The organism is Yersinia sp. Marseille-Q5920, from assembly GCF_946902935.1.
GTDB lineage: Bacteria > Pseudomonadota > Gammaproteobacteria > Enterobacterales > Enterobacteriaceae > Yersinia > Yersinia rochesterensis.
On the sequence record NZ_CAMPQA010000015.1, the window covers coordinates 1 to 56527 of the forward strand.

The window sequence follows — 56527 nt, forward strand, 5'->3', positions numbered from 1 at the left end:
AGCGCCCCGGAAAAAGTTCTGGCATACTTTACGGGCAGGCATAGAGTTGATCTCGCTGAATTGGTTGCACAATCAGTAGATCATATTTTCTCTATGCCTGTCCTTTTTTCTGGGGATTCACCAGCGCATTGCGGGCTTCTTTGTTAATAGAAGTCTTATTAGTGCATTATGAATAACATAGATTGAATCTATCCTTGAGCATCCCAATATCAAAAAAGCAATATAGGTAAAAGACATTACTGACCGGAACATCTGAGCGTATAATCAGTGAACTATCCACTGCGGTTATCTTACAAGCCAGAGTGATTTCGAATAAGGAATAGGCCATCAAAGTGCCGAAACGAACATATGCAATGCGGTATGTTGCAGGTCAACCGGTTGAACAGATTTTCCCTGGCTCTACTAAATTATTGGGGCAAGGGTTACCTCCAGGCACCCCTTTGCCGACCACGGAATTTCTACGGGTGATGGTGTGGAATATCTTTAAGCAACAGCGGGCTGAATGGCTGTCTGTGCTCAAAGAGTTCGGGCGTGATGCGCAACTGATGCTACTGCAAGAAGCACAAACAACACCCGAGCTGGTGAGGTTTGCTACGTCCCATTATCAAGCGGCAGATCAGGTTCCAGCCTTTGCGCTACCTCAGCACCCCTCTGGCGTGATGACGTTAGCGGCCACTCACCCAGTCTACTGTTGCCCATTGCGAGAGCGAGAACCACTGCTGCGCTTGTCTAAGTCGGCACTAGTCACTGTTTATCCCATTCATGATGGCCGATTATTGATGGTCGTGAATATTCATGCTGTGAATTTCAGTCTTGGTGTCGATGTTTACAGTAAACAGTTAGAGCCGATTGGAGAGCAAATAGCTATGCACCGTGGCCCGGTTATTCTGGCTGGGGATTTCAATGCCTGGAGTCGCCAGCGGGTTAACGCATTACAGTGTTTTGCTCAAGGTTCGGGTTTGGAAGAAGTTGAGTTTCCTACAGATAATCGTAGCCGCGCTTTTGGTAAGCCTCTCGATTTCGTTTTTTACCGCGGCCTTACGCTGGCAGATGCCTCGGTATTAGTGACGCGAGCTTCTGATCATAATCCGCTTCTGGTTGAGTTTCGGCCATAAAAAAAGCACCCCTAAGGGTGCTTTTTAACAGCTTTAATAGCGATTCTGACTTTATGCGTCCGGGGTTGATTTGCCGTTAACGAACAGCGTCAAGTTCAAACCTGGCAGCAATTTATTAGCTTTGCTGACTACCGAATTCCATCGCATCACATCGTCGGTGTTTACACCGTGACGCTTGGCAATACTGGCAAAAGAATCACCTTTACGAACTTGATAGGTGATGCTGTTGCTGCTAGTTGTATTGCTTGCCAGTTGCAGGGTTTGCCCAACTTTTAAGGTGCTCTTGGCATGTAAGTTGTTCCAACTCTGCAAATCGCTGGTCTTGATATTCAACCGCTTGGCTATCGTAGATAAGGTGTCGCCGGGGCGAACTTTATACTGCGAGTTTGATGCTGATTTTGTGCTGTTCTGTGCCAACTTGGTTGGTTGAACTGCGGCAATATCAGTATCTGCCAATGAATCTTTAAGCTGCTCAGCATGGGATTTCGGCAACATAATATAACGAGGACCGTGTCCAGCTGGTGCCGTTACATTGCGCTTATACCCAGAATTAAAGGATTTCAACTTTGTCAGTGACATCCCCGCCATCTCAGCCGCCTGAGTTAGCTCTATCTGCTGACCAACATCAACGCGCGCTAATGCACGGTCTTTGTCGGTGTCAGGCAAGTTTATACCGTACTTTTTGCTGTTCTTGATTAAATCACCCAAGGCCAGCATTTTTGGAACATAAATTGACGTTTCACGAGGAAGCGACAATGCCCAAAAGTTCGTCGGTTTACCCTTTGCCTTATTTGCTTTCACCGCTTGCATAACTCTGCCTTCACCGCTGTTATAGGCAGCGACTGTTAACAACCAGTCACCGTCAAACATCTTGTTCAGGCGCTCCATTATATCAAGCGCTGCTTTGGTAGACGCCACCACATCTCTGCGGCCGTCATACCATTGGTTTTGTTTCAAGCCATAATTTCGACCGGTACTTGGCACTATCTGCCACAGCCCTGCGGCGTTGGCGGATGATGTCGCGTGTGGGTCAAAAGCGCTCTCCACTATGGGTAGCAGTACCAGCTCCATCGGCATATTACGTTTCTTAATTTGCTCGACTATCAGGTACATGTACGGCTCTGCCCGTAATGTTACATCGTGGAGATAGCTCTTATTTTTTAAGTATTTTTGTTTCTGTTCACGGATCCGAGAATTTTCCGGAACCTTCATCTTCAGCTCGTCGCTAATGAAGTTCCACAAATCTTGCTGCGCGAGGCCACTGTCACTATCCAGCCATCGCGCGCTACCCTCTCGGGCGCTATTTGTGTACTCTCCTGCTTCACTTTCTTGACCTGCCGAAGACAAACTCTGTGCATGCTGTACAGGAGCCTGAACGCCCGTCTTGGACGTCTGGCACCCAACAAGCAAGACTGAGGCGAGAAATATCGCTTTGGTCTTCATGTGTGTGTCAATGTAGTTGCTTAAAAGACGAGCAATCATACTTTGCTTCGATAAAAAACACAACTAAAAGCTCAGAAACGGTCTTTCTGTGCACGTAATTCGGAAAAAACTGAGACAAGCGACTCTGGCGGTGACATTGCGCCTATTTTCCTTTGTAAATCAATGTCATCACAACGTAAGAAAACATTAATTTTCCTCTCAATTTGCAATTTTACGGGTAAACTAGGTCGATCTTTTGCCCGTAATTGCATGATTTCATGCTGATATGTAGCAATGTCTTTGTCTAATGGCAGAATAAAACGGGCAAACTTAAGATTCGCGAGAGTATATTCATGCGCGCTGCAAATTAAGGTTTCGTCAGGGAGTTGCGCGAGCTGTTGAATAGACTTGTACATTTGCGCTGGAGTGCCTTCAAATAGCCTGCCACAGCCCGCGGAAAATAGCGTATCACCACAGAAAAGATAAGGTTTGCTGTAGTATGCGATATGTCCAAGTGTGTGGCCAGGAACGGCAATAACTTGGTATTTTTGGCCGCTAATGGTCAGGTTATCACCCCCATTTACAATAATTGTCGCACCCTTATTCGCGGTTTCTTGTGGCCCATAGACTGGAATATCGGGGTAATGGCGGCGTAAATCTGCGACTCCACCGACGTGATCATTATGGTGATGGGTCAATAATATGGCTTGAGGAAGGTACTGGCCTTGGCTCAGAGCTGCCAGCACGGGAGCTGATTCTCCGGGGTCCACAATGACACAGTGTTTTTGTTCGTCAGCCAATAACCAAATGTAATTGTCTTGAAATGCCGGAATGCTGATAAGATTCATTAGATACCTCTTTTATTGGCAACAGTTTGAAAGAAGACGTTAAAACATGAAACCAGCACAAACACGCCAAAAGATTGATACGCCCACGTCTTGGGCTGAGTTACCTTGGGGAGAGTATTATCGTGCGGCGATTGAGCAGCAATTGCAGTCTTGGTGGCCGAAGTTCTTTGGTTTCCACTTATTGAAGATAGGCCATTTGAGCGCTGAAATCGCTAGCGATAAATGCGCAATCTCTCATCAGGTGAATGTGGGGGAGCAGGGCAAAAATATGCAGGTGCTTGCCAGCCCATATCAGTTACCTTTTGCTGAGAAATCTGTGGATGCTTGCTTACTGTCCCATACTTTAGCCTATGCCACTGATCCGCACCGCATTTTACGTGAGGTGGATCGGGTACTGATTGATGACGGCTGGCTGGTTATCAGCAACTTTAATCCCATGAGTCTATTGGGCGCAGGGAAGCTGGTGCCGTTATTACGCCAGCGGCAACCCCATGTTAGCCGCATGTTTACTCAGATGCGCTTGTTAGACTGGTTGAGTTTATTGAATTATGAAGTTTTGTATTTATCGCGCTTTCACGTGTTGCCGTGGCATAAAGAAGGTGGGCGCTTTATCAGCACCCATCTGCCCGCTTTGGGTTGTGTCAGCTTGATTGTTGCCCGCAAACGCACTATTCCATTGACGTTTAATCCGATGAAGTTCGGCGCACGTAAACCTTGGTTTAGCCGGGCAGTGGGTGCGACCAAAAGCTATCGTGACCAACCCTGAGTTGGCAGTCACGCATTAATTAGGGATATACCCGGTATCTTCCATCGTCGGTGAGTTTGCGCCTTCGCGGGCCAATTCATCGCAGCGTTCGTTTTCTGGATGACCGGCATGGCCTTTGACCCATTCCCATTGAATTACATGAGTTTGGATAGCTAAATCAAGACGTTGCCATAAATCGACATTACGCACCGGTTTGCGGTCAGTGGTTTTCCAACCGCGTTTTTTCCAGTTATGAATCCACTGAGTAATCCCCTGGCGCACATATTGGCTGTCAGTGCTGAGTGTGACTTCGCAAGGTGAGGTCAACGCCTCCAATGCTACGATAGCGGCCATCAGCTCCATGCGGTTGTTTGTAGTCAGGAAATAGCCAGCGCTAAAGGTTTTTTCATGTTGCTTGTAACGCAAAATTGCGCCGTAACCACCGGGGCCAGGATTGCCAAGGCAAGATCCATCGGTGAAAATTTCTACCTGTTTAGTCATCTCTGGTAGACTCTTCCTATCTGTTTAAACGTTAAGTCTGACATAAACGAGCGCTATGAGCACTGGCAATATGCAAGTTACACCGACCCGACAGATTGTTCTGGATACTGAAACCACCGGTATGAATAAGCTGGGCGTTCATTATGAAGGCCATAAGATTATTGAGATCGGTGCCGTTGAAGTGATCAACCGCCGTCTGACCGGCAGAAATTTCCATGTTTATATCAAACCTGACCGGCTGGTAGACCCAGAAGCTTACGGTATCCATGGTATCAGTGATGAGTTTTTGGCGGATAAGCCTACTTTTGCAGATATAGCGCCGGAGTTTCTTGAGTTTATCCGTGGCGCTGAGTTAGTCATCCATAACGCGGCGTTTGATATCGGCTTTATGGATTATGAATTCCGCATGTTGCAGCAGGACATTCCGAAAACGGAAACTTTCTGCACCATCACTGACAGCTTGTTGCTGGCGCGCCGCCTGTTCCCCGGCAAACGAAATAACCTTGATGCGCTGTGTGACCGCTACCTGATAGACAATACCAAGCGGACATTGCACGGCGCGTTACTCGATGCCGAAATTTTGGCGGAAGTTTATCTGGCGATGACCGGCGGCCAGACGTCACTTTCTTTTTCAATGGAGGGTGATCAGTCGCAGAATAATTCCTCAGACGACATCCTGCGCATTACTCGCCCAGCATCTGGGTTGAAAATAATTTATGCCGCTGAAGAGGAAATAGCCGCTCATGAATCTCGTCTGGATTTGGTGATGAAAAAGGGCGGTAGTTGTTTATGGCGCATGCCGCTGGAGACAGAAGACAGTGCGAATGCAGAATAAAACGGCATCCAGATGGAAAACTGTGCAAACGGCTTATTTTACTGGAAAAAGTATTGACGAGATTGCATTGCATCCGTAATATTCGAGTCGTTCTTAACCGGAACAGCAGCGTGGTGCGGTAGTTCAGTCGGTTAGAATACCGGCCTGTCACGCCGGGGGTCGCGGGTTCGAGTCCCGTCCGCACCGCCAACATTCAGAAGCCCTGAGTTATTGCTAACTCAGGGCTTCGTTGTATCTATACCCTTCGTACTTGAAGCCGCAGGGGTGTTAGCTACGCTCACTTACCCAAATCACTTACTTGAGTAAACTCATTGGGATGCATTCGCTTGCTGCCTACCTGCAACTCCAATTACTTTGGGTATACCCTTGGCACTTGAAGCCGCAGGGGTGTTAGCTACGCTCACTTACCCAAATCACTTTGAGTAAGCTCATTGGGATGCATTCGCTTGCTGCCTACCTGCAACTCCAATTACTTTGGGTATACCCTTGGCACTTGAAGCCGCAGGGGTGTTAGCTACGCTCACTTACCCAAATCACTTACTTGAGTAAGCTCATTGGGATGCATTCGCTTGCTGCCTACCTGCAACTCCAATTACTTTGGGTATACCCTTGGCACTTGAAGCCGCTGGGGGCAAAATAATAGAACTTCCCCCTTGGGTTACAGATCAATAAACCCATTTAGAATTTACTGCGTAACTTTCGCATTACCGGCTTCAGCAGCAGTTTTCACCCAGCCATCAAAGGTTGCCTGATGAGATTGGATCCAACCATTCACATGGCGTTCAATATCGGCATCTGAAGATTCACCGGCATGCATCCGCATGTTCTGGGCATTCACATCATTAATGGATAGTTTCATGATGGAGAACAACTTGGCGGCAGCAGGGTTAGCTTCGGCCCACTTTTTGTTGGCGACGATATGCATCACACTCGGCGGGAAGCCGTAGTTCGCACCATTAGAAAGCTGGGTGTCGATAGTCTTATCCGGCAGGGAAGAGAATGGCACCTGTAACCACACCACATCACGGCCGGGAACCAGCACGTCACTGACCCAATACGGCGTCCAAGTGTAATACAGAATTGGCTTGCCTTCTTTGTAGCGCGTGATGGTATCGGCAATCATCGCGGCATAGTTACCCTGATTATGGGTTACCGTGTCGCTTAGGCCATAAGCTTGGATTTGGTGGTTAATCGGGGCTTCACAACCCCAACCTGGATTACAGCCAGTGAGATCGGCCTTGCCGTCATTATTTGCATCAAACAATTTGGCGATTTTCGGATCTTTTAGCTGCTCAATATTGGTGATGTGGTATTTATCGGCGGTTTTTTTGTCAATCAAATACCCCTGCGCCAGCCCTTCAATAAAGTTACCCTGACGGTAGAACTTAGCATCGCCACCGGCGGCCGCATATTGGTCATTATGTAGCGGATCCCAGTTTACCGCCAAATAAGTGGCATCGCCTGCGGCAATGGAAGAGTAAGCGACATTGTAATCCACTTCTTTGGTGGGCTGGACGTCGTAACCGAGCTTCTCCAGCGCTTTATTGACCAGTGAGGTCTGGAAGGTTTCTTCCGAAATGGTGCTTTGCAGTGGTTGGACAGTAACGCCTTTGCCCGGTAATTCTGCGGCGGATAACTGAGTGCTGATCAGTGTGGTGAGGGCTAATACCCAAACTCCGGTCTTACGCATAATTTTCCCCTATCCCCTTTGTCCATGACACTGCTGCTGTGTTAGCGGCGCTCGCGCACCCGAATCACTTACTGATGTAAGCTCATCGGGATTTACTCACTTGCTGCCTTGCCGCAGCGCCAATGACTTTGGGTATAATTTTAGTGTAATGAATTGAAATTATTTGGTATTTAAAAATGGTTTGGTGATAAGCCCGATAGGGCCGGTGGCATACCAGCGGCCAATGCCTTTGCTGCGGCGGTCACGGCCTAATGATTGAGTCAGACGGTCGAGGATAATCGCCAGAATCACGATACCGACACCACCGACAGCGGCTAGCCCCATATCAAGGCGACCAATACCGCGCAGTACCATTTGGCCCAAGCCCCCTACCGCAATCATTGAAGCAATAACCACCATCGACAATGCGAGCATTAAGGTTTGGTTGACACCCGCCATGATGGTCGGCATCGCCAGTGGTAACTGTACTTTGAACAATAATTGGCGCGGATTGGCGCCGAAGGATTCAGCGGCTTCAATGAGGTCTTCCGGCACCTGCTTGATACCCAAGATAGTCAGACGGACGATGGGCGGCAGGGCAAAGATAATCGTCACCACTACGCCGGGCACATTACCAATACCAAACAGCATGACAATGGGCACCAGATAGACGAAAGCCGGTGTGGTTTGCATCGCATCCAGTAGCGGGCGAATAATTCGGGCGGCGTTATTGCTACGTGCCAGCCATATCCCGAGCGGCAGTCCGATAAGGATACAGAAGAACAGCGAGGTCAGAACCAGCGCCAGTGTCACCATAGCTTGCGACCATGCGCCAATAGCGCCGATAGCAATCAGGGAGACCAATGTCGCTACGCCCATCCCTAAGGTAGAAAACTGCCACGCAATCAGGGCGAAAACCAGAATCGCCACCGGTGCAGGCATGCCCAGTAACAGGTGTTGGAAGCCGCTGAGAATAAAATCAACCGGCACGCGAATACCTTGGAACAGCGGGCGGAAATGCAGTACCACCCAGTCAATACCCTGAGTAACCCACGAATCCAGTGGCACCCAAGTGTTATGGAATGGGTCCATCAGACTGAAATGTTCAGGAGTGGCCGCGGGCGCGCTATTCAGCCAATCGGTACTTTGTGCAGCTTGGCTCTGCACGGCCTGAGAAGCAACCTCGTGGCCTGCATTGGCGACGCGCTGGCTACCCTCGGCCATGCTGGCTCCCCATGGGTCAGCCGCCGCTGACAGGGTCTGAGGGGCAGAGTCGGTTGCTACCGGTGCAGCTGTCGCCCATGGATTGCTGTCTACGGGGGTGCCGCTTTGGATTTGATTACTCATTTGGCGTCTCCTTATCTAAGGCATGCAACAGCATGGCTTTGGAAATAATACCGATATAACTGCTGTTCTCACCGACCACAGGAACCGCGCACGGGGCCTGTGCAACCAATGAAATCAGCTCACTGAGGGGCATGTCGGCGGGAACCGGTGCCGGATCGGCCAATAAGGCGCTATCCAGTGATTGGTTCTCTGCCAATGCCTTTTTCAGTGAATCGATCGATACCACGCCGATAAACTTCTGCCCGCGCTCCAGCACATAGCCGTAATCGCGGTCTTCATCCTGAAGCAGTTTTAATGCCGAACGCGGGCCGAAACCCGGTGTTTTGCGGATCAAGGACACCGGGCGGCGGCGCGCGATATCTTTAGCACTGAAGACGTGGCTGATGTCGACGCCACGGAAGAAGGTGCGTACATAGTCATTGGCCGGGTTATTCAAGATCTCATCCGGCGTTCCGACTTGCACCACTTCACCGCCCTGCATAATGGCGATGCGATCGCCAATGCGCATGGCTTCGTCCAGGTCATGAGAGATAAAGACGATAGTGCGCTGATGTTTGGCCTGTAATTTGACCAGCTCATCTTGCATTTCGGTACGGATTAAGGGGTCGAGTGCTGAGAAAGCCTCATCCATTAACAGAATATCGGGGTTGTTGGCCATGGCGCGGGCTAAACCCACGCGCTGGCGCATGCCACCGGACAACTCATCGGGATAAGAATACGCGTAGTTTTCCAGACTCACCTGACGTAATGCTTCCAAGGCTTTTTCGTGACGTTCCTGTTGCGGGACGCCGGCTAACTCCATACCGAATGCGGTGTTATCCAGCACATTCATATGGGGCATTAAGGCAAAGGATTGGAAGACCATGCTTATCTTATTACGGCGTACGGTGCGCAGGGCGCTATCAGATATTTTGGCAATATCTTCGCCGTCGATCAGCACTTCACCGCGGGTGGGTTCTATCAGACGATTGAGAAGGCGTACCAGGGTGGATTTACCGGAACCGGATAACCCCATGATGACGAATATCTCGCCTTCTTCAATGGCCAGATTGGCATCTTTAACGCCAACGGACAAACCAGTTTTGGCAAATATCTGCTCTTTATTCTTACCTGATTCAAGTAGTTTAAAAGCGCGATCTGGATGCTCACCAAATATTTTATATAAATTCTTTACTTCGAGTTTAATTGCCATGCAGTTGGTGTATTCCTCTGTAAATTTTAAATTATGTTTATTCGATCAATATTATCCTGATGAAAAAATAGAGCGCCATATACCCTAACACAATGAGAATCTGAGACAACCCTCAATGTTCTTATAATCAATTGTGAGATGCTCATCATGTCAATATATATCTTTTTAACCTGTTAATTTACTTGCGTTAATATTGTGGTTTTTGACGTTTGATGAATTACCTAATATGACTGATGAGCCTAATGGCTAATTTGAAAGTTAATAGAGTAAATATTGTTCATATATCGGCAATATACTTCCAATATTATTAAGGGGGTTATTTCCTGAGGTAACGGCGCTGAATCCCCCTGATACTCTGGCCTGTAGCCGAATAGGGCACTCAATGAGAATTTAGGTTTTGGCTGCTGAATCGGGCCAGTTAATCATAACGGCAAGTGGGGCGGAATCTCCCCTTTGTCGTGCGAATGAAAAGGGGAGAATGTGCAAGTTAAGAAAGCTTAGAAATCCCAGTCTTCGTCCTCAGTATTGACTGCTTTACCGATAACATATGATGATCCAGAGCCGGAAAAGAAATCGTGATTCTCATCAGCATTGGGTGATAATGCCGCCAAAATAGCCGGGTTGACATTGGCCTGATCTGCTGGAAATAAGGCTTCATAACCTAAATTCATTAATGCTTTATTTGCATTGTAATGGAGGAATTTTTTGACATCCTCTGTCCAGCCGACACCATCATAAAGGTCTGCGGTATAGCGCACTTCATTGTCATATAAATCTTGCAGCAAATTATAGGCAAAATTCTTTATCTCTTGGCGGCGACTAATATCAACTTTCTCTAATCCTTTCTGGAATTTATAGCCGATATAATAGCCGTGAACAGCCTCATCGCGAATTATTAACCGAATCAGGTCGGCGGTATTGGTTAATCTGGCGCGGCTTGACCAATACATAGGTAAATAGAAACCAGAATAGAATAGAAATGATTCCAGAAATACACTGGCAATTTTCTTCTTCAGAGGGTCGTCATTATTATAATGCTCGAGGATAATATGGGCTTTCTTTTGTAGCGAGTTATTTTCCTCACTCCAGCGGTAAGCCTCGTCTACATCAGGTGTTGAACAAAGGGTAGAAAATATAGAGCTATAAGAGCGGGCATGCACCGCCTCCATAAAGCTGATGTTGGAAAATACCGCTTCTTCATGGGGAGTGATTGCGTCTTTGATCAGCGCTGGTGCGCCCAAGGTATTTTGAATCGTATCAAGCAGCGTCAGGCCGGTAAAAACGCGGATAGTCAGCTGTTGCTCCTCGGCAGTTAGTTTGGCCCAAGAGGGAATATCATTGGATAGTGGGACTTTTTCCGGCAACCAAAAATTAGCCGTCAGGCGGTTCCAGACTTCCAGATCTTTATCGTCTTCAATTTTATTCCAATTGATGGCGCTAACGTGTTTTATTATTTTTGTTGCACTCATATCATCACTTCCTTATTAGCCATTTTATTTATTACAATGAGCAGGAAACACAACCTTCAACTTCCGTGCCCTCGAGCGCCATCTGACGCAGTCGGATGTAATAAATGGTTTTAATCCCTTTCTTCCAAGCATATATCTGCGCTTTATTGATATCGCGGGTCGTGGCGGTATCGCGGAAGAACAGGGTCAGTGACAGCCCTTGATCAACATGCTGGGTAGCTTCAGCATAGGTATCGATAATTTTCTCCGGCCCTATCTGATAAGCATCCTGATAATATTCAAGATTATCGTTAGTCATATAAGGTGCGGGATAATACACGCGGCCAATCTTGCCCTCTTTGCGGATCTCAATTGGGGAGACAATCGGGTGGATGCTGGATGTCGAGTGATTGATATACGAAATAGATCCCGTCGGGGGCACTGCTTGTAAGTTTTGGTTATAAATTCCGTGCACCATCACTGACTGGCGCAAATCTGCCCAATCCTGTTGATTTGGAACGGAAATTCCTGCGTCGGCAAACAGTGCGCGCACTTTGGCTGTTTTAGGCTGCCAGCTTTGTTCTATATATTTAGTAAAATAGTGGCCCGAAGCATAAGCCGACTCGTCGAAACCTTTAAAGTAGCTGCCGCGTTCTATCGCCAACTGGTTGGAGGCGCGAATGGCGTGGTAGGCCACGGTATAGAAGTAGATATTGGTGAAGTCTAATGCTTCTTCTGAGCCATAAAAAATACGTTCGCGCGCTAGATAGCCGTGCAAGTTCATTTGCCCCAGGCCAATGGCATGGGATTCCTGATTACCTTTTTCAATTGATGGCACTGAGCGGATATTACTCATATCAGAGACCGCCGTTAGCCCGCGAATGGCGGTTTCAATCGATTTACCAAAGTCTGGTGAATCCATGGTGTGGGCAATATTCAGCGAACCAAGATTACAGGAGATATCCTTACCAATATGGCGATAACTAAGGTCGTCATTGTATTCAGTTGGTGAATTAACCTGCAAAATCTCTGAACACAAGTTACTCATATTGATCCGGCCTTTGATCGGATTGGCGCGGTTCACGGTGTCCTCAAACATCATATAAGGATAACCGGACTCAAATTGGATCTCTGCCAGAATTTGGAAAAACTCACGCGCTTTGATTTTGCTTTTTCGGATACGCTTGTCATCAACCATCTCGCGGTATTTTTCGCTGACACTGATTTCCGACATAGGGACGCCGTAAATCTGTTCTACGTCATAAGGAGAGAACAGGTACATTTCTTCATTATTCTTCGCCAACTCAAAAGTGATATCCGGTATAACCACTCCCAATGACAAAGTTTTAATGCGTATTTTTTCATCGGCATTTTCGCGTTTGGTATCAAGAAAACGCAAAATATCAGGGTGATGGGCATGGAGATAGACCGCCCCGGCACCTTGGCGAGCCCCTAATTGATTGGCATAGGAAAAAGCATCTTCCAGCATTTTCATAATGGGAATGACGCCAGATGATTGATTTTCAATGCGTTTAATCGGCGCACCCACTTCGCGAATATTGGTCAGCAGGAAAGCGACACCGCCGCCGCGCTTAGATAATTGCAGCGCCGAGTTAATGGAGCGGCCAATGGACTCCATATTGTCTTCAATGCGCAACAAGAAGCAGGAAACTAATTCACCGCGCTGTTTCTTGCCGCAATTGAGGAAAGTGGGGGTGGCCGGTTGGAAGCGGCCAGAGATGATTTCTTCGACTAAATCTCGTGCAACTTGTTGATGACCGGCGGCTAATGTTAGGGCAACCATACAAACACGGTCTTCATAGCGCTCCAGATAGCGTTTGCCATCAAAAGTTTTCAGGGTATAGCTGGTGTAGTATTTAAACGCGCCAAGGAAGGTTGGGAAGCGAAATTTTTTACTGTAAGCTTGTTGGAATAAGCTCTTGATAAAGCTGAAATCATACCTCTCCAGCACCTCTTTCTCGTAATAGCTTTCTTCAACCAGATAATCGAGTTTTTCCTGTAAATTATGGAAGAACACGGTGTTTTGATTAACGTGTTGCAAGAAATATTGCCGTGCAGCCAGGCGGTCTTTATCAAACTGGATACGCCCGTCGGCATCATAGAGGTTCAACATCGCATTCAGTGAGTGATAGTCCAGGTCACTGTTGGATGGATGGGTGATTTTCAGTTTTGTCGTTGCCAAAATTCAGTTACTCCCTTGCGAACGTTTGCCACATCTTCTGCTGTACCCAGTAGTTCAAAACGATACAGATAAGGAACCTGACATTTTTGGGAGATAATTTTCCCCGCCAGGCAATAGGCGTCGCCAAAATTAGTGTTACCCGCAGCAATAACACCGCGAATTAATGAGCGGTTATGGGGATCATTCAGAAATCTAATGACCTGAATAGGCACCGCCCCGACCGGGCTGCCACCGCCATAACTGGGTACCAACAAGATATAGGGCTGCTCCACCCGTAACTTTTCCCGCGCCCCCGCAATGGGAATGCGTATTGCCGGGAGTGCCAACTTTCCGACAAAACGGTGGGTGTTCTCCGACGAGCTGGAAAAATACACCAACGGATTCATTGTGTTGCCCTCATCAGGCACCGACCGCCTGAACCAATGCATTTATTTTGTCTGGGCGGAAGCCAGACCAATGCTCATCACCTGCGACAATCACGGGAACCTGTTGATAACCCAAAGATTTCACATGGTCTAAAGCTTGTTGATCTTCAGTTAAATCAACAACTTGATAAGTAATTCCTTGTTTATCCAATGCACGATAAGTGGCATTGCACTGGACACAATCGGGTTTACTGTAAATAATAATGATCATGATTCGTATTCCTGTTCGATCTTGAGAAAAGGCAAAATTAGCAGACTATTAGTATCTCTCGACTACCTGCCCCGATTATCAACCTCGATTTCATTCTCGCAGGTGATAAATTAAATACTATATCTAGTGTTTATTTAATTCAACCACACTATATGTAGTAATTTGATCAGGGGTAGGGGGAACTCAGAGACAAGACCGCCAGCACGGGGCTGGCGGTAGAGTTTGATGATAGTCAGCAGGATAAAAATATTTATAGCGCAGGATTTTGGTGGGAATGACTATTTACTAACACGGACGTTTTACTGGCGCAGGCTAACGGCTAATCGATTAAAAGCATTCATAATGCTGATAGCGAAAGTTAAGTCAGAAATTTGGGCATCAGAAAAATGCGCTTTTAAAGCATTAAATGTGCTGTCAGGTGTGCCGCTGGTGGTGATGTGAGTCACTGCTTCCGCCCAATCCAATGCCGCGCGCTCAGTTTCACTAAACAGATTACTGAGCCGCCAGCCAGCGATGACATCCATTTTGGCGTTGTCGAAACCATGATCGCGCAAGAACTTGCCATGCATATCCAGGCAAAATGCACAGCCATTAATTTGTGATACTCGCATAAAAATCAATTCAATCAGCGTTTTTGGCAACGAACTTTTATCGAGTGACATAGAGGCGCTGACCAGCGCTTTGTAGGTGACTGGCGAGAGTTCGGAAAAATAAAGACGTTGTTCAACCATGATATTTACCTGTGATGTTGGCTCTGCAATGGATGCTACTCTAGCAATACTATGGCCTATACTATAGGGCCATAAATGACTTATTTTAGTGGGCCATGATGAAAGCATTTTCACATCTGTTTAAGCTGGATCGCCAACATAAAGAACCCGTATATCGTCAGATTTATCAGCGGATTAAAGATGCAATAGTTCAGGGCACACTGCTGCCAGATACGCGCTTGCCCTCAGTGAGAGTGCTGGCCAGCGAGGTGGGCGTGGCGCGGGGAACAGTGGAAAATGCCTATGCACAATTAATTGCCGAAGGCTTTTTACAAAGCCGTGGGCAGGGGGGGACTTATGTTTCCGCTCAATTACTCGATGCTCCTCTACTTCCCCTAAATATGGTTGAACAATGCGAGCAACCGATTGTGGTTAATCATTCTTTATCCGCCGACCGTATGATGGCGCGGCCCTTCCAACTGGGGCTACCGGCGCTGGATGCTTTCCCACGGGCGCAATGGGGGCGGCTGATGAGCAAACAGTTGCATAACCTGACCGCCACCTCTCTCGGACACCCTCCCGCGGCCGGATTACCGGCTTTACGTGAGGCAATCGCCCATTATTTGCAGTTATCTCGAGGATTTAGCTGCCAAGCTGAACAGGTATTTATTTGTTCGGGTTATCAGTCATTGCTGGATCTTGTGGTCAATACGGTATTGAAACCGGGCGATCGCGGTTGGCTGGAGAACCCCGGATATCCCGCCACTCAGCAATTGATCCGCGAGGCTGGGCTTCTTCCGCACCCGGTCAATGTCGACAGTGATGGCATGGATGTGATGGCCGCAATCAATGATTGCCCAAATGCACGCTTCGCTATCATCACTCCGGCGCATCAAAGCCCACTGGGTGTGGCGCTCAGTTTAGCGCGGCGTATTGCTCTGCTGGAGTGGGCAGAGCAACAGCAATCTTGGATAGTTGAGGATGACTATGACAGTGAGTTTCGCTATCAGGGGCGGCCACTTCCTCCATTGAAAAGCCTGGATAGACACGGGAGAGTGCTTTACGCCGGTACATTCAGTAAGGTGATGTTTCCTGCGCTAAGGCTGGCCTACCTAGTGGTGCCACCTGAGCAGGTGGCTGTTTTTAATCACCGCTGCCAATTGCGCAGCTGTGCCAGCCCGCCACTGATACAGGCCAGTGTGGCGGAGTTTATTCATCAGGGGCACTTTTACCGCCATCTTAAACGTATGCGCCATTTGTATGCTGAGCGCCGTGAAATGCTGGCAGCTAGTCTAATGCGCCAATTGGCGGGGGTTATAGATGTTGAACAACAGGCGGGCGGAATTCAATTGTTGGCTCGGCTGGATCGGCGTTTTTCCGACAGCATGGTTGCTGCGCGCGCACAGCGCCAAGGGTTGGCGATTGAAGCCGTGTCAGACTGGGCATTGGAAAGAAACAGCCGGGTGGATAATGCACTGCTGATGGGGTTTACCAATTTTATTTCTGAAGCTGAGGTCGACAAACAGGTCGCTAACTTGGCGAAAGTGATTTTAGCGGGAGCATAAGATATCGGCGTCATAAAAACCTAGCCCGCCGTGAATATCACCCGGGCCACCGATAAACAAACAGCAAAACCACCGTAGACACAGCAATGAGGGTGGTGGGCTGTGGGTTTATCGGCCAGCAAAAAGATATCAGCGGCGAGTCAGCAGCACACCCAGTACCAGGCCTATAGCAGCACCAATACCGACACCTTGCCAAGGTTTATTATGTACATAACTATCAGCATTACCGGCAACATCACGCGCATGTTGCTTCAAACTGGTCGAGCCGCTGAAACGCGCTCGGGCATCGCGTAAGACCCCTTCAGCATTGTGGCGCACCTTAGTAAGTTCCTCTTTTGTTTTGTCACTTGATGAGCGCAAAACATCGTCGAGAGTATCCGCCAGAAGGGTAACGTCCTGATCGAGATCTCTTTCCACTTTTTCTGATTTCCTGAACATTTGACTCTCCGTTCTGTTTGATGAACATTAAGCATAGACCATCACAGCATCGGTACTCAGCTTCAGGAGTCATCCGAATAGGCAATAAACAGTAAGAACATGCTTTGTACATTTGGTTACTCAGCGAAACCAATCACTCACGGAAAGAAAAAATCCATTCCTCTATGATTCTTCCAACGGCCCCACCGGGGGCTTAGCGAAACAAACTCTGAGGATTTTAAAATGAAAAAAGTATTAGCGCTGATCGTTGCTGCAACCATGGGTCTGTCTTCTGTTGCTTTCGCTGCCGAAACAACTGCGGCCGCTACAGCAGCACCAGCTGCAACCAGCACTACTGCTGCTGCTCCAGTTGCAGAAAAAGCTGCACCAGCTAAAGCAACTCATCACAAAAAACACAAAGCAACTAAACAAACTACCGAGCAAAAAGCACAAGCAGCTAAGAAACACGAGAAAAAAGCACCAGCTCAAAAAGCACAAGCCGCTAAAAAACACCATAAAGCCGCTAAAAAATCAGTAACTGCGCCAGCTGCATAATAACGCCGGAAGGCGGGCGATATTGCCCCGCACAGTCGAGCCAACTTTAGACACCCGGTTAATACCGGGTGTCTTTTTTTATAGGCTAATCATCATGATCAATCGCTATCTGTTCGAACTAATTTTCAGTGTGATCACACTGTGTGGTGTATCACTCGCCTGTGCGCTGTTTCTCACCGATTCGGTCATCTAACATCAAGGCAAAATATGCTGCCGATACAGATAGGTTATGATTTGCTGCACGGTTTGTTGATGCAATTTTTCCCATTTCGCCGCCCAGATTCAGTGACTCATTGGGGGTAATAAAATAGTAGGCGTCAATCAATAGCAAGGGGGCGGTGCTGCATTCTCTCTGACGTTGTTCAGTGTCGCATTTGTCGGGATCCGGCTGTTATTCAGCAATAGTATTGACCGTCATGGTGGTTTGAAAGTGACTGTGGTTTCTTTCCTGATAGAAATCGTCGGTTTGTTACTGATTTGGGGGGCGGCATTGATTGTGGCTTTCGGAGTATTGCTCATACTGCGGTTATTACAGCAACAACAGCGCCGAGATAACGCCATCCGGCTGGATGGCGTGTAGACTATTCTGAAATAGTCGGTTTGAGCCAATAAAGACGTGGTTTCCCTTATTTATTACGGTAAGGTCGCTCAATAGTAGTTAAAAAAAGGGGAAACACATGTATTTGCGGCCAGATGAAGTGGCTAGAGTCCTGGAGAGTGCTGGCTTTATGCGGGATTATACGGTTGATCAGGCTTACGGTTATCGGAAAGCGGAGCATTACGTTTATGTCAACCGAGAAGCCCGCATGGGCAGGACAGCATTAATTATCCACCCAGCGAAAAAAGAGAAAAGTTTGTTGTTTGCCACACCCACGGCAACACTTCGTATCAGTGAGAAGTATCCCGAGTTTCCGCTTTATCTTGCTGGGGAAACCGAAGATCGCTACGGTATTGCCCACGGTTTTAGCTCAAGAGAAATGTTATTGCGCTACCTGAACAGTATGTTCCCGTAAATTTTTCCTATCCTTGCCGCACTCTATTTCAGCGCGCCGTAATGCCATCATTAATGCAGCACGGCGTCGGCTTCTTGGTTAAATTGCAGATTATAATTGCGGCGAAATTGCGCTAATTCAAAGGCATCCAAATCCAACTCAGCAAAATAGAACAAAGCCGCTTCAGTATGTTCGGCTGTTAGCATGGGGGAGATATGCGAGCGAACCAGCGTATTTCGCCATTGCATCACATTTTCGTCGGAAGGGTCTTTGATAAAGGTTTGGTAGATAAAGACCAGATAAGCCGCCTTTCTGACATCTTCGGCATAACCATTGCTGGTGGAGCGAATAAACATTTGTGTTTGACGCTGCCCCATTTCTTGCAGCATTGATTCAATATAAATTGGTTTTATCTTCAGTAAATTAGCCAGCGTATCCACGGCTTTGCGAGTATCTGAGGTCATTACACGATAACCCACAATAAAAACCACGATTAAAACAGCAATAATTATCCACGTCATGTAGTGTTTCTTTGCGCCATAAAAGGTGAAATTGACAACGTAAAATTATCTGGCTGTTAAATCGCCGTCCTCGATAAATCAACGAAATGATTACTGATTATTGCCACTGAAATTATCACTATTTTTCTGCTGATTATTCAGATGGTGGTTAAACGCGGCGGCATCTTTCGCTAGCGCATCCAGGTGAGCACCCAGCATTTTGATCTGCCTGACCAGAGAATGTTGCTCGGGCAAGGTATTCGCGGTGTTAAGCTTTCTCAGTAGCATGTCATTTTTAGCACGCAATGCTGTTTCCCGCGCTTTTGACTGCTCCAGCTCATGTTGCAGCGCGTTGTAACTTGCCTGCCATGTCTGATGTTGCTTTTCAAAAGTTGACTGCAACTCACTCATTGCATTAAGAAACTTGGTTTCAATCTCACGCATTATCATTGCTTTTCCTTTATGACGGCTTCCGATTTTCAGTGGCAGTATAGCGAAATCTGAGCATAACCTCACCCGCTAGAATGTGTCTTTCATTGCAGGTATTAGCAACATAACTGTGATGTTTTATCACAATTTTTTTTAATCTTTCATTAATCCATGAAATAAATAAGCCTTGCTATTAATGTCTTAGCATGCGTTAATACTTTCATCGGTTTGTGGTACAGACCTATTTATGTAAGCCATTTAAGTAAAGCAGTTCCTAGTTAAAGCGATATTTTTAGACATCACTTCTCCGACGAATTTCCTTCTTTAGTGCCCCCATAAGTAACTCTTGATAAACAGACCTCAATTGCCACGTATTGGCACAAAATAATGAAGGAAATATCTCTATGTCTACTAAAATGACTGGTTTAGTAAAATGGTTTGATGCAGGTAAAGGTTTTGGTTTTATTTCTCCAGCAGACGGCAGCAAAGATGTATTCGTACATTTCTCTGCAATCCAAGGTACTGATTACAAAACTCTTGATGAAGGCCAGAACGTAGAGTTCAGCATCGAGCAAGGCCAGAAAGGCCCTTCAGCTGTAAACGTAATCGCACTGTAATTTACACTGCTGTAATACACGTTTCGCTGTAATAGAAAGCCACGTTCTTAGTTGAATGTGGCTTTTTTATTATTCCGAATATTTAAACTGCCGCCGATATACTGCGGGTGTGATCCCCACTATTTGGCGAAATGCATTTCTAAAACCTTCAATAGTCTGAAATCCACAATGTTCGGCGATACCTGCAATATTGATTTGATCCCTTTCCAATAATTCCTTCGCTCTATGCATTCTCTCGTGTTGTAACCAAACTTTAGGGGTTTGGCCGGTTGCCAGATAAAAATGCCGTAAAAAGGTTCTTTCACTGAGCGCCAACTGTGCCGCCATCTGATTAATTGACCAATTTTCATCCAGACTTTCGCGTACTTTCTCCATCAATTTCGCCATATCGCGGTGAGTTTCTTTGACGACCGGCGTGGGAATAAATTGCTGTTGTCCCCCCCGGCGTTGCGGGGCCATCACTAACCGCCGAGCCACCTGATTGGCGATTTGGGTACCAAAGTCACGGGTGATCAGATGTAAGCAGGCGTCGATACCGGCGCTGCTACCTGCCGAGGTAATAATTTGTCCTTCATCGACATACAGTACATTCGCATCGACACGAATATCGGGATAATGCTGCGCCAGATAGTCGGTGTAGCGCCAATGTGTAGTGGCGCTTTTATCGCGTAATAACCCCGCCGCTGCCAGCACAAAAACACCGGAACAGATAGAAATAATACGTGCGCCGCGTGCGAACGCTTGCTGTAATGCATCAATTAGCGCCGGTGAAGGATGGGCGTCAGGGCTGCGCCAGCCGGGGATCACAATGGTTTTAGCCTGTTCCAGCAAGGCTATCCCGGCATCAACTTGAATGTGTAAACGACCATTGGCCGTGGAAATATGTTTATCGACACCAACCACTTGATGCTGATACCAAGGGAAATCAAATTCTGGGCGAGCCAGACCGAATATTTCCTGCGCAATACCGAACTCAAACAAGCACAGTCCATCATAAGCCAAGGTCGCGACCAGACCGGGATCTTGTTTCACACCATGGGAAGCTAAATGATTCATTGGCGGATCTCAGTGGTTTATTGTCATTTCTGCCACTGTAATTGGCTTATATTATTTCATAAAGTGATGCTTCAAAATATTTAATGGAGACATCATATGAGCAGCTTAGTGAGCCAGACTCCCCCGGCCTCTCCTGACCGGGCATTGCAGCACTTTTCTCAGCGTTTGGTATTTGAAACTGATTGCTCGGATGTATACACCAGCCAGCAACAGGGGACAGTGGACTTTGTTTTGGTCGATGTGCGCAATGAGGCCGCATTTGCATCGGCACATGTGCCGGGCGCTATCAATATTCCCCACCGATTAATGGATGCAACTTTGCTTTCTCATTATCCAATAGAAACTTTATTTGTCATTTATTGCGCCGGGCCACATTGCAACGGTGTTCACCGTGCGGCGGTCAAACTTAGCCAATATGGTTATAGGGTTAAAGAGATGATCGGCGGGGTGACGGGATGGAGCGATGAGGGGCTATCTTTGAATGATTTGGCTGATAAAATCGGTGATACAGCTAGCTGTGGTTGCCATCTTTGAATTTGCCTCTCTTTCTTGTGAATCGCTGTCATTATCACTATTATTCTTGGCACTTATTATGGAGTAGCTGGTAGAGTAGTCGCGGTTTAGTTCATTTCGGTAATTCAGTATGCGCTCTGTTTATCTGTGGGTGGTCGTGGTGGCAATTATCATCACTGCGTTGGTATCACAATTCAGCTTCTTTTTCATTGAGCCTCAGGCGAATGTTAATGAAGGGAAAGTTCTGGTGCTCAAACGAACTCCAAAAATGGGTTTTATTGATAGCCCTCGGGGTTATTGTCAGCGCGAATATCCCACCGAAGACTCGATACACTGCGAGTCGAGAGTTTTACCTCCACTATTGGAAAGTACCCATGCTATTTATGAACTGCCATTTAGTGATTATTTTTACGAAATGACATATCAAACTCCACAGTAAACTTTTCTATCAATAGCCCTAAACCCAATATATTCGCGCTATATTAATATTTTTAATATAAGTCACTATTAAATAGTTTCATTATGTTAATATTTATTACTAACAGATTAATCCGAGCGAAATTGGGGACTTTTCCTGTCTTTCAAATATTCATACCTCCAGAGTCAGTCTTTTGTATTCAGTTGACCGTTAGAATTCTTTTTGAGCAATTTGATGGTTATTTTTTGTTCAATTGAGTGGAGGGGAATAAAAGATAATTGCTTTCAGATTAGGCACTAAAGACATTTCTATACTCAAGAATGTCTACTTAATCACTCTCTTCTCATTCCGGCTATGATAACTTTCAATTAGTGGATAATCGTGTGTCGCCGGGGCTAATTTTATTATTTCGTGCTCTTGCTGATTATTTTGAATAAATGACGATAGCCAAAGGAATTGAGATGTCATTCATCACTTCGATTACCCCCCTAACTAGTAAGTAGCCTAACTAATAGGTCGAGTCTCTTGGTTTGGGGTGACTAATAGGCAAATGTTGTTGCTAATTCGCAGGAGAAAGATTATTCCTACCCTTTTGATCTCACTGTTTTTTGTGACTTTTATAGATGTAGATCAATTTTATTTATAATGCATTTTATTTCTGCCTTGGTTTTTTTTGATTTCCCTCATCTAAACCTGATATTTGTCACATAAATACTTTAATGCACCAATAAATAAGGTGAAAATTAGTCATTAATGCTAATTGTGGTGTGTATTACCCATATTAATGTTTAGTGCTACGCTTAATTACTTGTTGAATCTTTGTCTGACAGGCAATGCCCTATATTCGCTAGCTAATTTATCAAAGGATGATTCATGTCTAAACGTCTATGGCTCCGAAATACCTTGCTGACAGCCGCTTTATTAAGTGCTTTTTCTGTTCCAGTGAGTGCCACAACTCACACACTACAATTGGCTATCGGTGATGAGCCGACCGAAGGTTTTGACCCCATGCTCGGCTGGAGCCATGGGAGTTATCTGCTGCTGCATAGCCCTTTACTCAAACAAAATGAAGATCTCAGCTGGAATAGTTTTTTGCTGAATGACTATAAAACCAGCAATGACGGCAAAACCTGGACTCTGACACTTAAACCTGACCTCAAATTCTCCGACGGTTCACCTCTGACAGCCAAAGATGTGGTGTTTACTTACAACAATGCGGCGGCCAGCGGCGGCAAAGTTGATATGGGTAACTTCCTTGGCGCAGAAGAAATTGACCCTGTTAATGTTCGTATTCAACTGAAAGCGCCACAAAGCACTTTTGTGAATGTTTTGGGTTCACTGGGTATTGTTTCAGCGGATAAATACGACGCAAAAACCTATGCACAAAAGCCTATTGGTGCTGGCCCCTACCGCCTAGTGAGCTTCCAGCCGGGCCAACAAATGATTGTCGAAGCGAACCCTTACTATTCGGGTAATAAAAATGATTTCGATAAGCTAATTTTTGTTTTCCTTGATGAAGACAGTGCTTTTGCAGCAGCCCAAAGTGGGCAGTTAGGTGTCGTCCGTATTCCTCCATCCATGGCGGTTGGCCCGGTTAATAATATGAAGTTATGGGTCAGGCCAAGTGTAGAAAACCGCGGCATCGTATTCCCGACCCTTCCGGCAGGTAAAAAGGATGCACAGGGTTACCCGATTGGGAATGATGTCACTGCGGATGTCGCGATTCGCCGTGCCATTAACTATACCATCAACCGCCAACTGTTGGCCGACCAAATCATGGAGGGTCATGCAATCCCCGCCTATACCGGCGTGCAGGGTTTGCCATGGAATAATCCGGATTCTGCCATCAAAGATGGTGATATTGAAACAGCCAAACAGATATTGGAGCAAGCTGGCTGGACGCTAAACAGTGCGGGTATCAGAGAGAAAAATGGCGTCCCGGCCAAAATCACACTTTGGTATACCAGCGGGGACACCACTCGCCGCGACTTAGCGCAGGCGATACGTTCCATGCTCAAACCTATCGGTATTGAGGTTGATTTGAAATCCGGTAGTTGGGAAACCGTAGAGCGGAATATGCATGCCAATCCTACCCTGTTTGGTTGGGGAAGCCTCGACCCGATGGAGCTTTATCATCATTACAGCAGCAAAGCGGCGGGTGTGGAATATTATAATCCTGGCTACTATCAGAACCCGGTAGTGGATAAACATCTGCAACAAGCGCTGGATGCCCCAACCTGGCAGCAAGCCGTGCCGTTCTGGCAACAAGTGGATTGGGATGGGACGACCGGTACCGGTATTCGTGGCGATGCGGCATGGGCATGGTTACTGAATATTCAGCATACTTATCTGGCGAATAAATGTGTCGATTTAGGTAAGGGAGCGCCGGAAATCCACGGCTCGTGGTCGCTGCTCAATAGCCTTGATAGCTGGAAATGGACTTGTCAGTAATGAAAGGGTTTTCGCTATTTACTCTGCGTTTAGCTTGCCTGCTGCTGGTTACGGCAGTCGGCACCTTTACGTTACTGAGTTTCTCCCCAGTTGACCCAATCCGCGCCTATATTGGTAGTGATTTGCTGCATGTTCCACCGGAGCAGTATCCACTGATTGCTGCACGTTGGGGGCTGGATTTACCTTTGTGGCAGCGTTTCCTGCACTGGTTTACTCAAGTATTACAAGGGGATTTTGGTTATTCGATGTTGTACAACGCGCCGGTTTCACAAGTCATCGGCGAGCGTTTTGCTACCTCGTTTGCATTGCTATTCTCGGCTTGGTTATTCTCTGGCATTGTCGGGCTATTGATGGGGCTGACGGCGGGGCGCTACCTTAACCGCTGGCCGGATCGTGTGATTTCTAGTTTGTCCTATTTATTAGCGTCATTACCCACTTTTTGGATTGGTTTATTACTGTTGTCATTATTTGCAGTAAAACTGAATTGGGCGCCCATTTGCTGTGCATGGACCCCTGGGAGTAACGCGGAAACCGCCAGTTGGAGTGACAAACTGCACCATCTAATTCTGCCGATGTTGGCCTTAGGATTGTTGGGGGTTGGTAATATTGCGCTACATACCCGCGCCAAAGTGGCCGAAGTGATGAACAGTGAATTTATCCGCTATGCACAAGCGCAAGGGGATAAAGGCTGGCCCTTAGTCAATTTCCATATTTTGCGCCATGCCATTACCCCGGCGCTGTGTCTGCAATTTGCCTCGGTAGGTGAATTATTGGGCGGTTCTTTATTAGCAGAAAAAGTCTTTGCCTACCCAGGGTTAGGGCAGGCGACCATTGATGCCGGGTTACACGGCGATATTCCGTTATTGATGGGGATTGTCATGTTTTGCGCCATCTTGGTCTTTTGTGGGAACAGTATTGCCAATGTGCTGTTACACCGCTTGAATAGAGGGGCTGCGCGGCAATTATGACTTATAACCCAAATCGAGCTTTATTTCGGCTTTTTGTTTCATTAGCGCTATTAACCATTTTAATTATCTATGGCTGGGCGATATACCCTATTGAAATCCCAATGGATTTAATGGCCCGCCGCCAACCGCCGTCATTGGCCTATTGGTTTGGAACTGACAGCTTAGGCCGTGACCTGTGGCTGCGCTGTTTTCAGGGAATGACCACTAGCCTGCAAATTGGCTTGATTGCTGCCTTTGCCAGTGGCTTGTTGGCGATGATTACTGCCAGTTTATGTTCAATAAATAAAACATTGGATTATCTGATTCGTGGGTTGGTTGACAGTATGTTGGCCCTGCCGCATTTACTGTTATTGGTGCTGATTTGCTTCACTTTAGGGGGAGGGAAGCACGGCGTTATTTTGGCGGTGGCATTAACCCACTGGCCGAAACTGGCCTTGATTTTGCGCGCCGAGATTTTGCGTATTCGTGAAACTGACTATGTAATGCTTTCACATCGTTTAGGTAACAGTAATTTCTACCGTTGGCGTCATCATCTGCTACCGTTATTACTGCCACAGTGGATTGTTGGCACGCTGCTGATGTTCCCCCATGCAGTGTTACACAGCGCGGCACTCAGTTTCTTGGGGTTTGGGTTGTCACCTCATGAGCCGTCGTTGGGGATTTTATTGGCCGATGCACTTCGTTATTTGAGCCGTGGTGCATGGTGGCTAGCATTTTTCCCAGGTCTGATTTTGGTCGGGTTGGTATTGATATTTGACCAGTTTGCCCGATCACTGCAACAACTCTGGGTGAGGATAGCCTGATGTTGAGATTTTCAAAATTTGCCATTGATGTTGCTCATTATCGTTGGCTTGGTCGAAAAAGCTGGCACCCTTTACTGAGTAATATTTCTTTGGAGGTGAACCCTGGGGAGTTAGTCGCGCTTGTCGGCGGCAGTGGTGAGGGTAAAAGTCTGCTCTTGCAAAGTGCGCTGGGGTTGTTGCCAGAAAACATGCGTTGCCGTGGCGAGATTATTCTGGATGGCGACGTTTTGTGCGCGCAAGACAAAATTGAGCGGCGCGGCAAAACATTATGTTATGTCCCTCAAGGGGTTAGTGCTTTGAACCCCCTGATAAAAGTGGGGTCGCAAATGACCCGTGCAGCACAACTCAGTGGCGTAAAACTGCGGCTGGAAGATGTCGCGATGCAACTACAAACCTATAATCTCGCACCGGGGTTGATACATGACTTTCCGCGCCAACTTTCTGGCGGCATGGCAAAACGGGTACTGACCAGTTGTGCAACCCTGACCCATGCTCGCTATATTCTGGCTGATGAAGTGACTTCATGGTTGGATGATGAGCACGCCTGCCAACTACTGACCCATTTGCGCGCTTTTTGCCAGCAAGGGCGGGGGATTTTATGGGTCACTCATGATTTGGCGCTGGCAGCGCGGTTTGCCGATAAAATTGCGGTGTTACATAAAGGTGAATTGCACGAAACATTGAGTGCCGATGAGCTGAAAAATAACGGCGGTAGCCCGTGGTTGCAATCACTATGGGCGGCATTGCCGGAGCAGCAATTTGTCAGCCAGCCGATATCGCCAGTGGAGGTGGCAGAATATGTTTAGTGTCGACCACCTGACTATTGATCAAGGGGGAAAACGGCTGTGGGATTCGGTCTCATTTTCGTTGAAACCGGGAGAGCGATTGGGGATTTCAGCACCCAGTGGTTTTGGTAAAACCACCTTGGGGCGGGTGTTGGCACAATGGCAATCGGCAATATCAGGGCAAATTTTAATCAATGGCGCGCCACTGGCTAAAAAGGGTTATTGCCCTGTTCAATTAGTACCTCAGCATCCTGAACAAAGCTTCAATCCTTATCGGACAACAGGTGAGAGTTTGCATGATGCCTGGCGGCCTGATGCACAGTGGCTTGAGCGAATGGTGGTTAATCCGGTTTGGCTAAAACGGCGGCCTGATGAATTATCTGGCGGGGAATTAGCCCGCATTGCCCTGTTGAGAGCTTTGGATCCCCGAACCCGTTATTTGATTGCCGATGAAGTCACCGCGCAATTAGATGCCCATGTTCAAGCACAAATTTGGCTAGTTTTATTGGAGGAGGCCGCCCGCCGCCCGTTAGGATTAATTGTTTTCAGCCACAATAAATCCCTATTGGAGAAAGTCTGCTCACGTATATGGATACCTGAAAGAGAGCATGAAAAACCGCCTTATTCGCGGCCAGAGCTAAATCCTCATCTCGGTTTGTCCATGATAAAAACAGGCTGAATTCGGTGATCATTAATGGGAGGTAAATAAAAAATCTACAATAAAGTAATAATGGTTGACTGAATAAGTAGTTTTTATAGACATAAAATTAAAAATATCTTGACTAGGGTCATGTTATTTTTAAATAGTTAAAACTGTTATCTGCCAGATAGGAGGAGTAACTGTTAACATAGCGGATGGATAAGGTTTTATCATTGAGATGATGTGCCGGTAAATATTCATTTGTAATGAGTGTAAACTTAATTCCAGAGTATTTCTAATGTTGGGGTGTGTTTTTATACATCATTTTACAAGGTTGATATTCCTTGTGATTTATCCTGCTTGCTTTTTATCCTAAATATTTTTTTAGCATAAACCCTCTATTTAAATTCCATGAAAACTTCATTCGCGACAAATATAAACTAATAGAAAATTTAATATATCATATTGATTTTATACGGTTATTTTTTTTCTTTGTGTTTTACACGTCAATTTTTATTAAATTTTCAATTAGTAATGAATTTTTCAGGTTTTGGTCTATATTGGTTAGAGATGATTTTTTTATAGCAAAATATTGATTTATAGACATCTCTGCTACAAAAAAATAGACCGAAACTAGGTGTTGAATACAGGGATTTAGTAGCTATGACATTAGCTATAGAACGCAAACGATTAATCGATTTTCCTCTGTATCTTTCACTATGGATAAAGGCAGTTATTCTTTTCTGTTTTAGTAAAAAATTATTAATGAACACTCTTTTACTATTGATTGAGATAACTAAAAGCGGTAAAAAACACCTATCCGAACAAATCATCATACAAATAAATCTGACGGGATAACCCGACTAACACAGTTGTGATTCTCAACTGTGCCACTGCGGTTATTGGTCGTCTTCAGTTGGTTGTTTTTCTCACTTTCACTTTTTTAACACGATACAGGAGGGCTTATGCAGCTCACCCCAAGAGAAGTTGAAAAGCTCATGATCTACACGCTGTCTGATGTGGCGTTCAAACGCAAAGCGCGTGGCTTGAAACTCAATTATCCGGAGGCCGTTTCTATTATCACAGTGACTGCAATGGAAGGGGCCAGAGATGGCAAATCTGTAGAAGATGTGATGAAAGAAGCCAGTAAAGTTCTCACAAAAGACGATGTGATGGACGGCGTGGCTGATTTGATTCCAAATGTTCAGGTTGAAGCAATTTTCACCGACGGTAGCCGTTTGGTCACGGTGCACGACCCCATTAAATGAATGACGGCAGCATGCGAGTAAAACCTGAACTGAACATTGCAGAGGATTAAAGCATGAGCACAAAAACAAATACCACAAAGGCAAGTACCGCAAAGGCAACGAGCACAAAGACGAACAGAGGAACGAAATCAAGTACCGCTTATTCAGAACAAAATACCCCGCTCGGTGGCTGCATTTTAGCTGATACGCCGATCACCTTTAATGAGAATAAGCCTGTTACTAAAGTGAAGGTCCGTAACACTGGTGACCGGCCAATCCAAATTGGCTCACATTTCCACTTTTTTGAAGTTAACCGCGCTCTGGAGTTTGACCGTGCTGCGGCTTACGGAAAAAGACTGAATATCTCTTCAACAACTGCAATCCGTTTTGAACCCGGTGATGAAACCGAAGTTCCGCTGATCCCTTTCGGTGGCAAGCAAACACTGTATGGCTTTAATAACCTGGTGGATGGTTGGACCGGTGAGGGCGTGGTGCCTAATAGCGAACGCCCGGATAAGCTCGAAGCTATCCGCCGCGCGGCTGAGCGCGGTTTCAAATCGTCTAAATGACACTTTATTTCAATAAAAATCATCGAAATTCGCATACGTGTATTTAGTTATAAAACTATTTAGCTAACAACTACACGCACCGGAAAAGGAGCGACAGATGCCTCAAATTTCTCGGCAAGAATACGCGGGTCTATTTGGCCCAACGACGGGCGATAAAATCCGTTTGGGTGATACCAATCTGTTTATCGAAATCGAAAAAGACCTACGTGGATATGGTGAAGAGTCAGTTTACGGCGGGGGTAAGTCATTACGCGATGGGATGGGTGCCAATAACCATCTAACCCGTGATAATGGCGTACTGGATTTAGTGATAACCAACGTCACTATTGTTGATGCCCGCTTAGGGGTGATTAAAGCTGACGTTGGCATCCGTGATGGCAAAATTGCCGGGATAGGTAAAAGCGGCAACCCAGGCGTGATGGATGGCGTGACACCTGGCATGGTGGTGGGCGTCAGCACTGATGCTATTTCCGGTGAACATTTGATTCTGACCGCCGCGGGTATTGATAGTCACATTCACTTAATCTCTCCGCAGCAGGCTTACCATGCGCTATCTAATGGCGTGGCGACTTTCTTCGGCGGGGGTATTGGCCCAACCGATGGTACCAATGGGACGACGGTAACACCTGGCCCGTGGAACATCCGCCAGATGCTGCGCTCGGTCGAAGGCCTTCCTGTCAACATCGGTATTCTGGGTAAAGGTAATTCTTACGGCCGTGGCCCATTGATAGAACAGGCGATCGCCGGTGTTGTCGGCTATAAAGTCCACGAAGACTGGGGTGCGACAGCCAATGCGATCCGACATTCATTGCGGATGGCAGATGAGATGGATATTCAGGTTTCGGTACATACCGATAGCCTGAATGAATGTGGTTATGTTGAAGATACCATTGATGCATTCGAAGGCCGCACAATCCATACCTTCCATACTGAAGGTGCGGGTGGGGGCCATGCGCCGGATATCATTCGCGTCGCCAGCCAGCCTAACGTACTGCCAAGTTCGACTAACCCAACCCTGCCGTATGGGGTTAATAGTCAAGCCGAACTGTTCGACATGATTATGGTGTGTCATAACCTTAACCCGAATGTGCCCGCGGACGTCTCCTTCGCCGAAAGCCGTGTGCGCCCGGAAACCATCGCGGCAGAAAACGTCCTGCACGATATGGGGGTTATCTCCATGTTCTCCAGTGACTCACAAGCCATGGGGCGTGTTGGGGAAAACTGGTTGCGTGTCATGCAAACCGCTAACGCGATGAAAGCATCTCGCGGCAAATTGCCAGAAGATGCGCCGGGCAACGATAATTTCCGCGTCCTGCGTTATGTGGCAAAAATCACTATTAACCCGGCGATTGCGCAAGGTGTTAGCCATGTCATCGGCTCTGTTGAAGTGGGCAAAATGGCCGACCTGGTGCTGTGGGACCCACGTTTCTTCGGCGCTAAACCTAAAATGGTTATCAAAGGTGGCATGATCAACTGGGCGGCGATGGGTGACCCGAACGCATCATTGCCGACGCCACAACCGGTATTCTACCGTCCAATGTTTGGTGCCATGGGTAAAACCATGCAAGACACTTGCGTCACCTTCGTTTCTCAGGCTGCACTGGATGACGGTGTGAAAGAGAAAGCTGGGCTGGATCGTCAGGTTATAGCGGTTAAAAACTGCCGTACCATTTCTAAACATGACTTGGTGCGTAATGACCAAACACCAAACATTGAAGTGGACCCTGAAACCTTTGCGGTGAAAGTGAACGGCGTACATGCCACCTGTGAGCCAATTGAGACCGCGTCAATGAACCAACGCTACTTCTTTGGTTAATGAAAGCTTTGGTTAGTAAAAGCTTTGGCTAACGGATGAGTCTGGATGTAAATCCAGTTCTTAAGTATTCAGCTTGCCCAGGGTAAGTGTCATCTGGCTCAAGGATGGGCCGCGAAAATGGCTGGGATGAGTGGCACATAAACGGATTTTATTACTTTGGGCAACTGGCTTTTGCCAAAAATACAGGCAAGGAGTCAATAACATGATTTTGATAGAGCACATTCTTGGCAATGTGAAAAAAGATCCGATTTGGCAAGAGAAGCTCAAAGACGCCACTTTTGATCTCTTGGTTTTGGATCAACGGGAAGCACAAAAAAGCCGCTGCCGTAAACTCAGCACTCAGGGATTAGATCTCGGTATTTCGCTCGATCGACACGTCGTCCTTGCTGATGGCGATGTGCTGGCATGGGATGAAAAAAACCGTGTCGCCGTAGTGGTGCAAATCAATTTGCGCGATGTCATGGTGATTGACTTGAGTGAACTGAAAAGTCGTTCTCCAGATGAACTGATTAAAACCTGTTTTGAGCTGGGGCATGCACTGGGTAACCAGCACTGGAAAGCGGTAACGAAACATAATGAAGTTTATGTGCCTCTGACGGTAGCCACCACTATGATGGATTCCGTGATGAGAACCCATGGCTTCCAGCATTTACCTTTCCGTTTTGTTAAGGGGGCAGAAATTCTGCCGCTGCTCAGTAATTCTGAAGCGCGCCTGCTATTTGGCGGGGCTGAAGATACCGATACTCATGTTCATGTCGCCAGTCCTTTGGATGAACCCCATGGTTCCGGCTTACATATTCACGCGATTCATTCCCACGGCGATGGGCATTCACATGACCATGACCACAGTCATAGCCACGGCGATCATGACCACGACCATAAACACTGATTCACGCAGGGAGGCACCGCAATGAATGCATCAGACCTCATTCGTATCATGCAATTTGGTGATTCCGTTCTGCCGGTCGGGGCCTTTACGTTTTCCAATGGTGTGGAATCTGCCATTCAAACAGGCGTCGTGCATGACGTGCAGACGTTAAAAGGCTTTGTTTTGACGGCGCTAAAGCAGGCTGCCAGCTGTGATGGAATGGGGGTTGTTGTTGCCCACCGAGCAGTGGTAGCCGACTCTCGTGACGATATTATCCGTGCTGATTGGGCCGTGCATAACCGTAAATTAAATGAAGAAAGCCGCTTGATGGCAACCCGTATGGGGAAAAAGCTGGCGGAGATGTCAATCCACGTGGTGGAGCATCCGCTGATCAGCTGGTGGCTGGAGCAGATAAAAAGTGGCAATACCGCAGGGACTTATCCGGTCACTCAGGCGGTAGTCATGGCAGCACAGGGGATAGGGCAGCGCGAAGTGGTGGTAATGCATCAATATGGCGTGGCGATGACGATATTAAGTGCGGCCATGCGGTTGATGCGCGTAACCCATTTCGACACACAACATATCTTGTTTGAATTGAACCACGACATTGAGAAGTTCTGTGATATCGCCGAAATTGGCGATATTAACCAGATGTCTTCTTATGTCCCTATTGTGGATGTTCTGGCGGCGGTACACGTGAAAGCGCACGTCCGCTTATTTAGTAACTGATCGGGCATTCAGTGACCGATAAAAATGAATTCTGAGTGCTGGGTTTTTTCTGCTAACCGAGTACAGAGCCAAAAACAGATTAAATTGAGAGGATGACCCCGTGAATAGCCATTCAACCGATAAACGCAAAAAGATTACCCGCATTGGTATTGGTGGCCCGGTAGGTTCAGGTAAAACCGCCATTATCGAAGTTATTACCCCGATTCTGATCAAACGGGGCATTAAGCCACTGATCATTACCAATGACATTGTCACCACCGAGGATGCCAAACAGGTAAAACGCACCCTGAAAGGCATTCTGGATGAAGAAAAGATCCTTGGCGTTGAAACTGGTGCCTGCCCGCATACTGCGGTGCGTGAAGACCCAAGCATGAATATTGCTGCGGTGGAGGAGATGGAAGAGCGCTTCCCTGACAGTGACTTGATTATGATTGAAAGTGGCGGTGACAACCTTACGCTAACCTTCAGCCCGGCACTGGCAGACTTCTATATCTATGTTATTGATGTGGCGGAAGGGGAAAAAATTCCGCGTAAAAATGGCCCGGGCTTGGTTCAGGCGGACATTCTGGTTATCAACAAAATTGACCTCGCCCCTTATGTTGGTGCCAGTCTGGATGTGATGGAAAGTGATACCAAAGTGGTTCGCGGCGAGCGCCCTTATATTCTGACCAACTGCAAAACGGGTCAGGGCATTGAAGAGCTGGTGGATATGATTATGCGCGATTTCTTGTTTACTCACGTACAGCCGCAAGGAGAGCATGCATGACATCGCAGAGCCAGAATATCGTGGAAACTCCTTCACGGGTTCGCGCTCACGCATTAGGTGTTAACGCGCCGGAATTAGCGGAATATCAAGATGAACCGGCGCAAATGCGTAGCGGGGCCGTAGGGAAAAGTGGCTATCTCAAGCTGAGATTTGCCAAACGTGAGCATCGCAGTATTTTGGCAGAAATGGAGCGGCGGGTGCCGTCGATGGTGCAAAAAGCGCTGTATTGGGATGAAGAAATGCCAGAATTGCCGTGTGTCACTATGATTTCGACCTCAGGGTGCATTTTACAAGGGGACCGGCTGGCCACTGATGTGATTGTGGAGGCGGGGGCTTGTGCCCATGTCACCACACAGTCGGCGACTAAAGTCCACATGATGAATGCGAACTATGCATCGCAGATACAAAATTTTACTGTAGAAGAAGGCGGCTATCTGGAATTTATGCCGGACCCGCTTATTCCACACCGTAATTCGCGCTTTATTACCGACACCACCATTAATATTCATCCTACGGCGACTGCGATTTATTCGGAAGTGCTGATGTCTGGGCGTAAATATCACCATGCGGACGAACGCTTTGGTTTTGATGTTTATTCATCCCGAGTGGCGGCACACGTTTTTTTGGGTAAAGAACTGCCAGCGGGTAAAGAGCTATTTGTAGAAAAATATGTGCTGGAACCAAAGTCAGAAAGCCTGGATGCCATCGGAGTTATGCAATCCTTTGATGCGTTTGGCAATGTGATTTTATTAACGCCCAAAGAGCATCACGATCGAATTCTGGCGAGAGTACCGGCCCATTTTGATATGAAAGGCGGCATTGCCAGTGGGGCGACGCGTCTACCGAATGATTGTGGTCTGGTGTTTAAAGCACTGGGTATCGACAGTGCTGGCGTTAAGAATGAAATCCGTGAGTTCTGGAAAATAGCTCGAGAGGAAATTCTCGGTATTACATTGCCAGAAAAATTCTTGTGGCGCTAAGAGCTTAGGCCGAGTCATCGGCCTCATGCATTTACAGCTTCAAGTCAGAAGGGTAAAAATAATGAATGCAAAAACAGGTCACCAATCCGGTTGGGCACAACTGAGTGCTTCGAATGTTTTCATTGAATTTATCGATACAACGTTGCGCGGCTGTGCTCAAGTCATGTTCCAGAATAACCCACTCACTGGGCTATTCTTTTTTATTGCCATATTTGTCGGAGCCTATGGCGAAGGAAACCCTGCTGTAGCCTATGGCTGTGTATTGGGTACTGTGGTTGCCACACTTACGGGGTTAACCATGCGGGACCGTAAATCGTGGCGCTCAGGATTATACGGTTATAACGGCTGTCTGGTAGGGGCGGCACTGCCGACATTCTTGGTCGTCACGCCGGTTGTCTGGGCCTGTATTGTTTTGGGCAGTATTGTGTCGGTCATTGTCATGGTTTGTATCGCCGATATTTTAAAAACCTGGAAAGTTGCAGCATTAACCGCACCTTTTGTTCTAACCACTTGGATGATATTGCTGGCCAGCTACGCCTTTTCCGGTCTGCAAAGTAGTGGATTACCAGCACCAGCACTGCCCCATCAATTGATGTTAGAGACCAGCGCGGCGGCTGGTGGCAATATTTTCGTCAGCATGTTTAATGGTGTTTCGCAGGTATTTCTATTCAGTAGTTTAATTGGCGGCATTCTTTTTATCATTGGGCTGGCGGTGGAATCACTGTGGGCGGCAGTTTTTGCCCTTGGTGGCTCGCTATTGGCACTTTTTACCGCCATATTCCTCGGGGCAAATCCCAGCAGTATTGATGTCGGACTTTATGCATTCAGTGCGGTACTGACAGCGATTGCCTTAGGTTCGACATTTAATAAACCGAGCTGGCGTGTTTTGGCTTATACCATCGTCGGCGTTATTTTTACGGTTATCGTACAGGGTGCGCTAAATATCTTCCTGGCCCCGGTGGGTATTCCTACGTTGACCATGCCTTTTGTTCTCGCTTCATGGTTATTCCTGGTCCCTAATAAAGAAGTGATGCCAGCACATAGACAATAGTGATTTTATTCTGGAGTACTAACATGACGACTGGGATAGAGAAACGGAGTGCTTTTGGCAATCAGCAAACTAAACGCCGCGCCATTTATTTATTAATTGGCTTACTGATGATCAATGGGCTGGCGTGGGTTTGGGCTTTTACTGAATTTAATGATAATGCGGTGTTGATGGGGATGGCATTTCTGGCCTATAGCTTTGGTTTGCGTCATGCCGTCGATGCTGATCATATTGCTGCCATTGATAACGTAACCCGTAAACTGATGCAACAGGGGAAGACTCCGATTGCGGTGGGAACATTTTTCTCCCTCGGCCATTCGACCATTGTTATATTAGCATCACTCGCCATCGCTGCGACCGCGATGGCATTTAAAAACAATATGGCGTGGTTCCACGAAACCGGTGGTTTAATTGGTACACTCGTTTCCTCTCTGTTTTTATTGTTATTTGGTTTTCTTAATTTAACTATTCTGATTTCAGTCTATAAAAAATTTAAACAGGTCAAAGCAGGGCATGTTTATAAAGATGAAGAACTTGACCTGTTGGTCACCAATAATGGAGGGTTCCTGGCCAGAGTATTCAAACGTGTATTTAACATGGTGAATAAAAGTTGGCATATGTATCCCGTTGGTTTTTTATTCGGTTTAGGGTTTGATACCGCCACTGAAATTGGGGTTTTAGGGATTTCAGCCGCCAGTGCAACTCATGGTATGAATTTATGGTCAATTATGATTTTCCCTGTTTTATTTGCTTCTGGGATGGCCTTGATCGATTCACTTGATAATTTTGTCATGATTGGTGCTTATGGTTGGGCTTTCTCTAAACCTGTGCGGAAATTGTATTACAACATTACCATCACGGCAGCTTCAGTGATCATTGCATTCTTCATTGGTGGGATTGAAGCATTAGGACTTATTGCAGATAAACTTAATTTAACCGGTGGGATATGGACACCAATAAATAATATCAGTGAAAACTTAGGCGAGATAGGTTACTGGATTATTGGGATGTTTATATTGTGTTGGATTGTTTCTGCAGTTAATTACTATATTCGCGGTTATGATAAATTAAGTATTACTCGGTAGTTATAATTTAATAAAAAGGCGCTTATCAAGCGCCTTTTTTATAAGAAATGACACTTACAATTTACATGTGTTTTTTAGCAAAACCTAAAATATCCTGTTTAATTTCAGAGAGTTTACTTTCAGGTGCCTTCTTACAAACTTCGACTACTTTCGGTGTCACGATAGTATCAGTCTCATGCAAATCAACATAATCACCTTTCTTATATTGAGTATCATCATTTAATACCCAATAAACCACAGGAGTAAATGACTTAGGATTCAGATCCAGGAATTCTTTGCAGGTCATATCACTCGGGGTAGTCGCTGTTGCGCTAGTGGTCGCTGCAAAGCTGGCTGCGGCAGCGGAAAGTAATAAACCAGTCAATGCAATATTACGAAGTGATTTGTAGGACATGCTTATTTCCTTATTTATCTGTTAAATATGATTAAATATTTAAGACACTTAAATTAAGGGTGATGGATATCACTCAAGTCTACGAACTTCGGTATATCTGATATGCCGAGGAACTCTTATATTATTAACCAAAACAGTATTAATGCCAACTGTGGATTTATTATTTTACTCATTATTTAGTATAAATAACTTTACAGAATGTAACATAAGCTGTGTGGTGAAACTATTTATGGTGATGACCGAACAATCATTTGATTTTTGTCAAAAATAATCATATTTGACCATGATTTTTATCATTTTTTATCTATACTTAATTTACCTATAACAATTTTAGTCACTTTATTGATGAAGATACTACAGGAAATTAAGACTAAGGTGTCGATACCACTTTTGTTGGCCATTTTAGTGGCCATTAATGGGTATCTGGTGTTAAGCCCCGTGCTTTTCCGGGCGTTCTCTCATTCAACAGAGGCGATAAACAATTTCAGCACTTGGAAAGAGGCATTAAGTTTTCTTGAATTATTTGAAATTCCGAGATTTATGATCGGTCTGTTATTGATATTGATGTCATTTTCCGTCGCGATGAAAATCCGTACGGCATGGTTTCTCACGGTATTATTGTTGTTTACTATTGTTGCTATCAATATCTTTATTCTGAAAGATCAGAATAAATTGACGACTTATTCCCTTATTGTTGTTGTCGCTTTACTATTTTATTGGCGTGAGTTTGATCATTACAGTCTCGGAAGTGCAACATTCTTTGCGATCGCGAGTATTTGTTCATTAATCGTCTATAGCATGTTGGGTACACTCTACATGGGCGATGAGTTCGCACCGGCAGTGACCGATTTACCCACTGCGTTCTATTTCGCGATTGTTTGTATGTCAACAGTGGGCTTCGGGGATATTATTCCACATACCACTGTAGCGAGAATGTTCACACTCACGGTGATTATTGCTGGTATTACTGTCTTTGCGGCTTCGATTGCTTCGATTGCCGGCCCGATAATCAGTAATAATATTAAACGCATAGTTAAAGGTAGGATTTATCACGTGGAACGTAAAAATCATTTTATTATTGTCGGTTCCAATTCTTTGGCACTCAATGTCTATAATGGGCTGCGTGACCGGGGTGATGATGTCACTGTTGTTTGCCCAGTTGGCAGCCAACACAATTTTCCTCCACATGCAGATATTATCGAGGGAGATCCCTCTTCGGTAGAAACACTGAAACTGGCGGGGGCCGCCAAGGCAAAATATATTATTGCATTGTGCAACAATGATGCCGACAACACCTTTACTATTCTCGCGGCAAAAGAAATTGCTGGTGAGGGGACGAAAACATTGGCGTTAGTCAATGAAACACAGAATATGCAGAAAGTGAAACGGGTTAATCCTGATATGGTGTTCTCACTGCCATTATTAGGCAGTGAGTTGCTGGTCAGAACCTTAAATGGCGATACAATCAATAACTCCCTCATTGCCGAAATGTTCTTTGGTAATTGCCAGAAATTAGATTAAATCTATTGGGTTATCAGATGTATAAAAACACCCTCATCATGAGGGTGTTTTTATGCCTGGTAGATATTCTCCCTGTATCCTATTATTCCATGGCAGTTTGTGGATCTTTAGGTTTATCTTTAGGGCCGACCATTAAACCCAATTCGACAGCAATAAAACCGACAATCAAGCTGGCAACTAAATAACAGATTGAAACTAAAATGCCACTCGGGGTTTTCATCATTTCGACAGCACCAAATACGAAACTGGAAAATGTCGACAAGCCGCCCATGATACCGGTACCCACCATCAAGTGTACATATTGGTTAATTTTACCGTTTTTAAAGAAAGAGGTAGCTAACCCTAATAAAAATGCGGCGATGATATTGGCGACAAAGATATCCATCGGGAAGCCATCTGCCAACCGTGGTACGGACAGCATGATAAATTCACGACACATAGCACCAAAAGCACCCCCGATAAACACTAAAATAATAAGATTTGGCATAATCATTCTCTCCGATTAATAAGCCAACCATGCACCCAATGCGGCCGCAGCTAAACCGAATAATACAGAAATAATCAGATATCCAGCAGCAATGGCTCTGCCCCGGGTTGTCGATAGTTTTGCCGCATCTAATTGCATGCTACTAAAGGTGGTATAGCCGCCTAAAATACCAGTTAACACCGCCGCATTAATTAAATCGCCATAGCGATCGCGCCAGTCGACACTAAAAAGAATGCTTAGATAGCCAATCACAAATGCACCCGAAATATTAATTAGAAAAGTGCCGAGGGGAAAATTCCCTTTGTATATTTTCCCAACACCTAGCCCGATCCACCATCGTAATAGCGAGCCGATCCCTCCACCTAGCCCAACCCACATTACATCGATTGCAGTCATAAAAAGCCCTCCATCGTTATTTACTAGAGTGGTAATAATAGTAGTACAAATAGACGCTGCGAGTATTCGGATATATGAATTATAAGGTGAGAATTTATGCAGATAGAGGGAGGTGCTTGCAGTGACAAGGGATAGTATTAAAATAGGAATGCTGTTTCAAAAAAATACAATAAACGGAGATAGAAGCTATCATGCCTTACAACGCAGATCCCTCCCGATACAACCAAATGCAATATCGCTTTTGTGGAAAAAGTGGTTTGCAACTTCCGGCACTGTCACTTGGACTTTGGCATAACTTTAGTTTTAACAATACATTAGAATCGCAGCGGACCTTACTGCGCAAAGCTTTTGACCTGGGAATTACCCACTTCGATTTAGCCAATAACTATGGCCCACCACCGGGGTCAGCAGAACAAAATTTCGGTAAGTTATTGCAAGACGATTTTAAGCCTTATCGTGACGAGCTGATAATCTCGACTAAAGCGGGTTATAACATGTGGCCCGGCCCTTATGGTGCTGGCAGTTCACGAAAATATCTGCTTGCCAGCTTGGACCAAAGCTTAAAACGGATGGGGCTGGATTATGTGGATATTTTTTATTCCCACCGTGTTGATGAAAATACGCCGATGGAAGAAACCGCATCAGCATTAGCTCAGGCGGTACAAAGCGGTAAAGCTTTATATGTCGGGATTTCATCCTATTCATCTGAACGGACTGCCAAAATGGTGGAATTATTGCAGCAATGGAAGATTCCTCTGCTTATCCATCAGCCTTCTTATAACATTCTTAATCGCTGGGTTGAGCAAACGAATTTATTAGATACTTTGGATAAACACGGTGTTGGCTGTATCGCTTTTACACCTTTGGCACAGGGATTATTAACTGGGAAATATCTCAATGGTATCCCGGATGATTCTCGAATGAAGAAAGAGGCTGGCGGCTCGTTGAAAGAAAATATGTTGTCGGAGGAAAATCTGCTCAGCATCAAGCGGTTGAATGAATTAGCTGAACAACGTGGGCAGTCATTGGCGCAAATGGCCTTGAGCTGGCTATTGAAAGATAACCGCGTTACGTCAGTTTTAATTGGTGCCAGCCGTCCAGAACAGCTTGAGGAAAACTGTGCAGCACTCGGTAATTTGAGCTTCAGTGCGGAAGAATTACGTGCTATTGATCAGCATGTTACTGATGGGCGACTTAATTTGTGGCAAGCTTCATCGGATCGCTAATTTGCCACGATAAATTTTGTCAGTGATAATGTGAAAGCCGGAAGATTTTCCGGCTTTTTTAGAGTGAATTTGTTGCTCATAAACTAGTTGTTAGCCGAAAGGCCTACTTTCAGTAACTTACCATCACTCTCATCCGTCAAGAGATAAACATAGCCGTCAGGCCCGATGCGCACATCGCGGATACGTTCGCCGCGATCTCCCAGCAAACGCTCTTCAGCAATCACTTTATCGCCATCCAGTTGTAAGCGAATTAACTCTTTCTGTGCCAATGCGCCGATAAACAGCGAATGTTGCCAGGTCGGGAAACGGGTAGCATTATAAAATGCCATCCCACTGATACCTGGTGATTTTTCCCAGTAATAGGTGGGCTGTTCAGTCCCCTCTATATGGGTACCTTTGGCTTCTGGGATGGGCAAACCTGAATAGTTCATTCCGTGTGTTGCCAATGGCCAACCATAGTTTTTCCCAGCCATAGGGATATTGATTTCATCGCCACCTTTAGGGCCATGCTCATTCTCCCACACCACGCCGGTCCAGGGATTCAGGGCTAACCCCTGCGGATTACGATGACCATAAGACCAGATTTCTGGTCTTGCCGGTGACTGATTGGTGAGGGGATTATCTTTCGGCACCTTACCGTCGAGGGTCAGGCGGACTATTTTACCTTGGTGCAAGCTCAAGTTTTGTGCTGTTAGGCGCTGATTATTTTCACCTAAGGTAATAAAAAGATGGCCTTGTTCATCAAAAGCCAGTTTGCCGCCAAAATGATTGCCGGTTGATAATTTTGGCTGTTGGCGGAAAAAGACAGTGAAGTTTTCAATGGCGGTTCCTTGCGGATTAAGACGGCCATAGCCCACCGCAGTTCCAGCTTTTCCATCCTTCCCTTCTTCCGCGAAGCTGAGGTAAATGCGGCGATCTTGGGCAAATTTCGGTGATAACGCCACTTCCAGTAAGCCGCCTTGCCCCTTGGCATACACCGCAGGCACCCCTTTTAATGGCTCTGACAGGTTTTTTTCTGGTTGCCATAATCTTAATTGCCCGGAACGTTCAGTGATTAAAATGCCCCCGTCATCCGGCAAAAAGGCCAGTGACCAGGGGTGATCCAGCCCATTTTGCAATTCAGTCACTGTCACTGTGGGGGTTGGGGCGGCTAGGGCCGGTAGCGGGATAAATACACTCAATAAGAGTGATTTGAATAATTGTAAACGCAGCCGAGAGGCCAGTGTTTTATTTCCCAATAAGGTCATTACTCACTCCATAAATAGGCAACCACCTGTTAACTTTAGAGTATTAAACAGAAATCGGCTATTTTCGGCCCTAAAAGGATGTGCGTGGAGCGAATGAGTAAGGAAGTAGTGGCGATGAACTTCGCTTCACGAATAAAGCTATCGCGTTGAACCTGGGGTAAAAGTGAGAAGGTTTGGATGAAACAATTATCAAACCAATAAGATTTCCTAATTTAACCTTTTATTGGTTTCAAGAGGTTTTATTGCCGTGCTTTGTTGTTTCATAATCTGCCAATAAAAACTAACCACATGAAATACAAATGAATTAAACTTAATTCGCCGAGCAAAAAAATAATCATTTTGCGATAACCATCACATTGTAATAGCTAAGAAATGTGAAGGCTATCAATGTGAAAAGTCAATTAGAGACGATTATTGTTATGCTTGAATTACTGGATTGTCTGTTAACTCCGTATACTGACGACAACCAGAAACAATGGAGCTGGGCAAGGGGCACGATAAAGTTCAGATAAAGGGAATTCACCATTGCACTGGCATATGAATAACTTGTGTCTTTTGAACCTCAAAAGGTGTTGGGTATGGAAAAGAAAAAAATTTATCTGTTTTGCTCTGCTGGTATGTCTACCTCGCTACTGGTTTCCAAAATGAAAGTGCAAGCAGAGAAGTATGAAGTGCCAGTGACTATCAATGCTTACCCGGAAGCACTGGCCGCGCAGCATGGCACTGAAGCAGATGTGATCCTATTAGGGCCGCAAATAGCTTACATGCTGCCAGAAATCACCAAAATGTTCCCTAACAAACCTGTTGAAGTGATCGATTCTATCTTGTACGGCAAAGTTGATGGTCTAGGGGTATTAAAAGCTGCTGTTGCCGCAATAAAAAAAGCAAAACAATAAGGGGAGCACTGTGAGCGCATTTATTAATTCTCTGGAAAGGGCCATATTGCCCTTCGCCATTAAAATTGGCAAACAGCAACATATTAATGCCATCAAGAATGGGTTTATTCGGCTGATGCCGTTAACCCTGACAGGTGCCATGTTTGTTCTTATTAATAACGTTTTCTTAAGTTTTGGTGAAGGGTCGTTCTTCTTCTCGATGGGTATTCGTCTGGATGCAGATACCATCACCACGCTCAATGGTTTTAAAGCGATCGGCGGTAACGTTTATAACGGTACCCTCGGGATCATGTCGTTAATGACGCCATTCTTTATCAGTATGGCCTTGGCTGAAGAGAAAAGAGTCGATCCTCTGGCTTCGGCATTGCTGGCGATTGCTGCCTTTATGACCGTAACCCCATACAGTGTTGGCGATGCCTATGCGGTGGGTGCTAATTGGTTAGGGGGGGCGAATATTATCTCCGGTATTATTATCGGCTTGGTGGTAGCAGAAGTTTTCGCCTTTATCGTGCGCCGTAACTGGGTTATCCGCTTACCTGATAGTGTGCCGACATCAGTCTCTCGCTCTTTCTCTGCATTGATTCCTGGTTTTATTATTCTGTCCATTATGGGTGTGATTTCCTATGCCCTTGCATTGCACGGAACTAACTTCCACCAGATCATTATGGACACCATCTCCGCTCCATTGTCTAAAATGGGCAGTGTTGTAGGTTGGGTGTATGTGATGTGTTCCTCACTGTTGTGGTTCTTCGGGATACACGGGGCGATGGCGTTATCTGCGCTGGAAAGTGGCATTATGATGCCATTTGCGCTAGAAAACGTGGCAACCTATACCCAATATGGCTCGGTTGCGGCGGCATTGGCTGCTGGCAAAGAATTCCACATGTGGGCTAAACCTTTTGTTGACTCCTATATATTCCTTGGCGGAACAGGGGCAACACTTGGGCTGGTTATTGCTATCTTTATTGGTTCCCGTCGTGAAGATTATCGCCAAGTGGCAAAACTGGGCGCGCCGGCAAGTATTTTCCAGATTAACGAACCGATTCTGTTTGGTTTACCGGTTATTATGAACCCGCTGTTCTTCATTCCATTTATTCTGGTTCAGCCGGTATTAGCCATTATTACTTCCATTGCCTATTACACCGGTTTAATTCCGCCAATTACCAATATTGCGCCGTGGACGATGCCAGTCGGGTTGGGAGCTTTCTTTAACACCAACGGCAGTATTGCTGCGATGTTATTAAGTGTGTTCAACCTTGGCATCGCAACACTGATTTATCTGCCGTTTGTGATTATTGCCAATAAAGCGCAAACCGAGATAGATCGTGAAGTTCAAAGCGAAGAAGAAATCGCTGACAGCTTGAAATTCTAATTGTAAAACCCATTTAGCGTATAAGGTTGGAGGCTGGAATGAAATATCAATTTCCCGAGGATTTTTGGTGGGGTAGTGCCACTTCTGCAACCCAATTTGAAGGGGCGTCATTGCAGGATGGCAAGAGCCAGAATATCTTTGATTATTGGTATGACATTGCACCAGAACGTTTTCATGGCCAAATTGGCCCGGAAAACACCTCCACCTTTTACGATAATTATCGGCAGGATATCTTGCTGTTAAAAGCATTGGGACATAACACTTTCAGGACATCGATTTCATGGTCGAGACTGATCCCAAATGGTGACGGTGAGGTTAATCCCAAAGCCGTCGCTTTTTATAACGCCGTGATTGATTCTTTACTGGCGAACGGTATTACGCCGTTTATCAACCTCTACCATTTTGATATGCCACTGTGCATGCAAGATAAAGGGGGCTGGGAAAGCCGCGCAGTGGTGGATGCTTATGCGCGCTATGCCAAAATCTGTTTTACCTTATTTGGTGACCGAGTAAAACACTGGTTTACCTTTAACGAACCGGTGGTGCCAGTTGAAGCGGGCTACCTGAACGACTTACATTATCCTTGCGTGGTAGATTTTGGCCGCGCGGTAACTGTGGCCTACCATAGTGTCCTGGCTCACGCCAAAGCGGTTGAAAAATATCGAGAACCTAAGCAGGGCGGTGATATTGGTATCATTTTGAACCTCACCCCGACCTATCCTCGCTCTGACAGCGCACCAGACCAGATTGCCGCCAATCGTGCTGATTTACTGCTTAACCGTAGCTTCCTCGATCCCGTCACTAAAGGTGTTTATCCTGATGAACTGATTGCGTTGCTGCGTGAGCACGACTTATTACCGCAGATTGAATCTGATGATTGCCAGCTTATTGCTAAGGGGGTCATCGATTTATTAGGTGTTAACTATTACCAGCCAAGACGGGTCAAAGCGAAAGATATTCCAACACCTCAGGGGCCGGCGAAAACGCCGGAAGACTTGTTTAGTTTTTATGAGATGCCGGGGCGGAAAATTAACCCGCATCGTGGTTGGGAAATTTATGAAAAAGGGCTGTATGACATTCTGACAGACCTGAAACAAAATTATGGCAACATACCTTGCTATATCTCTGAGAATGGCATGGGTGTTGAGGGCGAAGAGCAATTTATCACCCCATCCGGTCAGGTTGATGATGAATATCGCATTGAGTTTATTCGCGAGCATCTAAAATGGTTGCATCAAGCATTGCAAGAGGGCAGTAATTGCAAAGGCTATCATCTGTGGACTTTTATTGATTGCTGGTCTTGGCTTAATGCTTATAAAAATCGTTATGGATTAGTGCGATTGAATATCGCAGATCAATCGCGAGTCATAAAGAAAAGTGGTTATTGGTTTGCGAATGTTGCAAGACAAAACGGCTTTAATTAACAGCTTTAATTTACGGAGTAGCAACAGTATGTTTGATTTAGATAAAATCGTTGATGATGTTCAACCTACTGATAAAATGGAAGATATAGTCATGGGGTTGATTATCAACGCAGGACAAGCCCGGAGTTTGGCCTATAAAGCGTTGAAGCATGCTAAAACAGGTGATTTTGCTCAAGCAGAAGAGTTAATGGCACAATCGCGCATGGCGCTGAATGAAGCACATTTGGTGCAGACTCAGCTTATTGAAGCCGATCAAGGTGAGGGGAAAACCCGAGTCACGCTAGTATTGGTGCATGCTCAGGACCATTTAATGAACGCGATGTTAGCTCGTGAGTTAATTGCAGAGTTGATCGAATTACATCAAAAGGTAAGCTGAACCGCGCAAATATCTGTCCGTTTTTTCAAATAAGAGAGTGAAGGTAAATAAGATGGAAGTCAGATTAGTACGTGAAAAAGACTTTTTTAACGGAAAAGAGTTCCATCTATTTATTTATAACAAAACGGAGAGTGCGACAGGTCTACATCAGCATGACTATTATGAATACACTCTGATATTAACCGGCATGTGTTATCAGGAAATTAATGGTAAACGCGTCTTTTTAGAACGTGGCGATTTTGTTTTTATCCCCATGGGATCCCATCATCAAAGTTTCTATGACTTTGGTGCGACGCGAATTCTAAATGTTGGGATCAGAAAATCTTTCTTTGAAGAACACTATTTTCATTTGCTCTCCAGACCTATCGTTGCCTCACAAGCTTATCGGCTAAAAGGTGATTTTCTTTCTTATATTGAATCAGCGATTTCTGCGCCACACTTTAGGGAAGACGAATTAACCGAGTTGGTTGAGCTGCTGACATTTTATGTCACTAATCGCATTAGCCATTATAAAGAGACGGAGGTCAATGACGATATTCCGCTGTGGCTAAAAACCAGTATTGACAAAATGCATGACAAATCGATGTTTGGTGAAAAAGCACTGGTGAATATGATTGAGCTTTCGGGCAAAACTCAAGAGTATCTGACTCGCGCGACTCGGCGTTATTACCAAAAAACACCGATGCAGATTATTAATGAAATCAGAGTTAACTTTGCCAAAACCCAGCTTGAAATGACGAACTACTTAGTCTCAGATATTGCCTTTGAAGCCGGTTACAGTGATACCACGTTATTTATTAAAAACTTCAAAAAACTCACTTCTTTTACGCCAGGGAACTACCGTAAAAAATTCAACTGCGTTAGAGATGGGTTATCCGATTAGTTTCCGGCCAGATATCTGTTATTGAAATGGCCTTACAAGGTGCTCTCAATGGAAAAGCTACTTATTGTTAATGCTGATGATTTTGGTTTATGCAAAGGCCAAAGCTATGGGATTATTGAAGCATTTCGGCATGGTATTGTCTCATCAACCACCGCAATGATGAATTGTGCAGATATCTATCATGCAGCAGAACTGAGCAAGCAAAATCCTGCATTGCCAGTGGGCATGCATTTTGTGCTGACTTATGGTCGGCCCTTAACGGCTATGCCATCCTTGATTGATGACAACGGTGAGTTGGGTAAATGGTTGTGGGCGCGGGCCGAGGCGGGCGAGTTGAATCTGGATGAAATCGCCCAAGAACTGGCAGCTCAGTTTGATACGTTCGTCACTGTGTTTGGCCGTCCCCCTACTCATATTGACAGTCATCACCATGTCCATATGTTGCCGCAGATTTATCCGTTGATTGAATCTTTTGCTCACGAAAAATCACTGCCATTACGAATTGATCGCCAAGAGGCACAACAGCAGAACATTGTGCTCCACAAACTCCGCAGCACAGAGTGGTTTGATGCCGGTTTTTATGGCGAGAATTTGACGGAACAGTCATTTCTGCAATTGTTAGATTATGCAGACCAAAATACAATTAACTCTGTTGAAGTGATGTGCCACCCAGCATTTATCGACAAAATCCTGATGACCAGTGGCTATTGTTATCCACGGTTGACCGAGTTGGATATTCTTACGTCACCAGCATTAAAACAAACTATTGCCGATCGTGGTTATCGTTTGGGATCGTATCTGGATTGTTAAATTCTAGTTTGTGCGGGGTTTTGTGTTGTATAAGTCGCCCAAAAATGAAAATCCCAGACTTTTAGTCAGGTTTTTTTGTTTGTGGAATGGGCGGCAGAAAAGTGCTGGTAACATTGCTTCTGCCATTCGCCTGTTTGGAAAGTCACAGGCGAACCAAGGCCCAAAGCGTGTGTGCACAAAGCAGGTCTGAGCCTACCAAGAAACGGTAGAATGGCTTATGAAAAACACTATTTATTTAAACAGTGATAGCGTTATTAACGCTGATTCTCTTTGTTATATCAAAACCCTGCTTAATAACTGCATTGACCTGATAGCAACTGACCCGCCTTAAGGACCGTTTGTATGTAATTCGTCAACGGTTTCACACCACCGCCACACCAGCCAAACCCCACAAACAAGAAAACCAGCCCTAATGAATTGGTTTTCTTTGGGATATTTGGTCGGCATGAAAGGATTTGAACCTTCGACCCCCGACACCCCATGACGGCGTTCTATAGGCGAAAAAAAACCTCTGGGTTAGCAGAGGTTTTTTAATCGTCAAAGGAGCCGCGTATCTTTTGCGTATCCTTTTTGGTCCAAACTAGGTCAGTGCTTCGTCCGGTCATTTATCATAAGTTACTGGTTTATATGATACTGTCCGGTCACTGTCCTATCAAAAGTGGTGGAGCTGGGGGGATTTGAACCCCCGTCCGAAATTACTACGCCGTCGGCACTACATGCTTAGTCCAGTCATTACATTCGCCGGTTAGCTGCGGACGGACACGCCACTAACAAACTATCCTGATTGGGTTTAACGCTTTCACCCCAGGCAAGGTGTCCACGCGATCTCTTTTAGGTTTGACCTCTCTTGATCCCCGTCCTAAGAGCGGAGGCTAGGGAGAGAGGGAATCTTCAGTTTCTTAGGCTGATTAAGCTGCTAAAGCAGCAGATTCGTATTGCGAGTCGTTTGCAATTATTTTTTTTGCGGTTTTTTACGAGGCCTCCGCACCTCGGCATGCACCTTGGGTTTCGCGAATCCCGTCGAATCCAGAATCAGCCCCAAAGAACTTCGCTAGTATAACAGAACTATGTCCTGTTAAGCCAGTCACTTAACGATTTGCGTGCTTCATGATGCGGGCTTTGTCTAACTTCCACTCACGATCTTTAATATCATCGCGTTTATCGTGATCTTTTTTACCTTTGGCGACACCGATTTTAACTTTAACCCAAGCGTTTTTCCAATATACGGAAAGAGCAACAACGGTAAAACCGTCGCGATTAACTTTACCAATCAGTGAGTCCAGCTCGCGTTTGTTGAGTAGCAGTTTACGGGTACGCATTGGCTCACAGACAACATGCGTCGATGCCACGTTTAACGGCGTAATGGTGGCACCAAACAAAAATGCCTCACCGTTTCTAAAGGTTACGTAGCTATCACTAATGTTGGCTTTGCCAGCACGCAGAGATTTTACTTCCCAACCTTGCAGTGAAAGACCTGCCTCGAACTCTTCTTCAATGAAGTATTCATGGCGGGCGCGTTTATTTTGCGCAATGGTTGCGGAACCGGGTTTGTATGCTTTTTTCTTTGTCATAGTATTGATCATTATACTGTATGCGGAGGCGAATGAAATCCTTTCCCGCAGGATGCCTATGCATTTTGTCTCATTTGTTGTGAAGAATGCCTAGCAGATTTTTTGTCTGGCGGTGGATAAATGGTATTATCAGCGCGTTTTATGTCTCACAGGAAATGTTATGCCACAAATTAGCCGCTCTGCGTTGGTTCCATTTAGCGTAGAACAGATGTATCAACTGGTTAATGATGTTCACTCTTATCCAGAATTTTTACCGGGTTGTACTGGAAGCCGGGTCCTTGATGCTACTGAAAATGAAATGACGGCTGCTGTCGATGTTGCTAAGGCCGGAATAAGTAAAACTTTCACGACACGTAATACATTAACTGATAACCAGAGTATTGATATGCAACTGGTGGATGGACCGTTTCGTAAGTTAATGGGGGGATGGTATTTTACACCACTGAGTGCAGATGCCTGTAAAGTTGAATTACACCTTGATTTTGAGTTCACCAACAAGTTGATTGAGCTGGCTTTTGGTAAAATATTCAAGGAGTTAGCTGGTAATATGGTGCAAGCATTCACCCAGAGGGCTAAAGAGGTTTACAGTGTCTGATCTTCGCGTTGAGGTGGTTTATGCCTTACCCGAACGCCAATATTTGCGGGTTGTTTCCCTTAAAGGAGGAAGCACCGTAGAGGAAGCTATCAGAGCTTCAGGTCTGCTTGAATTACGACCAGATATTGATCTAACAAAAAATAAAGTGGGTGTTTATAGTCGCCCGATTAAGCTTGGCGATAAGCTTAATGATGGTGATAGGGTTGAGATATATCGCCCATTAATTGCAGATCCTAAAGAATTGCGCCGGCAGCGTGCTGAACAAGCAAAAAAATAAGGCACAATCTGCGCCTTATTTTTTGTTGCAGCCCCAGACTGCCATTGAAGAAGAATATGAACTATTGTGTGGCTGCGTAAGTATTAATAGGCAGTGTACCCAAACTCTAATCAGTAATCCTTTCCTCAACCTGTTCTGCAATCGTCGGTTAAATCAATTTCCTACTAACGTTGGTTCATTTTTGATATCAGTTAGTACACCACTGCTATCAAAGGTCAACGTTAATGTTTGTTGTGTAACTTTTTCGTGGCCAGGTTGTTGACGGAATACATAGAACCACGTTTTAGTTCCAAACGGATCCTGCAACATTGGGGTGCCTAAGGTATATGCCACTTGTTGCTGGGTCATACCCTTATGAATTTTGGACGCATCATTAGGTGATAAATAGTTACCCTGATTAATATCAGGCCGGTAGACCACCTTCTCCAGCGTTGAACAACCCGCAGTAAGCATTGCAAGCATCACAGCGGCGGCAGTCAGCATTTTACAGCGCATAGTAATCACATTCCTTTAGGGCGTAGGATGACGATGATAATAGACCTTGCAGCAGTTGGGAACCTTTACAGGGCACCTGTATGACCTCTAGAAAGGAAAAAAGTTAATCTTTTCTACGCTGCGAGTAATTCTTTTGCATTTGCCAAGGTGTTTTTCGTCACTTCACTACCGCCCAGAAGGCGCGCCAACTCTTGCAAGCGGGCTTTTTTATCTAACCGATGCATATGGGTTTCGGTTTCAGTGCCATCAGTTTGTTTACTCACAAAGAAATGTTGATGGCCACAACCTGCAACTTGGGGTAGATGAGTCACACACATCACCTGAGTTGATTCGCCTAACTGGCGCAATAGGCGGCCCACTATGGCGGCGGTTGGCCCACTAATACCTACATCGACTTCATCAAAGATTAGTGCGGGGGTATCCATTTTACGCGCAGTAATGACCTGAATAGCCAATGCGATGCGCGAAAGTTCACCACCTGAAGCAACCTTAGCCAGTGGTTGCAGCGGTTGACCTGGGTTAGTGGTGACACCGAATTCAATTCGAGTAGCACCTTCCGCACTCAGGTGCTCCGGTTCAAACTGGGTTTCAATAGCGAATTTGCCGTGCGGCATAGATAGTTCGCGCATGCTTTCAGTGATCAGCCCGGCCAATTCGTCAGCATAATACTGGCGCTCTTCATGTAAGCGTTTGGCGATAGCCAATGCATGCTGATAGTGAGTATTGACTACATGGCTGAGTTGTTCGTGATCATTTTCTTGTTGTGATAGTTGTTCTTGCTCATCGAGCAATTGCTGATGAAATTGCGGTAGCTCTTCTGGTGCAACATGGTGTTTGCGGGCCAGATTTAATTGGCGAGATAACCGCTGCTCTAGTTCATACAGACGATTCGGATCCATATCAAATTGTTCGGCATAGTGGCGTAATTCATCACTGGCTTCACTGATTTGGATAGAGGCCTCCTCCAGCATATTCAACAGATTATTAAATTGCTCATCCATTCCTGCTAGTTCTGTTAACTGATTCTTGGCTGAGTAAAGTTGGCTGAGGATATTATTCTGTTCGTCATCTGACAGTAACTGCAATGTTTGTTGACTGAGTGACAACAGCTGTCCACTGTTTGCCAGGCGTTTATATTCGATATCAATTTGTTCATATTCCCCAGCTTGTGGGGCAAATGAGTTCAGCTCTTTTAACTGATAGTGTAATAGCTCGTGACGAGCATTACGTTCCAGCGATTGTTGTTGATGCAGTGCCAACGCGCGGCAGCTTTGATGCCAAAGTTGATAAGCTGCTTTCATTTCTGCCAACAGGGTAGACTGGCCTGCGTAGGCATCCAATAATTGCTTTTGATGGTCAGATTTTAGCAACAATTGATGAGCATGCTGGCCGTGAATTTGGATCAAATGTTGGCCCAGTTCCCTCAATTGGGACAAAGGTACTGCTGTTCCGTTAATGAATCCCCTTGAGCGGCCATCAGTGCCAATAGCTCGGCGTAGCAAGCATTCATTACTGTCATCAAGGTGGTTGTTTTCCAACCACTGACGGGCTGATGGAGTATCTGCTAGTGAGAAACGAGCACAAATATCTGCACGAGTTGCCCCTAAACGTACCATGCTGCCGTCTGAACGGCTGCCAAGGCACAGCCCTAATGCATCTATGGCTATGGATTTACCAGCCCCAGTTTCACCAGTAATTGCTGTCATTCCGGGCTGAAAATCAATCTCTAACTCACGTACAATTGCAAAATTACTGATGGTTAATTGGGCCAGCATGGTAAATCTCCTGTACATAAACACATGGCTGTATTTGAATACAGTATAGACTGGTTTTATATACAGTAAAGACCCTGCGGCACTTTTCAGAATAATTTTTTCGACCAACCTAACTTTGTACTTAATGTATTGAAATAGCTGTAGTCCTTAGGGTGAATAAGATTGAGGTGGAAATCACTGCGCCGGATTAAGACTTCTTCAGCCTCCTGAATTGGCAGTGCTATCTGACTGTCACAACTAATTTCCAGGTCACTGGTGATTTGGGAAAACTTAAGGCGAATGGTGCTGCTACTATTAATGACGAGTGGTCGAGCTGTTAGGGTGTGTGGGAACATGGGAACCAAGACGATGGCATCCAGTGTTGGTGTCAATATTGGGCCACCCGCAGAAAGTGAATAAGCGGTTGAACCAGTAGGAGTGGCGATGATCAGGCCATCAGAGCGTTGGGAAAATGCGAAGCGATCATCAATATACACTTCGAATTCGATCATATGGGCTACTTTGCCGGGGTGCAAAACCACCTCATTGATTGCGGTACTGATACGGCTTTGCTGATCTGTTCGTGTGACTTGTGCTTCCAGCAAGAAACGTTGTTCATTGATGTATTCACCTTCCAGTACATCGGAAAGTTGTTGCAGCGCATTATCAGGGTCTAAATCAGTCAAAAAGCCCAGATTGCCTCGGTTGACGCCGATCACTTTGATATCATAACGGGCAAGTACCCGAGCGGCGCCCAGCATATTGCCATCACCGCCGACCACGACAGCTAAATCAGCTGTTTGGCCAATATCAGCCAAACTACCCGTAACGGCGTCGGTTAAATTGAGATCGTTAGCAATCTGTTGTTCAACCATAACGTCATACCCTTTGGTGTTTAACCATCGGTAGAGCATTTCATGGGTGGCAAGTGCGGCCGGGTGGCGTGGGTGACCGACAATACCAATACATTTGAATCTTTTATTATTCATTGCCGTGATTTTCCTCACTGGGGTGTCTTTTACCCCAGATTATGACCGGTTCCCTTGAATCCCCGGTTTTGATCCCCATAATAAGCCAAGTAGCGAGATTAATGCTAAAACGCGGAGATATCCATGAGTAGTAAAGAACAGAAAGCACCAAACGAGCAAGTCTCGGAAGAAATGGAAAATGCAGCAGAGCAGCAAGTGGAAGCGACACAAGAGACGGGTGAAGGTATAGAACCGCGTGTTGCCGAGCTTGAAGTGCAGTTGGCTGCGGCCTTACAACGTGAGCGCGAAAGCTTGCTACGCGCTAAGGCTGAAGTTGAGAATATCCGCCGTCGTACCGAACAGGATGTTGAAAAAGCGCATAAATTTGCGTTGGAAAAATTCTCATCAGAATTATTGCCTGTGATCGACAATCTAGAACGCGCGCTGGATACTGCCGACAAAACCAATGCGGAATTGACTGCGATGATAGAAGGCGTCGAGCTGACCCTAAAATCATTGCTCGATGCCGTAGGTAAATATGGTATTCAAGTTGTCAGCGAGACAAATGTACCGTTTAACCCTGAAGTTCATCAGGCAATGACGATGCTTGAATCTGCTGATCACGAGCCAAACCACGTCATGATGGTGATGCAGAAAGGCTATACGCTGAATGGCCGTTTGTTACGCCCGGCGATGGTCGCGGTATCTAAAGCAAAAGATTAAAGGTGTCCTGATAGGTAAAAGGCACCTTGATGGGTGCCTTTTTTATTTTCTCTTTAGCCAATGACGTATTATTCTGCCGTTGGCAGCTTAGGTTGCCAATCAATTGGTTGCTGACCATGCTGCTGCAATAGTTGGTTAGCGTGTGAAAAGTGTTTACAGCCAAGAAAGCCGCGATGTGCGGAGAGTGGTGATGGGTGTGGAGCTTTCAAAATAAAATGGCGCTGGGTATCAATGATTCGGCCCTTTTTCTGCGCATGTGCTCCCCACAGCATAAAAATTACACCATCACGATGTTCATTCAGCGCTGCAATAACTTTATCGGTAAAGGTTTCCCAGCCGAGGTTGGCGTGAGAGTGTGCATTACCCGCTTCGACTGTCAGCACAGTATTGAGTAGCAATACACCTTGCTCAGCCCAACTTTGTAAAAAACCATGGTTGGGGCGCTGGAAGCCGGGAATGTCAGTGGCCAGCTCTTTGTAGATGTTGACCAAAGAGGGCGGTGCGGGTACGCCGGGCAAGACGGAAAATGATAATCCATGAGCCTGATTAGGGCCGTGGTATGGGTCTTGGCCCAAAATAACGACTTTGACCTGATCCAATTCAGTCAGACGAAAGGCATTAAAGACATCTTTTTGTGGCGGGTAGATGGTTTTGCCAGCACTGCGCTCTGCTGCTACATAGGCCAGCGTATCTTTAAAGTAAGGTTGCTCTTTTTCGTGGCCGATCACATCGTGCCAGCTAAGGGAGGCGGACATAATCACTCTCCTTGGTTTCTCTAATATATTGATATGCGCTAGCTTACCGGTTCAAACCTGTGAGTGAAACTGTTAAACCAGAGTCTGTGATGTGATGATGTTTTTTTGACCTTTGTATGCAAAAAATGTTGAAATTTTACAAAAATAATTGCTGTGAGTCAGATTGATAAAATTGATATAAAACATAAATTTGCCAGTGACGCGATTGCTGTGGAGGTTAAAAGATTGATTTATATCAAAGAAACCTAGCTGCCTGACTGGTATATAGAACAATAAGACAACAATGGTTTTACCAAATAACCAAGATAGTTTTTTCCCCTTGGAATTTATAGCCGTATTACGGAGGCCCCAAATGATTACTGGTATTCAAATTACTAAAGCTAACAATGAAGCCTTGCTGAACTCTTTCTGGCTGTTAGATGATGAAAAATCTGAATTGCGCTGTGTTTGCGCTAAAGCTGGTTACGCAGAAGACCAAATCGTTCCGGCCAGTGAGTTAGGCCAGATCGAATATCGTGAAGTTCCGCTGGAAGTGCAGCCAACTGTACGTGTTGAAGGTGGTCAGCATTTGAACGTAAACGTTCTGCGCCGCGAAACACTGGAAGATGCCGTCAAACATCCAGAGAAATATCCTCAGTTGACGATTCGTGTATCCGGCTATGCCGTACGTTTCAACGCACTGACACCAGAACAACAGCGTGATGTGATTACGCGTACTTTCACTGAAAGTCTGTAATTCTTGTCATAGTAATTAATTTTCAAAACGTTAAATTTGAAAATGTTAAGGGAGCCTCTTCGGCTCCCTTTTTTTGTTCCTGTGATTTATTCGTCGGGAAGTCAGACGGTGATCACCATCTTTAGCTTATATAAATATTATCAAATCTATTTAATAACTCATCCGATGTATCGATAGATAAAGCTATTGGGCCTGACTCAATATCAACAACCCGAAAGTTTTGCTGCCGCGATCATAGCCGGGCGCGAGATCCAGGTGTTGATCCTGAGGTGCGCAATAAGCAGGGGCGACATTGCAACAGCATTTAGCGATGATACCGCTGAATATCCAACGCGTCGAAATACAACAAAAATATCAGCAATTGAATGCCTGGCTTCGAGGTAAAAAACTTGCAGCGGTTTATCAGCAATAGTGTTCAATTTGTTAGTTTTGGGCTGAAATACTTTACTGAGAAATGTAGTTCTGAGGATTTTATCTAGTTGATAAAAAATAAAAAGCCGCTGTTAATAAGCGGCTTTTTTGTCAGAGTATTGAGTTAACTCTTAGTCTCTGGCTTGTCTTTTGGCTTACGGCGCTTACCCACATTTTTAGCGTCGCGATGACGAACTTTAACCTTCGCTTTCTCTTTGCCCGCCTCTTTTAGCTCTTTACGCTTCGCTAAAACTTTTTTAGACGGTTTGCCCGTGCTCTTTTCGCTCGGGGCCCTGCTGGTTGGCCGCAGTTCATCAATCACACGTGGCTTCAGTGGCTCTTTCAGATAACGGCCAATTCTACCCAGCAATAAGTGGTCATGTGCTTCAACCAGTGAAATAGCGACACCTTTGCGCCCTGCACGGCCAGTACGACCAATGCGGTGAAGATAGACGTCAGCAGTAAGTGGCAGATCGAAGTTGAATACATGGCTGATATCGTCAATATCCAAGCCGCGTGAAGCAATATCAGTAGCCACCAGAACATTAACCCGGCCATCACTTAGACGGATAACGGCTTCAGTGCGCTTGGCCTGTACCATTTCGCCCTCAAGGAACCAGGCGTTAATCCCTGCTTCACGTAACCAACTGACCAACTGATGCACTTTTTCACGGGTACGCACGAAAATAATGGATTTCTGCACTTCCGGTTGCTTAAGCAAA

At 45.7% G+C, this 56527-nt stretch carries 60 protein-coding genes, 1 tRNA gene, 1 other RNA gene and 2 pseudogenes (1 of these 64 cut by a window edge); 38 read left to right on the forward strand and 26 right to left on the reverse strand.

Annotation, left to right across the window (positions count from 1 at the left end; translation table 11 throughout):
* Positions 1 to 332 precede the first annotated feature (332 nt).
* Positions 333 to 1115, forward strand: a complete 783-nt coding sequence (locus OVO64_RS17795) for an endonuclease/exonuclease/phosphatase family protein (RefSeq protein WP_071841736.1) — start codon at positions 333 to 335, stop codon at positions 1113 to 1115.
* Between the two features lie 51 nt (positions 1116 to 1166).
* Here OVO64_RS17795 and mltD read toward each other — a convergent pair whose 3' ends face one another.
* Positions 1167 to 2558: a murein transglycosylase D gene (mltD, locus tag OVO64_RS17800; protein ID WP_038635772.1), complete on the reverse strand. Its 1392-nt coding sequence runs from the start codon at positions 2556 to 2558 to the stop codon at positions 1167 to 1169.
* Between the two features lie 71 nt (positions 2559 to 2629).
* Entirely contained in the window at positions 2630 to 3385 is a 756-nt protein-coding gene (gene gloB / locus OVO64_RS17805; protein WP_038635770.1) for a hydroxyacylglutathione hydrolase, read from the reverse strand.
* Between the two features lie 46 nt (positions 3386 to 3431).
* Between gloB and OVO64_RS17810 the strand changes: the two genes are divergently transcribed.
* Positions 3432 to 4151: a class I SAM-dependent methyltransferase gene (locus OVO64_RS17810; RefSeq protein WP_145586005.1), complete on the forward strand. Its 720-nt coding sequence runs from the start codon at positions 3432 to 3434 to the stop codon at positions 4149 to 4151.
* Between the two features lie 15 nt (positions 4152 to 4166).
* Here OVO64_RS17810 and rnhA read toward each other — a convergent pair whose 3' ends face one another.
* Positions 4167 to 4631 carry a ribonuclease HI gene (gene rnhA / locus OVO64_RS17815; protein ID WP_004390359.1) on the reverse strand — a complete coding sequence of 155 codons (465 nt, stop codon included), beginning with the start codon at positions 4629 to 4631 and terminating at the stop codon, positions 4167 to 4169.
* A 70-nt stretch (positions 4632 to 4701) separates the two neighbouring features.
* Here rnhA and dnaQ point away from each other — a divergent pair, with 70 nt between their 5' ends.
* Complete coding sequence (gene dnaQ, locus OVO64_RS17820) at positions 4702 to 5466, forward strand: DNA polymerase III subunit epsilon (RefSeq protein ID WP_038635763.1); 765 nt, start codon at positions 4702 to 4704, stop codon at positions 5464 to 5466.
* A gap of 112 nt (positions 5467 to 5578) precedes the next feature.
* Positions 5579 to 5655 (forward strand) — tRNA-Asp (locus OVO64_RS17825).
* 496 nt (positions 5656 to 6151) lie between these two features.
* Here OVO64_RS17825 and proX read toward each other — a convergent pair.
* The 8 genes from proX to OVO64_RS17865 form a co-directional block, all read right to left on the reverse strand.
* Entirely contained in the window at positions 6152 to 7156 is a 1005-nt protein-coding gene (gene proX, locus OVO64_RS17830; protein WP_038635760.1) for a glycine betaine/L-proline ABC transporter substrate-binding protein ProX, read from the reverse strand.
* 159 nt (positions 7157 to 7315) lie between these two features.
* Positions 7316 to 8482 (reverse strand): glycine betaine/L-proline ABC transporter permease ProW, encoded by a 1167-nt coding sequence (gene proW, locus OVO64_RS17835; RefSeq protein ID WP_145509629.1) that lies wholly within the window; start codon positions 8480 to 8482, stop codon positions 7316 to 7318.
* The gene (gene proV / locus OVO64_RS17840; protein ID WP_038635756.1) at positions 8475 to 9674 is read right to left on the reverse strand and encodes a glycine betaine/L-proline ABC transporter ATP-binding protein ProV; all 1200 of its coding nucleotides are present in this window, start codon (positions 9672 to 9674) and stop codon (positions 8475 to 8477) included. The genes proW and proV overlap by 8 nt, the downstream gene beginning before the upstream one ends.
* A 497-nt stretch (positions 9675 to 10171) precedes the next feature.
* The gene (gene nrdF / locus OVO64_RS17845; protein WP_038635753.1) at positions 10172 to 11143 is read right to left on the reverse strand and encodes a class 1b ribonucleoside-diphosphate reductase subunit beta; all 972 of its coding nucleotides are present in this window, start codon (positions 11141 to 11143) and stop codon (positions 10172 to 10174) included.
* 31 nt (positions 11144 to 11174) lie between these two features.
* Positions 11175 to 13325: a class 1b ribonucleoside-diphosphate reductase subunit alpha gene (nrdE, locus tag OVO64_RS17850; protein ID WP_038635750.1), complete on the reverse strand. Its 2151-nt coding sequence runs from the start codon at positions 13323 to 13325 to the stop codon at positions 11175 to 11177.
* Entirely contained in the window at positions 13307 to 13711 is a 405-nt protein-coding gene (gene nrdI, locus OVO64_RS17855) for a class Ib ribonucleoside-diphosphate reductase assembly flavoprotein NrdI (RefSeq protein WP_038635747.1), read from the reverse strand. The genes nrdE and nrdI overlap by 19 nt, the downstream gene beginning before the upstream one ends.
* 13 nt (positions 13712 to 13724) lie before the next feature.
* Positions 13725 to 13961 carry a redoxin NrdH gene (locus OVO64_RS17860; protein ID WP_038635744.1) on the reverse strand — a complete coding sequence of 79 codons (237 nt, stop codon included), beginning with the start codon at positions 13959 to 13961 and terminating at the stop codon, positions 13725 to 13727.
* Between the two features lie 299 nt (positions 13962 to 14260).
* On the reverse strand, positions 14261 to 14692 hold the full coding sequence (locus tag OVO64_RS17865; RefSeq protein ID WP_038635740.1) for a carboxymuconolactone decarboxylase family protein: 432 nt from the start codon (positions 14690 to 14692) through the stop codon (positions 14261 to 14263).
* Between the two features lie 95 nt (positions 14693 to 14787).
* Here OVO64_RS17865 and OVO64_RS17870 point away from each other — a divergent pair, with 95 nt between their 5' ends.
* A complete protein-coding gene (locus tag OVO64_RS17870; RefSeq protein WP_038635737.1) occupies positions 14788 to 16236 on the forward strand; it encodes a PLP-dependent aminotransferase family protein in 1449 nt (482 codons plus the stop codon).
* Between the two features lie 129 nt (positions 16237 to 16365).
* On the opposite strand, the gene OVO64_RS17875 is transcribed toward OVO64_RS17870, so the two are convergent.
* Positions 16366 to 16674 (reverse strand): DUF883 family protein, encoded by a 309-nt coding sequence (locus tag OVO64_RS17875; protein WP_038635735.1) that lies wholly within the window; start codon positions 16672 to 16674, stop codon positions 16366 to 16368.
* A gap of 222 nt (positions 16675 to 16896) precedes the next feature.
* Here OVO64_RS17875 and asr point away from each other — a divergent pair, with 222 nt between their 5' ends.
* The 3 genes and pseudogenes from asr (at position 16897) to OVO64_RS17890 (ending at position 18221) form a co-directional block, all read left to right on the forward strand.
* Positions 16897 to 17208 (forward strand): acid resistance repetitive basic protein Asr, encoded by a 312-nt coding sequence (asr, locus tag OVO64_RS17880; RefSeq protein WP_038635732.1) that lies wholly within the window; start codon positions 16897 to 16899, stop codon positions 17206 to 17208.
* Between the two features lie 337 nt (positions 17209 to 17545).
* Positions 17546 to 17788: pseudogene (locus OVO64_RS17885) on the forward strand (hypothetical protein); the annotation flags it as partial.
* A gap of 97 nt (positions 17789 to 17885) precedes the next feature.
* Positions 17886 to 18221, forward strand: coding sequence for a DUF2002 family protein (locus tag OVO64_RS17890; RefSeq protein WP_038635727.1), 336 nt, complete (start codon positions 17886 to 17888; stop codon positions 18219 to 18221).
* A gap of 50 nt (positions 18222 to 18271) precedes the next feature.
* Here the strand turns inward: OVO64_RS17890 and OVO64_RS17895 are convergent, their stop codons facing one another.
* Together OVO64_RS17895 and OVO64_RS17900 are read right to left on the reverse strand one after the other, a co-directional pair.
* The gene (locus tag OVO64_RS17895) at positions 18272 to 18721 is read right to left on the reverse strand and encodes a DUF1198 domain-containing protein (protein ID WP_004390382.1); all 450 of its coding nucleotides are present in this window, start codon (positions 18719 to 18721) and stop codon (positions 18272 to 18274) included.
* 90 nt (positions 18722 to 18811) lie between these two features.
* Positions 18812 to 19150, reverse strand: a complete 339-nt coding sequence (locus OVO64_RS17900) for an MbeD/MobD family mobilization/exclusion protein (RefSeq protein WP_038635724.1) — start codon at positions 19148 to 19150, stop codon at positions 18812 to 18814.
* Positions 19151 to 19533: 383 nt separating this feature from the next.
* On the opposite strand from OVO64_RS17900, the gene OVO64_RS17905 reads away from it, so the two are divergent.
* Entirely contained in the window at positions 19534 to 19746 is a 213-nt protein-coding gene (locus OVO64_RS17905) for a cold shock domain-containing protein (RefSeq protein ID WP_038635721.1), read from the forward strand.
* 69 nt (positions 19747 to 19815) lie between these two features.
* On the opposite strand, the gene ftrA is transcribed toward OVO64_RS17905, so the two are convergent.
* Entirely contained in the window at positions 19816 to 20802 is a 987-nt protein-coding gene (gene ftrA / locus OVO64_RS17910) for a transcriptional regulator FtrA (protein ID WP_038635718.1), read from the reverse strand.
* A gap of 96 nt (positions 20803 to 20898) precedes the next feature.
* On the opposite strand from ftrA, the gene OVO64_RS17915 reads away from it, so the two are divergent.
* The 16 genes from OVO64_RS17915 (at position 20899) to OVO64_RS17990 (ending at position 36488) form a co-directional block, all read left to right on the forward strand.
* Entirely contained in the window at positions 20899 to 21336 is a 438-nt protein-coding gene (locus tag OVO64_RS17915; protein ID WP_267248922.1) for a rhodanese-like domain-containing protein, read from the forward strand.
* A 109-nt stretch (positions 21337 to 21445) separates the two neighbouring features.
* A complete protein-coding gene (locus tag OVO64_RS17920; RefSeq protein WP_038635712.1) occupies positions 21446 to 21754 on the forward strand; it encodes a hypothetical protein in 309 nt (102 codons plus the stop codon).
* An 852-nt stretch (positions 21755 to 22606) separates the two neighbouring features.
* Entirely contained in the window at positions 22607 to 24184 is a 1578-nt protein-coding gene (locus OVO64_RS17925; protein WP_038635709.1) for an ABC transporter substrate-binding protein, read from the forward strand.
* On the forward strand, positions 24184 to 25152 hold the full coding sequence (locus OVO64_RS17930) for an ABC transporter permease (RefSeq protein ID WP_072089037.1): 969 nt from the start codon (positions 24184 to 24186) through the stop codon (positions 25150 to 25152). Before OVO64_RS17925 ends, OVO64_RS17930 begins: the two co-directional genes overlap by 1 nt.
* Entirely contained in the window at positions 25149 to 25955 is an 807-nt protein-coding gene (locus OVO64_RS17935; RefSeq protein WP_145541353.1) for an ABC transporter permease, read from the forward strand. The genes OVO64_RS17930 and OVO64_RS17935 overlap by 4 nt, the downstream gene beginning before the upstream one ends.
* Positions 25955 to 26761, forward strand: a complete 807-nt coding sequence (locus OVO64_RS17940) for an ATP-binding cassette domain-containing protein (protein ID WP_120011134.1) — start codon at positions 25955 to 25957, stop codon at positions 26759 to 26761. Before OVO64_RS17935 ends, OVO64_RS17940 begins: the two co-directional genes overlap by 1 nt.
* Complete coding sequence (locus tag OVO64_RS17945; protein WP_038635700.1) at positions 26754 to 27419, forward strand: ATP-binding cassette domain-containing protein; 666 nt, start codon at positions 26754 to 26756, stop codon at positions 27417 to 27419. Before OVO64_RS17940 ends, OVO64_RS17945 begins: the two co-directional genes overlap by 8 nt.
* Before the next feature lie 926 nt (positions 27420 to 28345).
* Entirely contained in the window at positions 28346 to 28648 is a 303-nt protein-coding gene (locus OVO64_RS17950) for an urease subunit gamma (protein ID WP_002215288.1), read from the forward strand.
* Positions 28649 to 28701: 53 nt separating this feature from the next.
* Positions 28702 to 29196 carry an urease subunit beta gene (gene ureB / locus OVO64_RS17955; protein ID WP_038635694.1) on the forward strand — a complete coding sequence of 165 codons (495 nt, stop codon included), beginning with the start codon at positions 28702 to 28704 and terminating at the stop codon, positions 29194 to 29196.
* A 97-nt stretch (positions 29197 to 29293) separates the two neighbouring features.
* A complete protein-coding gene (locus OVO64_RS17960) occupies positions 29294 to 31012 on the forward strand; it encodes an urease subunit alpha (protein ID WP_038635691.1) in 1719 nt (572 codons plus the stop codon).
* 202 nt (positions 31013 to 31214) lie between these two features.
* Positions 31215 to 31901 (forward strand): urease accessory protein UreE, encoded by a 687-nt coding sequence (ureE, locus tag OVO64_RS17965; RefSeq protein WP_038635689.1) that lies wholly within the window; start codon positions 31215 to 31217, stop codon positions 31899 to 31901.
* Positions 31902 to 31922: 21 nt separating this feature from the next.
* Positions 31923 to 32609, forward strand: coding sequence for an urease accessory protein UreF (locus OVO64_RS17970; RefSeq protein ID WP_038635686.1), 687 nt, complete (start codon positions 31923 to 31925; stop codon positions 32607 to 32609).
* A 100-nt stretch (positions 32610 to 32709) separates the two neighbouring features.
* The gene (gene ureG / locus OVO64_RS17975; protein WP_004390399.1) at positions 32710 to 33375 is read left to right on the forward strand and encodes an urease accessory protein UreG; all 666 of its coding nucleotides are present in this window, start codon (positions 32710 to 32712) and stop codon (positions 33373 to 33375) included.
* Complete coding sequence (locus tag OVO64_RS17980; RefSeq protein ID WP_038635682.1) at positions 33372 to 34355, forward strand: urease accessory protein UreD; 984 nt, start codon at positions 33372 to 33374, stop codon at positions 34353 to 34355. Before ureG ends, OVO64_RS17980 begins: the two co-directional genes overlap by 4 nt.
* 61 nt (positions 34356 to 34416) lie before the next feature.
* The gene (yut, locus tag OVO64_RS17985) at positions 34417 to 35406 is read left to right on the forward strand and encodes an urea transporter (RefSeq protein ID WP_038635680.1); all 990 of its coding nucleotides are present in this window, start codon (positions 34417 to 34419) and stop codon (positions 35404 to 35406) included.
* A 23-nt stretch (positions 35407 to 35429) separates the two neighbouring features.
* Complete coding sequence (locus OVO64_RS17990) at positions 35430 to 36488, forward strand: HoxN/HupN/NixA family nickel/cobalt transporter (RefSeq protein WP_267248923.1); 1059 nt, start codon at positions 35430 to 35432, stop codon at positions 36486 to 36488.
* 61 nt (positions 36489 to 36549) lie between these two features.
* Here the strand turns inward: OVO64_RS17990 and hdeB are convergent, their stop codons facing one another.
* Entirely contained in the window at positions 36550 to 36882 is a 333-nt protein-coding gene (gene hdeB / locus OVO64_RS17995) for an acid-activated periplasmic chaperone HdeB (protein ID WP_038635671.1), read from the reverse strand.
* 345 nt (positions 36883 to 37227) lie between these two features.
* Here hdeB and kch point away from each other — a divergent pair, with 345 nt between their 5' ends.
* Entirely contained in the window at positions 37228 to 38403 is a 1176-nt protein-coding gene (kch, locus tag OVO64_RS18000) for a voltage-gated potassium channel protein (RefSeq protein WP_050291516.1), read from the forward strand.
* A gap of 82 nt (positions 38404 to 38485) precedes the next feature.
* On the opposite strand, the gene crcB is transcribed toward kch, so the two are convergent.
* Positions 38486 to 38890 carry a fluoride efflux transporter CrcB gene (crcB, locus tag OVO64_RS18005; protein WP_038639745.1) on the reverse strand — a complete coding sequence of 135 codons (405 nt, stop codon included), beginning with the start codon at positions 38888 to 38890 and terminating at the stop codon, positions 38486 to 38488.
* Positions 38891 to 38905: 15 nt separating this feature from the next.
* On the reverse strand, positions 38906 to 39286 hold the full coding sequence (locus tag OVO64_RS18010) for a fluoride efflux transporter FluC (protein ID WP_038635666.1): 381 nt from the start codon (positions 39284 to 39286) through the stop codon (positions 38906 to 38908).
* Positions 39287 to 39477: 191 nt separating this feature from the next.
* Here OVO64_RS18010 and mgrA point away from each other — a divergent pair, with 191 nt between their 5' ends.
* A complete protein-coding gene (gene mgrA, locus OVO64_RS18015; protein WP_038635662.1) occupies positions 39478 to 40512 on the forward strand; it encodes an L-glyceraldehyde 3-phosphate reductase in 1035 nt (344 codons plus the stop codon).
* Between the two features lie 83 nt (positions 40513 to 40595).
* On the opposite strand, the gene OVO64_RS18020 is transcribed toward mgrA, so the two are convergent.
* Positions 40596 to 41759: a PQQ-dependent sugar dehydrogenase gene (locus OVO64_RS18020; RefSeq protein ID WP_038635659.1), complete on the reverse strand. Its 1164-nt coding sequence runs from the start codon at positions 41757 to 41759 to the stop codon at positions 40596 to 40598.
* A gap of 578 nt (positions 41760 to 42337) precedes the next feature.
* Between OVO64_RS18020 and OVO64_RS18025 the strand changes: the two genes are divergently transcribed.
* From OVO64_RS18025 to chbG, 6 genes are read left to right on the forward strand one after another with little or no spacing between them, the layout of a single operon-like run.
* Positions 42338 to 42655, forward strand: coding sequence for a PTS sugar transporter subunit IIB (locus tag OVO64_RS18025; protein WP_038635656.1), 318 nt, complete (start codon positions 42338 to 42340; stop codon positions 42653 to 42655).
* A gap of 10 nt (positions 42656 to 42665) precedes the next feature.
* On the forward strand, positions 42666 to 44027 hold the full coding sequence (gene chbC / locus OVO64_RS18030) for a PTS N,N'-diacetylchitobiose transporter subunit IIC (protein WP_267248924.1): 1362 nt from the start codon (positions 42666 to 42668) through the stop codon (positions 44025 to 44027).
* 38 nt (positions 44028 to 44065) lie between these two features.
* Entirely contained in the window at positions 44066 to 45451 is a 1386-nt protein-coding gene (locus OVO64_RS18035; protein ID WP_267248925.1) for a glycoside hydrolase family 1 protein, read from the forward strand.
* 28 nt (positions 45452 to 45479) lie between these two features.
* A complete protein-coding gene (gene chbA / locus OVO64_RS18040; RefSeq protein ID WP_038635648.1) occupies positions 45480 to 45827 on the forward strand; it encodes a PTS N,N'-diacetylchitobiose transporter subunit IIA in 348 nt (115 codons plus the stop codon).
* Between the two features lie 37 nt (positions 45828 to 45864).
* Positions 45865 to 46710 (forward strand): transcriptional regulator ChbR, encoded by an 846-nt coding sequence (gene chbR / locus OVO64_RS18045; protein WP_261369741.1) that lies wholly within the window; start codon positions 45865 to 45867, stop codon positions 46708 to 46710.
* Between the two features lie 48 nt (positions 46711 to 46758).
* Positions 46759 to 47520 (forward strand): chitin disaccharide deacetylase, encoded by a 762-nt coding sequence (chbG, locus tag OVO64_RS18050; RefSeq protein WP_038635642.1) that lies wholly within the window; start codon positions 46759 to 46761, stop codon positions 47518 to 47520.
* A 659-nt stretch (positions 47521 to 48179) separates the two neighbouring features.
* Here the strand turns inward: chbG and ssrA are convergent.
* Positions 48180 to 48560: a transfer-messenger RNA gene (gene ssrA, locus OVO64_RS18060) on the reverse strand.
* A 48-nt stretch (positions 48561 to 48608) separates the two neighbouring features.
* The gene (gene smpB / locus OVO64_RS18065) at positions 48609 to 49091 is read right to left on the reverse strand and encodes an SsrA-binding protein SmpB (RefSeq protein ID WP_005166313.1); all 483 of its coding nucleotides are present in this window, start codon (positions 49089 to 49091) and stop codon (positions 48609 to 48611) included.
* A 160-nt stretch (positions 49092 to 49251) separates the two neighbouring features.
* Here smpB and OVO64_RS18070 point away from each other — a divergent pair, with 160 nt between their 5' ends.
* Together OVO64_RS18070 and OVO64_RS18075 are read left to right on the forward strand one after the other, a co-directional pair.
* Positions 49252 to 49686 (forward strand): type II toxin-antitoxin system RatA family toxin, encoded by a 435-nt coding sequence (locus OVO64_RS18070; RefSeq protein ID WP_038635588.1) that lies wholly within the window; start codon positions 49252 to 49254, stop codon positions 49684 to 49686.
* Positions 49679 to 49963: an RnfH family protein gene (locus OVO64_RS18075; protein ID WP_050291498.1), complete on the forward strand. Its 285-nt coding sequence runs from the start codon at positions 49679 to 49681 to the stop codon at positions 49961 to 49963. The genes OVO64_RS18070 and OVO64_RS18075 overlap by 8 nt, the downstream gene beginning before the upstream one ends.
* 153 nt (positions 49964 to 50116) lie before the next feature.
* On the opposite strand, the gene bamE is transcribed toward OVO64_RS18075, so the two are convergent.
* From bamE to nadK, 3 genes are all read right to left on the reverse strand, one after another.
* The gene (gene bamE / locus OVO64_RS18080; RefSeq protein WP_038635582.1) at positions 50117 to 50458 is read right to left on the reverse strand and encodes an outer membrane protein assembly factor BamE; all 342 of its coding nucleotides are present in this window, start codon (positions 50456 to 50458) and stop codon (positions 50117 to 50119) included.
* A gap of 113 nt (positions 50459 to 50571) precedes the next feature.
* Positions 50572 to 52233 carry a DNA repair protein RecN gene (recN, locus tag OVO64_RS18085; protein ID WP_038635579.1) on the reverse strand — a complete coding sequence of 554 codons (1662 nt, stop codon included), beginning with the start codon at positions 52231 to 52233 and terminating at the stop codon, positions 50572 to 50574.
* An 86-nt stretch (positions 52234 to 52319) separates the two neighbouring features.
* A complete protein-coding gene (nadK, locus tag OVO64_RS18090; RefSeq protein ID WP_038635576.1) occupies positions 52320 to 53201 on the reverse strand; it encodes an NAD(+) kinase in 882 nt (293 codons plus the stop codon).
* A gap of 123 nt (positions 53202 to 53324) precedes the next feature.
* Between nadK and grpE the strand changes: the two genes are divergently transcribed.
* Complete coding sequence (gene grpE, locus OVO64_RS18095) at positions 53325 to 53903, forward strand: nucleotide exchange factor GrpE (RefSeq protein WP_038635573.1); 579 nt, start codon at positions 53325 to 53327, stop codon at positions 53901 to 53903.
* Between the two features lie 68 nt (positions 53904 to 53971).
* Here the strand turns inward: grpE and ung are convergent, their stop codons facing one another.
* Positions 53972 to 54658 (reverse strand): uracil-DNA glycosylase, encoded by a 687-nt coding sequence (gene ung / locus OVO64_RS18100; protein ID WP_038635570.1) that lies wholly within the window; start codon positions 54656 to 54658, stop codon positions 53972 to 53974.
* Between the two features lie 352 nt (positions 54659 to 55010).
* On the opposite strand from ung, the gene grcA reads away from it, so the two are divergent.
* Complete coding sequence (grcA, locus tag OVO64_RS18105; protein ID WP_004390501.1) at positions 55011 to 55394, forward strand: autonomous glycyl radical cofactor GrcA; 384 nt, start codon at positions 55011 to 55013, stop codon at positions 55392 to 55394.
* 254 nt (positions 55395 to 55648) lie between these two features.
* Positions 55649 to 55806: pseudogene (locus OVO64_RS18110) on the forward strand (phospholipase); the annotation flags it as partial.
* Positions 55807 to 55929: 123 nt separating this feature from the next.
* Here the strand turns inward: OVO64_RS18110 and srmB are convergent.
* On the reverse strand, positions 55930 to 56527 hold the 3' portion of the coding sequence (srmB, locus tag OVO64_RS18115) for an ATP-dependent RNA helicase SrmB (RefSeq protein ID WP_038635566.1). 722 nt of this gene lie beyond the right edge of the window; 598 of the gene's 1320 nt are visible here — the last part of the coding sequence; its start codon lies beyond the right edge, outside the window — the gene reads right to left on this strand; its stop codon occupies positions 55930 to 55932.

What these genes read in the sequence shown, in the direction of transcription:
- mltD (WP_038635772.1), bottom strand. Translation starts at nt 2,558, where the DNA reads ATGAAGACCAAAGCGATATTTCTCGCCTCAGTCTTGCTTGTTGGGTGC.
- gloB (WP_038635770.1), bottom strand. Translation starts at nt 3,385, where the DNA reads ATGAATCTTATCAGCATTCCGGCATTTCAAGACAATTACATTTGGTTA.
- OVO64_RS17810 (WP_145586005.1), top strand. Translation starts at nt 3,432, where the DNA reads ATGAAACCAGCACAAACACGCCAAAAGATTGATACGCCCACGTCTTGG.
- rnhA (WP_004390359.1), bottom strand. Translation starts at nt 4,631, where the DNA reads ATGACTAAACAGGTAGAAATTTTCACCGATGGATCTTGCCTTGGCAAT.
- dnaQ (WP_038635763.1), top strand. Translation starts at nt 4,702, where the DNA reads ATGCAAGTTACACCGACCCGACAGATTGTTCTGGATACTGAAACCACC.
- proX (WP_038635760.1), bottom strand. Translation starts at nt 7,156, where the DNA reads ATGCGTAAGACCGGAGTTTGGGTATTAGCCCTCACCACACTGATCAGC.
- proW (WP_145509629.1), bottom strand. Translation starts at nt 8,482, where the DNA reads ATGAGTAATCAAATCCAAAGCGGCACCCCCGTAGACAGCAATCCATGG.
- proV (WP_038635756.1), bottom strand. Translation starts at nt 9,674, where the DNA reads ATGGCAATTAAACTCGAAGTAAAGAATTTATATAAAATATTTGGTGAG.
- nrdF (WP_038635753.1), bottom strand. Translation starts at nt 11,143, where the DNA reads ATGAGTGCAACAAAAATAATAAAACACGTTAGCGCCATCAATTGGAAT.
- nrdI (WP_038635747.1), bottom strand. Translation starts at nt 13,711, where the DNA reads ATGAATCCGTTGGTGTATTTTTCCAGCTCGTCGGAGAACACCCACCGT.
- OVO64_RS17860 (WP_038635744.1), bottom strand. Translation starts at nt 13,961, where the DNA reads ATGATCATTATTATTTACAGTAAACCCGATTGTGTCCAGTGCAATGCC.
- OVO64_RS17865 (WP_038635740.1), bottom strand. Translation starts at nt 14,692, where the DNA reads ATGGTTGAACAACGTCTTTATTTTTCCGAACTCTCGCCAGTCACCTAC.
- OVO64_RS17870 (WP_038635737.1), top strand. Translation starts at nt 14,788, where the DNA reads ATGATGAAAGCATTTTCACATCTGTTTAAGCTGGATCGCCAACATAAA.
- OVO64_RS17875 (WP_038635735.1), bottom strand. Translation starts at nt 16,674, where the DNA reads ATGTTCAGGAAATCAGAAAAAGTGGAAAGAGATCTCGATCAGGACGTT.
- asr (WP_038635732.1), top strand. Translation starts at nt 16,897, where the DNA reads ATGAAAAAAGTATTAGCGCTGATCGTTGCTGCAACCATGGGTCTGTCT.
- OVO64_RS17890 (WP_038635727.1), top strand. Translation starts at nt 17,886, where the DNA reads ATGTATTTGCGGCCAGATGAAGTGGCTAGAGTCCTGGAGAGTGCTGGC.
- OVO64_RS17895 (WP_004390382.1), bottom strand. Translation starts at nt 18,721, where the DNA reads ATGACGTGGATAATTATTGCTGTTTTAATCGTGGTTTTTATTGTGGGT.
- OVO64_RS17900 (WP_038635724.1), bottom strand. Translation starts at nt 19,150, where the DNA reads ATGATAATGCGTGAGATTGAAACCAAGTTTCTTAATGCAATGAGTGAG.
- OVO64_RS17905 (WP_038635721.1), top strand. Translation starts at nt 19,534, where the DNA reads ATGTCTACTAAAATGACTGGTTTAGTAAAATGGTTTGATGCAGGTAAA.
- ftrA (WP_038635718.1), bottom strand. Translation starts at nt 20,802, where the DNA reads ATGAATCATTTAGCTTCCCATGGTGTGAAACAAGATCCCGGTCTGGTC.
- OVO64_RS17915 (WP_267248922.1), top strand. Translation starts at nt 20,899, where the DNA reads ATGAGCAGCTTAGTGAGCCAGACTCCCCCGGCCTCTCCTGACCGGGCA.
- OVO64_RS17920 (WP_038635712.1), top strand. Translation starts at nt 21,446, where the DNA reads ATGCGCTCTGTTTATCTGTGGGTGGTCGTGGTGGCAATTATCATCACT.
- OVO64_RS17925 (WP_038635709.1), top strand. Translation starts at nt 22,607, where the DNA reads ATGTCTAAACGTCTATGGCTCCGAAATACCTTGCTGACAGCCGCTTTA.
- OVO64_RS17930 (WP_072089037.1), top strand. Translation starts at nt 24,184, where the DNA reads ATGAAAGGGTTTTCGCTATTTACTCTGCGTTTAGCTTGCCTGCTGCTG.
- OVO64_RS17935 (WP_145541353.1), top strand. Translation starts at nt 25,149, where the DNA reads ATGACTTATAACCCAAATCGAGCTTTATTTCGGCTTTTTGTTTCATTA.
- OVO64_RS17940 (WP_120011134.1), top strand. Translation starts at nt 25,955, where the DNA reads ATGTTGAGATTTTCAAAATTTGCCATTGATGTTGCTCATTATCGTTGG.
- OVO64_RS17945 (WP_038635700.1), top strand. Translation starts at nt 26,754, where the DNA reads ATGTTTAGTGTCGACCACCTGACTATTGATCAAGGGGGAAAACGGCTG.
- OVO64_RS17950 (WP_002215288.1), top strand. Translation starts at nt 28,346, where the DNA reads ATGCAGCTCACCCCAAGAGAAGTTGAAAAGCTCATGATCTACACGCTG.
- ureB (WP_038635694.1), top strand. Translation starts at nt 28,702, where the DNA reads ATGAGCACAAAAACAAATACCACAAAGGCAAGTACCGCAAAGGCAACG.
- OVO64_RS17960 (WP_038635691.1), top strand. Translation starts at nt 29,294, where the DNA reads ATGCCTCAAATTTCTCGGCAAGAATACGCGGGTCTATTTGGCCCAACG.
- ureE (WP_038635689.1), top strand. Translation starts at nt 31,215, where the DNA reads ATGATTTTGATAGAGCACATTCTTGGCAATGTGAAAAAAGATCCGATT.
- OVO64_RS17970 (WP_038635686.1), top strand. Translation starts at nt 31,923, where the DNA reads ATGAATGCATCAGACCTCATTCGTATCATGCAATTTGGTGATTCCGTT.
- OVO64_RS17980 (WP_038635682.1), top strand. Translation starts at nt 33,372, where the DNA reads ATGACATCGCAGAGCCAGAATATCGTGGAAACTCCTTCACGGGTTCGC.
- yut (WP_038635680.1), top strand. Translation starts at nt 34,417, where the DNA reads ATGAATGCAAAAACAGGTCACCAATCCGGTTGGGCACAACTGAGTGCT.
- OVO64_RS17990 (WP_267248923.1), top strand. Translation starts at nt 35,430, where the DNA reads ATGACGACTGGGATAGAGAAACGGAGTGCTTTTGGCAATCAGCAAACT.
- hdeB (WP_038635671.1), bottom strand. Translation starts at nt 36,882, where the DNA reads ATGTCCTACAAATCACTTCGTAATATTGCATTGACTGGTTTATTACTT.
- kch (WP_050291516.1), top strand. Translation starts at nt 37,228, where the DNA reads ATGAAGATACTACAGGAAATTAAGACTAAGGTGTCGATACCACTTTTG.
- crcB (WP_038639745.1), bottom strand. Translation starts at nt 38,890, where the DNA reads ATGCCAAATCTTATTATTTTAGTGTTTATCGGGGGTGCTTTTGGTGCT.
- OVO64_RS18010 (WP_038635666.1), bottom strand. Translation starts at nt 39,286, where the DNA reads ATGACTGCAATCGATGTAATGTGGGTTGGGCTAGGTGGAGGGATCGGC.
- mgrA (WP_038635662.1), top strand. Translation starts at nt 39,478, where the DNA reads ATGCCTTACAACGCAGATCCCTCCCGATACAACCAAATGCAATATCGC.
- OVO64_RS18020 (WP_038635659.1), bottom strand. Translation starts at nt 41,759, where the DNA reads ATGACCTTATTGGGAAATAAAACACTGGCCTCTCGGCTGCGTTTACAA.
- OVO64_RS18025 (WP_038635656.1), top strand. Translation starts at nt 42,338, where the DNA reads ATGGAAAAGAAAAAAATTTATCTGTTTTGCTCTGCTGGTATGTCTACC.
- OVO64_RS18035 (WP_267248925.1), top strand. Translation starts at nt 44,066, where the DNA reads ATGAAATATCAATTTCCCGAGGATTTTTGGTGGGGTAGTGCCACTTCT.
- chbA (WP_038635648.1), top strand. Translation starts at nt 45,480, where the DNA reads ATGTTTGATTTAGATAAAATCGTTGATGATGTTCAACCTACTGATAAA.
- chbG (WP_038635642.1), top strand. Translation starts at nt 46,759, where the DNA reads ATGGAAAAGCTACTTATTGTTAATGCTGATGATTTTGGTTTATGCAAA.
- smpB (WP_005166313.1), bottom strand. Translation starts at nt 49,091, where the DNA reads ATGACAAAGAAAAAAGCATACAAACCCGGTTCCGCAACCATTGCGCAA.
- OVO64_RS18070 (WP_038635588.1), top strand. Translation starts at nt 49,252, where the DNA reads ATGCCACAAATTAGCCGCTCTGCGTTGGTTCCATTTAGCGTAGAACAG.
- bamE (WP_038635582.1), bottom strand. Translation starts at nt 50,458, where the DNA reads ATGCGCTGTAAAATGCTGACTGCCGCCGCTGTGATGCTTGCAATGCTT.
- recN (WP_038635579.1), bottom strand. Translation starts at nt 52,233, where the DNA reads ATGCTGGCCCAATTAACCATCAGTAATTTTGCAATTGTACGTGAGTTA.
- nadK (WP_038635576.1), bottom strand. Translation starts at nt 53,201, where the DNA reads ATGAATAATAAAAGATTCAAATGTATTGGTATTGTCGGTCACCCACGC.
- grpE (WP_038635573.1), top strand. Translation starts at nt 53,325, where the DNA reads ATGAGTAGTAAAGAACAGAAAGCACCAAACGAGCAAGTCTCGGAAGAA.
- ung (WP_038635570.1), bottom strand. Translation starts at nt 54,658, where the DNA reads ATGTCCGCCTCCCTTAGCTGGCACGATGTGATCGGCCACGAAAAAGAG.
- grcA (WP_004390501.1), top strand. Translation starts at nt 55,011, where the DNA reads ATGATTACTGGTATTCAAATTACTAAAGCTAACAATGAAGCCTTGCTG.